Origin of the sequence: Cellulosimicrobium cellulans, assembly GCF_042723955.1 — a bacterium.
Classification (GTDB): Bacteria; Actinomycetota; Actinomycetes; order Actinomycetales; family Cellulomonadaceae; genus Cellulosimicrobium; species Cellulosimicrobium cellulans_H.
The window spans coordinates 1-56,532 of the sequence record NZ_JBHXIC010000017.1 but is presented as its reverse complement, the minus strand read 5'-3'; the positions used below and the strand labels follow the sequence as shown (position 1 = coordinate 56,532).

Genomic DNA, 56,532 nt, shown 5'->3' with positions numbered 1-56,532 from the left:
ACGCCGTCGTGCACGCGGGCGCTGCCGTGTCCGACTGGTGCGCGCTCGACGTCGCGCGCGCGACCAACGTCGGCGGGACGCTCGCGGTGCGCGACACGTTCCCCAGTGCGCGGTTCGTGCACGTGTCGTCCGGCAGCGTGTACGACCCGTTCCGCCCGAGCGTGCGCGCCCGCGAGCACGAGGCTCCGGTCGACCGGTACCTCGACGCCTACGGGACGACCAAGGCGGAGGCCGAGCGCGCGCTGGCCCGCGACGCGGCGGACCACCCCGACCGGGGCACCGTCGTCGTGCTGCGCCCGCACGCCGTCTACGGCCCGGGGGACACGACGCTCCTCCCGCGGGTCGAGGCCGCCGTGCGCCGCGGGCGCCTCGTCCTGCCGGGTGGCGGGCGCGTGCTCCAGTCGCTCACGCACGTGGAGACGCTCCTCTCCGCGGTGCGCGCCGCCGTCGCGCTGCCCGACGACGCGGCCCGCGCGCCCGGACGCGGGGAAGGGTCGACCCGGGGACTGCTCGTCGCGAACGTCGCCGACGCCGAGCCGGTGGTCCTGCGCGACGCTCTCACCGACGCGCTGCGCCGCCGCGGCACCGATGTCCGGGTCGTGGCCGTCCCGGTCCGCCCCGCGTGGGCGCTGGCGGGCGCGGTGGAGACGGTCGCACGCCGGCTGCGACGCCCTGAGCCGCCGCGCCTCACGCGGTACGCGCTGAGCCACCTCGCGATGGAGCGCACCTACGACCTCACGGTCCTGCGCGACGTGCTCGGGGTCGAGCCCGCTCCCACGAGCTTCGTCGGGGCCGAGCGGTGGTAGCGGCGAAAGCCCTGGGCGTGGTGACGACGACCGGCTAGGTTGCCCGGGTGGAGACCGGGACCGACCTCGCGCGGCGCTACTACGACGAGGTCGTCGGGCCGATCGTGCTCGGCCGCTGGCCCGGGCTACCGCACGCGGCGGGACGTCTCGGGAGCGGGTCCGACGTCCTCGGGCTCGACGACGCGACGTCGCGCGACCACGACTGGGGCCTGCGTCTCACGTTGCTGGTCGACGTGCCGATGGTCGATCAGGTCGACGCGCTGCTCGACGCCGAGCTGCCGGACACGTTCCACGGGCGCCCGACCCGCTTCCCGACCACCTGGAACCCGCACGGTCCGCACCAGGTCGAGGTCGCGTCGCCGTCGGGCTTCGTCACGTCCCGCCTCGGCGTCGACGCGACGCGCCCGCTCGCCGTGGACGACTGGCTCGCGCTCACCGGTCAGGCGGTGCTCGAGATGACGGCGGGTCCCGTCTTCGTGGACACCGAGGGGACGCTGACCGCGGCGCGCGACCGCCTCGCCTGGTACCCGGACGACCTGTGGCGCTACGCGGTCGCCGTCGACTGGGCGCGGATCGGCCAGGAGCTGCCGTTCGTCGGCCGGACGGCGGACCGCGGCGACGACCTCGGGTCACGCGTCGTCGTTGCCCGGCTCGTGCGCGTCGCGATGCACCTCGGGTTCCTGCTCGAGCGGCGCTGGCCTCCGTACGCGAAGTGGTTCGGGACGGCGTTCGCCGCGCTCGCGCGCGCCGCCGTCGCCGGCCCCGACCTCGCGGCGGCGCTGGCCGCCGCCGACTGGCGGGCGCGCGAGGAAGCGCTCTGCCGGGCGCTGGAGACCCTGCACGACCTCCAGGGCGAGGTGCGGCTCCCGACCGTGACCGACGTCGTCGTCCCGTTCTTCGACCGGCCCTTCCGGGGGCTCGGGCCGGTGGCCGACGCGGTGACGGCCGCGATCCAGGACCCGGTGGTGCGGGCGCTGCCACCGGGCGTCGGGACGGTCGAGCAGTGGGTCGACGACGTCGACGTCCTCACCGACCCCGGCCGTCGCGTCGCCGCGGCGCGCGGCGTCGGGCAGGCTGGGACGACGACCCCGTGACCGAGAGGAAGCCGTGCGATGACCTCGTCCGCACCCACCCCGGACGCCCTGCCCCGCGGCGGGTGGCCCGACGTCGAGACGCCCGGTGACGCGCCCTGGTGGACGCGCTCGGTCGTGTACCAGGTGTACCCGCGCTCGTTCCAGGACACCGACGGCGACGGGATAGGGGACCTCCCCGGGATCACCCGGCGCCTCGACCACCTGGAGCGGCTGGGCGTGGACGTCGTGTGGCTGTCCCCGGTGTACCGGTCGCCGCAGGCGGACAACGGGTACGACATCAGCGACTACGAGGACGTCGACCCGCTGTTCGGGTCGCTCGCGGACCTCGACGCCCTGATCGAGGGTCTGCACGCGCGCGGGATGAAGCTCGTCATGGACCTCGTCGTCAACCACACGAGCGACGAGCACCCGTGGTTCGTCCAGTCGCGGTCGTCGGCCGAGAGCCCGCGGCGCGACTGGTACTGGTGGCGCCCCGCGCGCGCCGGCATGGAGCCCGGGGCGCCGGGCGCCGAGCCGACCAACTGGCGCTCGTTCTTCGGCGGGAGCGCGTGGCGGTTCGACGAGGCGTCGGGGGAGTACTACCTGCACCTGTTCGACACCAAGCAGCCGGACCTCAACTGGGAGAACCCGGAGGTGCGCCGGGCGGTCTACGCCATGATGCGCCGGTGGCTCGACCGCGGCGTCGACGGGTTCCGCATGGACGTCATCAACCTCATCTCCAAGGACGTCGCGCCCGACGGCTCGTTGCCCGACGGCGAGGTGCACTGGGGCACGTACGGCGACGGGAGCCCGCACTACACCGACGGGCCGCGCGTGCACGAGTTCCTCGCCGAGATGCACCGCGACGTGTTCGCGCCGTACCTCGCGCAGGGCCGCGAGATCCTCACCGTGGGGGAGACGCCGGGCGTGACCGTCGAGCACGGCGTCCGGTACACCGACCCCGACCGGCGCGAGGTCGACATGGTCTTCCAGTTCGAGCACATGGGCATCGACCACGGGGCGACGCGCTACGACCCGGTCCGGTGGGACCTCGCCGACCTCAAGGCGACGCTCGGCCGGTGGCAGGCAGGACTCGCCGACCGGGGCTGGAACGCCCTGTACTGGGACAACCACGACCAGCCGCGCGTCGTCTCGCGCTTCGGGGACGACTCTCCCGAGCACCGCGTCGCGTCGGCCAAGGCGCTCGCGCTCCTGCTGCACCTGCACCGCGGCACGCCGTACGTCTACCAGGGCGAGGAGCTCGGCATGACGAACGCGCCGTTCACGCGCGTCGAGCAGTACCAGGACGTCGAGTCGCTCGGGTACTTCCGCGAGCTCACCGGCCGTACGGGCGGCCCGCGCCTGCGCACCGACGGCGAGATGCTCGCCGTGCTCGCGCACGCGAGCCGCGACCACGCCCGCACGCCCGTGCAGTGGGACGCGAGCGCGAACGCCGGGTTCACGACGGGGACGCCGTGGCTCGAGGTCAACCCGAACCACACCACGATCAACGTGGAGGCGGCGTGGGCCGACGAGGACTCCGTGCTGCACTTCTACCGGCGGCTCGTCGCCCTGCGCCGCGAGGAGCCGGTCGTCGCGCTCGGCGACTTCCACATGCTCCTCCCGGACCACGGGGCGCTCTACGCGTTCACGCGCGCCCTCGACACCCCGCTCCCCGCCGGCGGGACCAGGAGGGACGAGCTCCTCGTCCTCGTGAACGTCGGCGGACAGCCGCAGGACGTCCCGGCCGGGTTCCTCGCCGGCTGGGAGGACGCCTCGACCCTGGTGGCCACCCACCCGGCCCGGCCCGCCACCGGGGAAACGGATGACGACCGTCTGAGGCCCTGGGAGGCCGTCGTGCGCCGCCGCTCGACGGAGCTCCGCTCGAGGTAGGCGTCAGGTCATACGACGGTAGGAGACGGGTTCCGTCCCGACCAAGAGTGCCCTATGCTCACCCCCAGCCGGCGGAGCTGCCGGGCAGGGGGGCCGCAGGCCGGCCCGGGGAGGGGCGCACGGGTGCAGACCACGGGAGCCCCCGCGATCGAGACGCGGGGGCTGCGCAAGACGTACCGGAGCCGCAGGGGGCGGTCGGTGGGCGTGGAGGGGCTCGACCTCGTCGTGCCCGTCGGCGGGGTCCACGGGTTCCTGGGACCGAACGGTTCCGGCAAGACCACGACGATCCGCATGCTCCTCGGTCTCGTGCGCGCCGACGCGGGGAGCGCGCACATCTTCGGCCGCGAGGTGCCGCGGCACCTGCCCGACGTCGTCGGTCGCGTCGGCGCGATCGTGGAGTCCCCGAAGTTCTTCCCCGCGTTCAGCGCACGCAAGAACCTCGACCTGCTCGCAGCGGCGATCGGCGCGCCCGCGGGCCGGGTGGGGGAGGTGCTCGACGAGGTCGGGCTGGCCGACCGCGCCGGCGACCGGTACCGCGGCTACTCGCTGGGGATGAAGCAGCGGCTCGCGATCGCCGCGACGCTGCTCAAGGACCCCGACCTGCTCATCTTCGACGAGCCGACGAACGGCCTCGACCCCGCGGGGATCCGAGAGATCCGGGACACCATGCGCTCTCTCGCGGACCGCGGGAAGACCGTCCTGGTGAGCAGCCACATCCTCGCCGAGGTCGAGCAGGTCGCGGACACGGTCTCGATCATCGCGCGCGGGCGCCTCATCGCGTCGGGGAGCGTGAGCGAGCTCATCGGCGACGGCGGCGCGACGCTCCAGGTCGGGGTCGCCGACCCGGCGCGCGCCGCCGCGGCGCTACGTGCCGACGGCCTCACGGTCCGCGAGGACGGGGACCGTCTGCTCGTGGACGGGGTCGCCGACGCCGCGCAGGTCACCCGGGCGCTCGCCGCCCACGACCTCTGGCTCACCGAGCTCGTCCCGGTCCATGCCGGCCTCGAGGCGGTGTTCCTCGAGCTCGTCGGCAAGGACGAGGCCGCGGGCACGCGGCACGACCGTCGTGGTGAACACCCTGTCGCGACGCAGGGGGGCCGTCGCATGAGCCGCCTGCTGAGGGTCGAGCTCCGCCGCCTGCGCGCGCGTCGCCTCGTGCGCTGGGCGAGCGCGGGGACCCTCGTCCTCGCGGCGCTGAGCGTCCTGCTCGCCTACACCCAGAGCCTGCCGCCGTCGGAGCTCCAGGTGGAGCAGGCGGAGCACGCCTACGAGCAGCAGCTCGACGACTGGGAGCAGAACGGCGACGAGTACGTCGCGCAGTGCGAGTCGGACGAGGAGGCCGCCCGCGAGAGCGACCCCGCCGTCGACTTCGGGTGCGACGACATGGAACCCCGGCTCGAGTGGTTCCTCTCGGAGCCCCCGACGTTCGACGGCGACGAGGAGTCGTGGCCGGTCCCGGGCGCGACGACGGTCACCCAGCTCGCACCGCTCCTGCTCCTCTTCGCGCTCGTCGTCGGGGTGTCGTTCCTCACCGCCGAGATCTCGTCGGGGGCGATCGGGCTGTGGCTCACGTTCGAGCCGCGCCGTCAGCGCGTCTACTGGTCCAAGGCCGCCGCCGCCGCGCTCGGTGTGCTGCCCGTCGTCGTGCTCGCCTATCTCGTCATGGCGGGCGGCGCGTACGGGGCCTACGCGATCAACGGGCAGCTCGGGACGGTCACCGCCGAGACGTGGACGCGGCTCGCGGGCGTCGGCGGACGGGCGGTGCTCGCCGCCGCGCTCGTCGCGGCCACGGGTGCTGCGCTCGGCGTGCTGCTGAAGAACGCGGCGGGAGCGCTCGGTCTGGTCGTGGTCTGGGTCGCCGTCGTGGAGACGGTCGTCACGCTCGCCGTGCAGGACGCGCAGGCCTGGCTCGTGCGGACCAACGTCGCGGCCTGGGTCCACGGCGGCACGACGGTCTGGGTGCAGGAGTGCACCACGGACACGACCGGGATGACGTGCCAGGGCGTGGAACGGATCGTCACCCAGACGCAGGGCGGCCTCTACCTGCTGGCGGTCGCCGCCGTGCTGTCGCTGGTGGCCGCGGCCGTGTTCCGGCGCCGCGACGTCTCCTGACACCCCGTGCCGCCGCGGCGGCCTCTCCTCGTGCCGAGGCGCCCGTCCCACCCCGTGAGACGGGCGCCTCGACACGTGACATCCCCGAAACATGGGCGTACAGTCCCATGACGTGCAGACGATCCTCCTTGTAGTACTTCCTGAGCGCGCCGGCTGAGGCCACGCCACCAGGCTTCGTCAGCGCGCTCACCCCTCGTCCAGCCCGGCATCCCGGGTCCGAGGGGTTTTTTGTTGCCACCACACCGGCACGACAACACCACACAGGACCGCGGACGGCCCACCCCGGCCACCGCGAGCGCCGCACCCGCGAGACCCGCGAGCAGCGGCACCGCACACCGCGACCAGCACGACCGCACCACCACGGTCGGCTCCGGTACTCGGCGGGGCGCCCCCCACGGGGCGCCTGCCGGGCCGAAGCCACGACACGCAGGAGACACCATGGCCCAGGGTCCCACCCCGGCACCTCCGCGACCGGGGGCCCCGACGCCCGCGGCGCCGGCGCCGAAGCCCGCCCCGACACCCGCGTCGGTCGCCCCGCGCGGCGACGTCCGGCGCGCTGCCACGGCTCGCCCGGCCGGCAGCACGCAGGGCACCTCGACGGGTGAGGAGATGACCGGCGCGCAGTCGATCGTCCGCTCGCTCGAGGAGGTCGGCGCCGACGTCGTCTTCGGCATCCCGGGTGGTGCGATCCTCCCGACGTACGACCCGCTCATGGACTCCCAGCGCCTGCGGCACATCCTCGTGCGCCACGAGCAGGGCGGCGGCCACGCGGCGCAGGGCTACGCCCACGCCACCGGCAGGGTCGGCGTGACCATGGCGACGTCGGGCCCGGGCGCGACGAACCTCGTCACGCCCATCGCCGACGCGAACATGGACTCGATCCCGCTCGTCGCGATCACGGGTCAGGTCGCCGAGTCCCTGATCGGCACGGACGGGTTCCAGGAGGCGGACATCGTCGGCATCACCATGCCGATCACCAAGCACTCCTACCTGGTGACCGACCCGGCGGACATCCCGCGCACCATCGCGGAGGCCTTCCACATCGCCTCCACCGGTCGGCCCGGTCCGGTGCTCGTGGACATCGCGAAGTCGGCGATGCAGTCCCGGACCACGTTCTCGTGGCCGCAGGACGTGCAGCTCCCTGGCTACCACCCGGTCACGAAGCCGCACAGCAAGCAGATCAAGGAGGCCGCGCGCCTGCTCGCGTCGGCCCGCCGGCCCGTCCTCTACGTGGGCGGTGGCGTGGTCCGCGCGAACGCGTCGGCCGAGCTGCGCCGCCTCGTCGACCTGTCGGGCGCACCGGTCGTCACGACGCTCATGGCGCGCGGCGCGGTGCCCGACACGCACCCCCAGAACCTCGGGATGCCCGGCATGCACGGCACCGTCCCCGCCGTGGCGGCGCTCCAGAAGGCCGACCTCGTCGTGTCCCTCGGCGCGCGGTTCGACGACCGCGTGACGGGCAAGCTCTCGAGCTTCGCTCCGCACGCGCAGGTCGTGCACGCGGACATCGACCCCGCGGAGATCGGCAAGAACCGCGACGTGGACGTCCCGATCGTCGGCGACCTCAAGGAGGTCATCGCCGACCTGCTGCCCGAGCTCGAGCGCGAGCACGCGGCCAAGGGGAAGCCGGACGTCGAGGCCTGGTGGCGCCAGATCGACGACTGGCGCGAGACCTACCCCCTCGGGTACACCGAGCCCGACGACGGCCACCTCGCCCCGCAGCACGTCATCTCGCGCCTGGGCGAGATCTCCGGCCCCGAGTCGATCTACGTCGCGGGCGTCGGCCAGCACCAGATGTGGGCCGCGCAGTTCATCCGGTACGAGCACCCGCGCACCTGGATCAACTCCGGCGGCCTCGGCACCATGGGCTTCTCGATCCCCGCGGCGATGGGCGCGAAGGTCGGCCGCCCGGACGCCACGGTGTGGGCGATCGACGGCGACGGCTGCTTCCAGATGACCAACCAGGAGCTGGCCACCTGCACGATCAACGAGATCCCCATCAAGGTCGCGCTGATCAACAACAGCTCGCTCGGCATGGTGCGCCAGTGGCAGACCCTGTTCTACGACAAGCGCTACTCCAACACCGACCTGCACACCGGGCACGGCACGGCGCGCGTCCCCGACTTCGTCAAGCTCGCCGACGCCTACGGGTGCGAGGGCATCCGCGTCGAGTCGATGGGCGAGGTCGACGCCGCGATCAAGCGCGCGATGGAGATCGACGACCGCCCCGTGGTCGTCGACTTCAACGTCTCGCGCGACGCGATGGTGTGGCCCATGGTCGCCGCCGGTGTGAGCAACGACGACATCCAGTACGCGCGAGGCATCTCGCCCGCGTGGGACCGAGAGGACTGACCCGCCATGTCTCGCCACACCCTCTCCGTGCTCGTCGAGAACAAGCCCGGCGTGCTGACGCGCGTCGCGGGACTGTTCGCTCGCCGCGCCTTCAACATCCACTCGCTCGCGGTCGGCCCGACCGAGCACGAGGAGATCTCGCGGATCACCGTCGTCGTCGACGTCGAGGAGCGCCCGCTCGAGCAGGTGACGAAGCAGCTCAACAAGCTGGTCAACGTCATCAAGATCGTCGAGCTCGACGCGGCCGCGTCCGTGCAGCGCGAGCTCCTGCTCGTCAAGGTGCGCGCCGACGGCGCGAACCGCACCGGCGTGCTCGAGGTCGTCAACCTGTTCCGCGCGAAGGTCGTCGACGTCGTGCCCGACGCCGTGACCATCGAGGCGACGGGCACGGGCGAGAAGCTGAACGCCCTGCTCGGGGCGCTCGAGCCCTACGGCGTGCGCGAGATCGTGAAGTCGGGGACCGTCGCCGTCGGGCGCGGCTCCCGTTCGATCACCGACCGCGCGCTGGAACGCGTGGTCCGCTCCGCCTGACGATCGCCTACCCTCGCACCAAGACCCGCACGGGCGTCGGTGCGCACCCGATCGTCGTTCCACCGCGAGACATCGCAACAGACCCCCTGCACCGCAAACGAAGAACCGAGGAGAACCATCGTGGCTGAGCTGTTCTACGACGACGACGCCGACCTGTCCATCATCCAGGCCAAGAAGGTCGCGATCGTCGGCTACGGGAGCCAGGGCCACGCGCACGCCCAGAACCTGCGCGACTCCGGCGTCGAGGTCGTCGTCGCCCTCCGCGAGGGCTCGAAGTCGACCGCCAAGGCCCAGGACGAGGGCTTCGAGGTGAAGTCCGTCGCCGACGCCGCGGCGTGGGCGGACCTGATCATGATCCTCGCGCCGGACCAGCACCAGCGCTCGATCTACAACGACGAGATCAAGCCGAACCTCGCCGCCGGCAAGACGCTCGCCTTCGCGCACGGCTTCAACATCCGCTTCGGCTACATCGAGGCCCCCGACGGCGTCGACGTCATCCTCATCGCGCCCAAGGCTCCGGGCCACACCGTGCGTCGCGAGTTCGTCGCGGGTCGCGGCATCCCCGACATCATCGCCGTCGAGAAGGACGCTTCGGGCCAGGCGTGGGACGTCGCGCTGTCGTACGCGAAGGCGATCGGCGGAACGCGTGCCGGCGTCATCAAGACGACGTTCACCGAGGAGACCGAGACCGACCTGTTCGGCGAGCAGGCCGTCCTGTGCGGTGGCGTGTCGCAGCTCGTCCAGTACGGCTTCGAGACCCTCACCGAGGCCGGCTACCAGCCGGAGATCGCCTACTTCGAGGTGCTGCACGAGCTGAAGCTCATCGTCGACCTCATGTGGGAGGGCGGCATCGCCAAGCAGCGCTGGTCCGTCTCCGACACCGCCGAGTACGGCGACTACGTCTCCGGCCCGCGCGTCATCGACCCGCACGTCAAGGAGAACATGCAGGGCGTCCTCGCGGACATCCAGTCCGGCGCGTTCGCCAAGCGCTTCATCGACGACCAGGACGCCGGCGCGCCGGAGTTCACGGAGCTCCGCGAGAAGGCCGCGCAGCACCCGATCGAGAAGGTCGGCAAGGAGCTGCGCTCGCTGTTCGCGTGGAAGCAGCAGGACGCCGACTACACCGAAGGCTCTGCAGCTCGCTGAGACTGAGCGCGTCGCTCACCTCGAGGAGGGGGCGGCGTCGTGCGCGATCTACCATCCGGCCTCGTGCCTCGGCCTCCCGCCAGGCCCGCCACGATCGCGCACGACGCCGCCCCCTCCTCGTGCTGTCGGGTCGCCTCCGCGTCCTCACGGGTTGGCACCTTCCCGGAACGCAGGGGCGCCGGTGGGGAAGGTGTCAGGTGCTCGGTCCGGTGCGACACGGGCGGGACGAAAGGCGGGAGACCGGGCAGATCGACCTCGGGTGCGCCACGATAGGGGCATGACCCGACAGGCGGACGAGGGGGAACCGGTGACGGACGACGTGGTGGTGGACGAGAGGGCGGCGGAGATCCTCGCGTTCTGGGAGCTGGCGCGGCCGAGCGCCGGGATGGCGCGGGTGGGTGTGGTCACCGGCACCACGGTCTCCGAGACGGTGCCGCCGCCCGCGTGGTCGTTCGGCGACAACCCCGAGCTCGCCGACGGCCTGCTCGCGGCGGTGCTCAGCGGCGAGAAGACCGCGACGTCGTCCGCGCTGTGGGAGTACGAGGACTCCGGGGAGCCCGTGCCGCGCGTCGGGGAGCTGTCGATCCTGCTCGACGGCGCGGGTCACCCGCGGGCGCTCGTCCGTACGACCTCGGTCGAGATCGTCGCGTTCGAGGACGTCGACGCGGACTTCGCCCTGGCGGAGGGGGAGGACGACGGCTCGCTCGAGGCGTGGCGCGACGGTCACGAGACGTACTTCCGGCGCGTGCTGGAGCGAGAGTTCGCTCCGGACATGCCGCTCGTGTGCGAGCGGTTCGAGCTGCGCTACCCGCGCTGAGCGGGGGGATGAGCGGTGGCCGACCGTGCCACGTTCGGCCGGCCACCGCTCGCGGGGCAGGTGAAGAGGACTACCCCGGGACTGGTGACGCGCCGACCCGGTGGTCCGGTCGGCCCGCCGCGGTGAGCAGGAGCGTGCGCACGTCCTGCGCGACGACGGAGCGAGCGCCGCGCAGGACCGCGAGCTCGGGGACGGCGCTCGCGAGGACCGCACCCGTGCGCTGGTCGGTGCCGCGGAGCACGGCGGCCGTGGCCTCGGCGAGCTCGTCGCCGCACGCGACCCCGGTCGGCCCGCCGAGCACCACGGCGTCGGGCTCGAGGATCGCCACGACGGGCTGGAGCACGATCGCGACGCGACGTGCGAGGTCCTGCACGAGCTCGTGGACGGCGTCGGTGCCGCGGTGCTCCCGGACGGCGGCGACGGCTGCGGCGTAGGGGGTGCCCTCCGTGACCCCGGGGACGCCCGCCCGGGCGCAGAGCTCGACGAGCCGGAGGCCGCCGACGAGGTCCTGCACGTTGACGGAGTCGTCGACCCCGGCGGCGGGCACGGGGAGGTAGCCGATCTCGCCGGCGCCGCCCGAGGTGCCGTGGTGGACGCGGCCGTCGAGCCACGCTCCCATGCCGATGCCCTCGCCGAGCCACAGGAGGGCGAAGCTCTGCTCGTCCCGACCGGCGTCGCGCTCGGCGATCGCGGCGAGGTTCACGTCGTTCTCGACGCGCACGTCGATCCCGAGGGCGTCCTCGAGGTGCCCTCTCAGTCCTGCGCGCGGCCAGCCGGGCAGCTCGCCGACGAGGGCGATGTCGCCCGTGCGCGGGGCGACGGCCGCCTGGACGCCGACGACGGCGGTCGCCACGCGCGCGACCGGGATGCCCGCGTCCGCGCAGGCCTCGTCGCGCGCCCGGCGGACGTCGGTCGCGGCGGCGCGGTCCGGGCCGGCGGCGACGGTGGTCTCGCCGAGCGTGCGACCGAGCGCGTCGACGACGCTCGCCCGCACGCCGTCGGGCACGACGTCGAGCGCGAGCCCGACGAGGACGTCGGTGCGAGCGGCGTACTGTGTCGCCTGCGGCCCGCGCGCCCCCTGCACGGAGCCGGTCGGCTCGATGAGACCGGACTGCTCGAGCCGTGCGACGATCTGCGAGGCGGTCGGACGTGACACGCCCGTGCTGTCGCCGATCTGGGACCGCGTGAGCGGTCCGGCGTCGAGCAGGAGCTCGAGGGCCGCGCGATCGTTGATCGTGCGCAGGAGCCCCGGAGTGCCGGGGACCCTCGACGAAGTGGGCGCAGTCATCATGTTCCTTCGAGCCGTTTTAAGAAAGTTTCCTAATAGTGCCTCCTTCGCGCCGTGAGTGCAAACCCGCGTCACGTCCGAGACGTGAGACCGCCGTCCCGAGGGGTGGCGCGGCGGCGTAGGCTCGCCGCATGACGCGCACCATTGATCTGGCAGTCGTGGCCGGGGACGGCATCGGGACCGAGGTCGTCGAGCAGGGCCTCGCCGTGCTCGAGGCCGCCGTGGCCGGCTCGGACGTGAAGGTCTCCACGACGCCGTTCGACCTGGGTGCGCGCCGTTGGCACGCGACGGGCGAGACGCTCACCGACGCGGACCTCGAGGCGATCCGCAGCCACGACGCGATCCTCCTGGGCGCGATCGGCGACCCGAGCGTCCCGTCGGGCGTCCTCGAGCGCGGTCTGCTGCTCAAGCTGCGCTTCGCGCTCGACCACTACGTGAACCTGCGCCCCGGCAAGCTGTACCCGGGTGTCACCTCGCCCCTCGCCGACCCAGGCGAGATCGACTTCGTCGTGGTGCGCGAGGGCACCGAGGGCCCGTACGTCGGCAACGGCGGCTCGCTGCGCACCGGCACGCCCCACGAGATCGCGACCGAGGTCTCCCTCAACACGGCGTTCGGCGTCGAGCGCGTCGTGCGCGACGCGTTCGCCCGCGCCCAGGCGCGTCCGCGCAAGCACCTGACGCTCGTGCACAAGCACAACGTCCTCGTGCACGCGGGCCACCTGTGGCGCCGGACGGTCGAGGCCGTCAACGCCGAGTTCCCCGACGTCACGACGGACTACCTGCACGTCGACGCGGCGACCATCTTCCTCACCACGAAGCCCTCGCGCTTCGACGTGATCGTCACGGACAACCTGTTCGGCGACATCCTCACCGACCAGGCCGCCGCGATCACGGGCGGGATCGGCCTCGCCGCGTCCGCGAACATCAACCCGGACCGCACGGCGCCGTCGATGTTCGAGCCGGTGCACGGCTCGGCCCCGGACATCGCCGGGCAGGGCAAGGCCGACCCGACGGCGACGGTCCTGTCCGTCGCGCTGCTGCTCGACCACCTGGGCCTCGGCGACGAGGCGAAGCGCGTCGAGGCGGCCGTCGCGGCCGACCTCGCCGAGCGGGGGAGCCGAGTACGCTCGACGGCCGAGGTGGGCCGCGAGCTCGCCGCTCGCGTCGCCGGCTGACACGCCGCCCGGGTCCTGCGCGGACCCGGGCACCGGTTCGCCCGCAGTCCCCGCACCTCGGTCGTCATCGCCCCAGGACCGGATCCCTCCCGTTCTGACCCGGTGGCGCCCCTGCCGTCGTCGTACCCTCGCGCGGATCGCCGCACGAGCCGTACGGTCGTGGAAAACTAGGCGGAGACCACCCGGGTCGCCAGGTGAAAGGCCTCATGATGAGCACCCTTGCAGCGCAGCACCAGCCGTCCTCCTCGGCGGAGGACCTCGTCGCCCTGTTCGATGTCCGTCCCACGGACGCCCCGACGCCGCCGGCCGAGCGCGAGGCCGCGATCGCGGCCCCGAAGTTCGGCACGGTCTTCACGGACCACATGGCGCGGATCAGCTGGAACTCGACCGACGGGTGGGTCGACCGCCGCATCGAGAAGTACGGCCCGCTCCTGCTGGACCCGGCGACCGCCGTCCTGCACTACGCGCAGGAGATCTTCGAGGGCATGAAGGCCTACCGGCACGCCGACGGGTCGGTCTGGACGTTCCGCCCCGAGGCGAACGCCGCCCGCTTCGCGCGCTCGGCCCACCGGCTCGCGCTGCCCGCGCTCTCGGTCGACGACTTCGTCGGCTCGATCACGGCGCTCGTGCGCACCGACGTGGACTGGGTCCCGTCGGGCGAGGAGGCGAGCCTGTACCTGCGGCCGTTCATGTACGCGTCGGAGGCGTTCCTCGGCGTGCGCCCGTCGCTCGAGGCCGAGTACCTGGTGATCGCCTCGCCGGTCGGGCCCTACTTCTCGGGGGGCGTGAAGCCCGTGTCGATCTGGGTCGACCGCGAGTACAGCCGCGCCGGAGCAGGCGGCACGGGCGACGCGAAGTGCGGCGGCAACTACGCCTCCAGCCTTCTGCCGCAGGTGGTCGCACAGCAGCACGGGTGCGAGCAGGTGTGCTTCCTCGACTCCGGGACGCGGACGTTCCTCGAGGAGCTCGGCGGCATGAACGTGTTCGTCGTCAAGGCGGACGGCTCGGTCGAGACGCCCGAGCTCAGCGGATCGATCCTCGAGGGCGTCACGCGCTCGTCGATCATCCGCCTGCTCACCGACCGCGGGCACGAGGTGGTCGAGCGTCGCATCCCGCTCACGGACGTCCTCGCCGGGATCCGCGACGGGTCCGTGACCGAGGTGTTCGCGTGCGGCACGGCCGCCGTCATCACGCCGATCGGGCGCCTCGCGGGCTCCGACTTCGACCACACCATCGGCGGCGGCGAGGCCGGAGCCCTCACGATGGCGATCCGGACCGAGCTCACCGACATCCAGACCGGGCGCGCGGCCGACCGCCACGGCTGGCTGCGCCGCCTCGCCTGAGGCGCATCCTCCGCACACACTGCACGACGACGGGGCGCCACTCCCGCAGGAGGGGGGCCCCCGGCTGGGGCGTTCCGGGGGGGGGGCCAGGACGCGCCGGGCGGTGAGACAGCGGCGGGTCGCCGCCCGCACCACGATCGTGCGCCCGGCGACACCCGCGAGCAACGACCAGACCGCGATGCCGATGAGCAGGTTGATGAGCCCGGACAGGGCCGCGGCAGTGACGTCGCTCGACCATGCGAACGGGAGCACCGCGATCACCACGACGACCAGCGCCATGATCCAGCCGAAGAACGCGCGCGGGCGCGGCGTGCTGAGGATCAGCAGGTGCAGGATGCCCGCGGCGAGGACCGCGAGGATCGCCCCGTCGATCGCCCACGCCGCCTGGCGCGACCCCGTGCCGAACAGGTCCGGCGGCGGGACCAGGGTGATCGAGAAGATCCGCTCGAAGATGATCACCCCGAGCAGCCCGATGAGGGCGGCGACGAGGGCGGTCGCCGCGGCGCCCGCCCAGAACCGGCCCGCCTCGACCGCGAGGCGCGGGTCCGCGGGGTTGACGGGCGGCCTCTGCTCGGGGAAGCCAGCCTGCGGGTCCGTGGGCGGGATCGCAGGCGGTGGGGCGTGCTGCGGCACGGGCGGCTGCCCGTAGCGGCGCGTCGGGGGGTTCTGCGGGTCGTACCCGCCCGGGGTCGGGTCGCTCATCGTCACTCCTCGCTCGGCTGCCGCCGCGCCCGAGGGCGGTGGGCGGCTCAGTGGATGGACGCTCCTGTCCATCCTCGCGGAACCTGTGGCACCATGTGCCCTGTGACACACCTCGTCTCCCAGCTCATTATCGAGTAGCGCGCCCGGTAGCACCCACCGGACGCGCAGACCTCCCGCACCCTCGGGGGGTTTTTTTGTTGCTGGGCACCACCTCCGCCCGGCGGCACGGATGCCGGGCCCACCGCCTCACGAGGGCCTCGCCCGGCGTCCTGGGAGACGGACCAGAGGGACGGACGCTGCGGCGTCCGCGACACGACGAACGGCAGGAAGAGGCACCATGACCTCGGCGACGAACCCCGTGACCGGCTACCGCGAGCCCCGGGTCTTCCACGTCTACGACACGACCCTGCGCGACGGCGCGCAGCAGGAGGGCATGAACCTCTCCGTCGCCGACAAGCTCGCCATCGCCCCGCTGCTCGACGAGCTCGGCGTCGGTTTCATCGAGGGCGGCTGGCCCGGCGCCGTGCCGAAGGACACCGAGTTCTTCCGTCGCGCAGCCAAGGAGCTCGACCTGCGCCACGCCGTGCTCGCGGCGTTCGGCTCGACCCGCAAGGCCGGGCTGCGCGCGTGGGACGACCCGCAGGTGCGGGCGCTCGTCGACTCCGAGGCGCCGGTCGTCACGCTCGTGGCCAAGTCGGACGTGCGGCACGTCGAGCGCGCGCTGCGCACGACGCCCGACGAGGGCCTCGCGATGATCACCGACACCGTGTCGTTCCTCGTGGGCGAGGGGCGCCGGGTCGTCGTCGACGCCGAGCACTTCTTCGACGGCTACCGGTACGACGCCGCCTTCACGCGGTCCGCTGTGCAGGCCGCGTTCGAGGCGGGGGCCGAGGTCGTCGCGCTGTGCGACACCAACGGCGGGATGCTGCCGACCTGGGTGGTCGAGGTCGTCGAGGAACTGCGCGACGCCGTCGGGCTCCCGCACGGGCGCGACGCGCTCCCGGGCGACGCGCTGCTCGGCATGCACGCGCACAACGACTCGGGCTGCGCCGTCGCGAACACGCTCGCGGCCGTCGAGGCGGGCGCCGCCCACGTGCAGGGGACGGTCAACGGGTACGGGGAGCGCACGGGCAACGTCGACCTGCTGACGGTCGTCGCGAACCTCGAGCTCAAGCACGGGCTGCGGACCCTGACCGGGGAGGGCCTCGAGGAGTCCACGCGCATCTCGCACGCGATCAGCGAGATCACCAACATCTCCCCGTACGCGCGCCAGCCGTACGTCGGCGCGAGCGCGTTCGCGCACAAGGCCGGTCTGCACGCGAGCGCGATCAAGGTCGACCCCGACCTCTACCAGCACATCGACCCGACGGCGGTCGGCAACGACATCCGCATGCTGGTCTCCGACATGGCCGGCCGCGCGTCGATCGAGCTCAAGGGCCGCGAGCTCGGTTTCGACCTGTCGGGCCAGGGCGAGCTCCTCACGCGCGTGACCAACCGGGTCAAGGACGACGAGGCGAACGGCTACACCTACGAGGCCGCGGACGCCTCGTTCGAGCTGCTGCTCCGCGAGGAGATCACGGGCGAGCGCCCGCCGTACTTCCGGGTCGAGAGCTGGCGCACGATCGTCGAGCGGGCGGGGTCGCGCGGCACGGAGGCGACGGCCGAGGCCACCGTCAAGCTGCACGCCGGGGGCGAGCGCATCGTCACGACCGGCGAGGGGAACGGGCCCGTCAACGCGCTCGACCACGCCCTGCGGCTCGCCCTCGGCCGCGTCTACCCGGAGATCGACGTGTTCGAGCTCATCGACTTCAAGGTCCGCATCCTCGACACCGAGCAGGGCACGGACGCGATCACGCGGGTCCTCATCGAGACGACCGACGGCTCGACGTCGTGGTCGACCGTCGGCGTCGGGCCGAACCTCATCGAGGCGGCCTGGGAGGCGCTGACGGACTCCGCGATCTACGGCCTGGTCCACGCGGGCGTCGAACCGCGCTGACCGGTACCCCGCGCCGCCGAGGGACGCCCGGCCCTCGGCGGCGGTCCTCAGCGGCGGGTGACCGACATCTCCGGCCGAGCCGCGCCCTCGCGGGCTTAGGGTGGTCGGGTGCGCGGTGAGTACAAGGTTCCTGGTGGCAAGCTCGTGGCGGTCGACGTCGAGGTGGAGGCCGGGCGGCTCGCCCGCGTCGCGGTGAGCGGCGACTTCTTCCTCGAGCCGGACGACGCCCTCGAGGACATCGACGGCGCGCTGACGGGCATGCCCGAGACGGCGACGGTCGCGCAGCTCGCGAGCGCGGTGCAGGGCGCGCTCGGCGAGGACGTCACCATGATCGGCTTCTCGCCCGAGGCGGTGGCCATCGCCGTCCGTCGTGCGCTCGGGCACGCGACGGGGTGGCACGACCACACGTTCGAGCTGATCCACGAGGGCCCCGAGAGCCCGGCGATGCACCTGGCGCTGGACCAGGTGCTCACCGAGGAGCTCGACGCCGGTCGCCGTGGCCCCACGCTGCGGATCTGGGAGTGGGCGTCGCCGGCCGTGATCATCGGCTCGTTCCAGTCGCTGCGCAACGAGGTCGACGCCGAGGGCGCGGCGCGGCACGGTGTGACGGTCGTGCGCCGGATCTCGGGCGGCGGGGCGATGTTCGTCGAGCCGGGCAACACGATCACCTACTCGCTGTACGTGCCCGCCTCGCTCGTCGAGGGTCTGAGCTTCGAGCGGTCGTACGCGTTCCTCGACGACTGGGTGCTGGGCGCGCTCGCGTCGGTCGGCATCGACGCGACGTACAAGCCGCTCAACGACATCGCGTCGCCCGCGGGCAAGATCGCGGGCGCGGCGCAGAAGCGCCTGCGCGGGGGAGCGGTGCTGCACCACGTGACGATGGCGTACGACATCGACGCCGACAAGATGACCGAGGTGCTCCGCATCGGCCGGGAGAAGCTCTCGGACAAGGGGACGAAGAGCGCGAACAAGCGCGTCGATCCGCTGCGCTCGCAGACGGGCATGTCCCGCGAGGCCGTCATCGCGGCGTTCGAGGACCACTTCCGGTCGCGGTACCGCACGGTCGAGGGCAAGGTCACGCCCGAGGAGCGGGCGAAGGCCGAGGAGCTCGCACGGACGAAGTTCTCGACGCCCGAGTGGACCGCGCGCGTCCCCTGACGCCGCCACCCGCGAGGGAGAGCTGCCGGTCGCGAGGTAGAGCTCCCGGGGTGCTCCGTCGCGACCGGCCGTCCTACCTCGGCGTGGGACGCGGGCCGAAGACGGCGGTGCCGACGCGGACGATCGTCGCGCCTTCCGCGACGGCGAGCTCGAGGTCGCCGCTCATGCCCATCGAGAGCTCGCGCGCGTCCGTGGTGCCCGGGGCGCCCGAGCCCACGACGGCGTCGCGCACCTCGCGCAGGCGCGCGAAGCCCGCGCGCACCACGTTCTCGTCGGGGGAGTTCGCGCCGATCGTCATGAAGCCCCGCAGGCGCAGACCGTCGAGCGCGGCGACGGCGGTCGCGAGGGCGGTGGCGTCGTCCGGCCGGGCGCCCGACTTGGACTCCTCGCCCGAGACGTTCACCTGGACGAGCACGTCCAGCACCCGGCCGTCGCGCGTGGAGCGCGCCGCGAGCGCCTCGGCGAGCGCGAGCGAGTCCACGCTCTCGACCCCCGTGGCCGTCGCGAGGACCTGGTTCACCTTGTTGCGCTGGAGGTGCCCGATCATGTGGACCTCGACGCGGCCGAGGGCCACGAGGTCCGCGAGGTCGGGGGCCTTCGCGACGAGCTCCTGCACGCGGTTCTCGCCGATCAGGTCCGCCCCCGCCTCCACGACCGCGCGCACGGCGTCCGCGGGCTGCGTCTTGGTCGCCACGAGCAGCCGCACGTCCGACGGCGCGCGCCCGGCCGCGCGCGCGGCGTCGTCCACCCGGGACCGCACCCGGGCGAGGTTCTGCGCGATCTGCGCGGGCAGCACGGACGACGGCTCGGGGAGGGGCATGCGGCCAGTCTAGGTCGGGCGGGCAGCCGGAGATCCGGGTCGTCTCAGGGTGGTCCCGGATCGGCAGCGGCGGCCCGATCGGCGAGAATGGTGGGGAAAGGACGGTGCCGTGAAGACACTGCTCAACATCATCTGGCTCGTGTTCGCCGGGCTGTGGCTCGCCCTGGGCTACGTCCTGGCGGGCATCATCTGCTGCATCCTCATCGTCACGATCCCGTTCGGGATCGCGTCGTTCCGCATCGCGGGCTACGCGCTGTGGCCGTTCGGCCGCACGGTCGTCGACAAGCCGACCGCGGGCGCGTGGTCGACCATCGGGAACGTGATCTGGGTGATCGTCGCGGGGATCTGGCTCGCGATCGGGCACGTGGTCACCGCGATCCCGCTGTTCGTGTCGATCGTCGGCATCCCGCTCGGGATCGCGAACCTCAAGATGATCCCCGTCTCGCTCCTGCCGCTCGGCAAGGACATCGTCCCGACCGACGCCCCGTACACGGCCTACCAGCGCTGACGAAGCGGCCGAGGTAGAACGCTGGTCGTGCGAGGTAGAACGCTGGTAGGGACCAGGGTTCTACCTCGCCCCACCAGGGTTCTACCTCGTGAGACCGGGGTTCTATCTCGCGATCGGGGCGGCGGCGCCGCCCGTGAGGCGCAGGAGGTCCGACGGCGCGAGGCCGACGTCGAGGCCGCGGCGACCGCCCGAGACGTAGACCGTGTCGAACGCGAGCGCGGTGTCGTCGAGGAACGTGCGGTGGCGCTGCTTCTGGCCCAGGGGCGAGATGCCGCCGACGACGTAGCCCGTCGCGCGCTCTGCCGCGGCGGGCTCGGCCATGGTCGCCTTCTTGCCGCCGGCCGCCTTGGCGAGAGCCTTGAGGTCGAGCTGACGGTCGACCGGCACGATGCCCACGACGAGCGCGCCGCCGTCGACCACGGCGAGCAGGGTCTTGAACACCCGCTCCGCGGGCACCCCGATCGCCGCCGCGGCCTCCAGGCCGTACGACAGGTCGCTCGACGGGTCGTGCTCGTACGGGTGCAGCGTGTGGGCGACGCCCTCGCGCTCGAGGAGCGCGACCGCGGGCGTGCCGGCGTGCGCGGACAACTTCGACTTCTTGGCCACGGGCCGATTCTGCCGCAGCGCCCGGTCACACGTTGACGTCGAGCAGGGAGCCGATCGCGTAGGTCACGCCCATCGCGACCGCGCCGCCGACGACGGTCCGGACCGTCGCGCGCCGGGTCGGGGCGTTCCCGAGCCGTGCCGACCCCCACCCGGTGAGCACGAGCGCGAGGACGACCGCGACGAACGTCAACGGGATGCGTACGCTCGCGGGGGCCAGCAGGATCGCCGCGAGCGGCAGCAGCCCGCCGACCGTGAAGGACGCGATCGACGCGCCGGCGGCCTCCCACGGGCTCGTGAGCTCGTCGGGGTCCAGGTGCAGCTCGGCGTCGGCGTGCGCGGCGAGCGGGTCGCGCTCGGTGAGCTGGACCGCGACCTGGCGCGCGAGGTCCGGCGTCAGTCCCTTGGCCTCGTAGATCCCGGCGAGCTCGTCGAGCTCGGCGTCCGGCATCTCGGCGAGCTCGCGGCGCTCGGTCGCGAGCAGCGCCTTCTCGGTGTCGCGCTGCGTGCTCACCGAGACGTACTCGCCCGCCGCCATGGACAGCGCTCCCGCGAGCAGCGCCGCGCCGCCTGCCGTCGCGATGACCGGGATCGACGTGCTCGTCGCCGCGACGCCCACGACGACGCCCGCGGTCGAGACGATGCCGTCGTTGGCGCCCAGCACCCCGGCGCGCAGTCGGTTCAGCCGTGACCCCGTGCTCTCCGGGTGGTGCGGCTCGCCGGGGTGCTGACCGTTGCGCGGTGCGTCGCTCATGGCTTCACCGTAGGGGCCTCCCGGCGCGGCGCGACCGGGGGCCGCGGACTCCTGCGCGAGCGGCCGACGACGCAATGAGCGTGCGCCCCCAGGGCGCGGTGAGGTCTGATCAGGACATGGTGATCGAGCTGGAGACCCCCGAGGTCGACGGGCTGGGCGAGGCCCTGGAGGCGCTGCAGGCGTGGCAGGACGACGTGGCGCCGCTGCAGCTGCATCCCGGCGACGTGGGCTGGTTCTGGCGGTTCGGCGCTCCGGCGACCGCCGCAGCGCTGCGGACGTGGCGCCGCGACGGGCGGGTCGTCGCCGTCGGCCTGCTCGACGGGCCGGACCTGCTCCGGCTCGCGATCGCTCCCGAGCTGCTGCACGACGACGAACTTGCGCACCGCCTCGCCGACGACGCCACCCGGCCCGAGCGCGGCGTGCTGGGGGAGGGCGGGGCGTCGGTCGAGGCGCCGGTGGGGGCAGTGGTGGACCGGCACCTGGCCGCGGCGGGGTGGCGCGTCGACGAGCGGTGGGCGCTCCTGCGCCGCGACCTGCTGGACCCGGTCGAGGACCCGGGCGTCCGGGTACGCGAGGTCGGGCCGCCGGAGGCCGCCGCGTGGGCCGAGACGCTCCGCTCGTCGTTCGGCGGGACGCGGGCCGCGCCGGAGCGCTGGCACGCGCTCGCCACCGGGCTCCCGTACGCCGACGCACGCTGCCTCGTCGTGCACGACGGCCCGCCCGTCGATGGCCCGCCCGTCGGCGGCCCGCCCGTCGGCGGCCCGCCCGTCGGCGGCCCGCCCGTCGGTGGCCGGCCCGACGGCGGCCCCTCCGACGGCGAGGCGGCGCACGTCGACCCAGGGCCCGCCATGGCGGTGATCGGCGTGTGGTCGGCCGGCCCGGGCCGACCCGGGCTGATCGAGCCCATGGGGGTGCACGCCGACCACCGCGGCCGCGGTCTCGGTCGCGCGGTCACCCTGGCCGGGCTGGCGGCGCTCCGCGAGCTGGGCGCCTCGAGCGCGCTCGTCGCGACGCCGGCATCCAACGTCGGGGGCGTCGCCACCTACGTCTCCGCGGGCTTCACCCACCTGCCGGAGCGGTTCGACCGGCGGCGCGACGGCTCCTGACCGCGCGGCTCGCGACGCCGGGAGTGAGACCGTCGACGCAGGTCACGCGCCGTCCCTTACGCTGCTCGACGTGACGCAGGGGAACTTCACGGACGACCGACCGACCACACGCGCGGAGCGCTACGAGCACGGGAGAGGAGTGTTCGGCGCGGTCAACGCGACGGCGGGCGCCGTCCTCGCCGAGGCGCTCGCGGACGTGTCGCCCGAGCTCGAGCACCAGATCTCGGCCTGGGCCTACGGGGAGATCTACGCGCGCCCGCACCTCGAGCCGCGCGACCGGCAGCTCGTCACGCTCGGGATGCTCAGCGCCCTCGGCGGGTGCGAGCCCCAGCTCGAGATCCACGTCCGCACCGCGCTCGACGTCGGCCTCACACCGGCCGAGATCGTCGAGGCGCTCCTCCAGTCGGCCGTCTACTGCGGGTTCCCGCGGGCGCTCAACGCGACGGCCGTGGCGAAGCAGGTCTTCGCCGAGCGCGGGCTGCTGCCGCTCTCCTGAGCGCGGTCGGGACCCACGGCGCTCCGACGGTGGCGCCCCCGGCCGGGGCACTTCCCTCGCGGGAGCGTTCTGCGGCGCGCGGCCTACAGCGGCCCGACCGCGAGCACGGTCACGACCGGCTCGCCCGCCTCGTCGCTCGCCGCGAGGTCGACGCTCGCGGTGATCGCCCAGTCGTGGTCGCCCGCCGAGTCGTCGAGCACCTGGCGTACGAGCCACGTGCCCGCGGGGACGACCCCGCCCGGGGCGTGCTCCGCCGTCGGGCCCTCGTGGCCGGCCGGCAGCTCCGTGCCCGCCTCCACGACCTGGAAGAGGGCCGCCGCGCGAGCACCGGGGCCGATGCCGATCGCGTCGTCCCCCTGGTCCTCGAAGAGCGGGTCGAGCGCGTCGCCCCACGCGTCCGCGTCCCAGCCCGCGCCGCCGTCGAGCGCGCCGAGCGCGCGGTAGTCCTCGCGGGACGCGAGCTCGACGCGGCGGAACAGCGCGTTGCGCACGAGGCGCCGGAAGGAGCGCGGGTTGCCCGTGACCGGCCGGGTCGGAGCCTCGGCACCTGCGCCGGAGAGCGGACCGTCGCCGACCTCGGTGTCCGCGTCGTCGTCGACGGGGTGCGCGAGGCGCTCCCACTCGTCGAGGAGCGACGAGTCGACGCCGCGCACGAGCTCGCCGAGCCACTCCACGATCTCCTGCACCTCCTCGGTGCGGTGCTCCTCCGGGACCACCTGGCGCAGCGCGCGGTACGCGTCCGCGAGGTAGCGCAGCACGACGCCCTCCGTGCGCTCGAGACCGTAGACGGACACGAACTCGGCGAACGTCATCGCGCGCTCGACCATGTCGCGGACCACGGACTTGGGGGAGAGCTCGGCGTCCGCGACCCACGGGTTGGACCGCTTGTACATCGCGAACGCGGGCGCCAGCAGCTCCTCGAGCGGCTTGGGCCACGTGATCTCCTCGAGCAGCGCCATGCGCTCCTCGTACTCGTACCCCTCGGCCTTCATCGCCGCGACGGCCTCGCCCTTGGCGGCGTTCTGCTGGGCGTAGAGCACCTGGCGCGGGTCGTCGAGGGTCGCCTCGATGACGGAGACGACGTCAAGCGCGTGGGTCGCGCCCTCGACGTCGAGCAGGTCCAGGGCCGCGAGCGCGAACGGCGAGAGCGGCTGGTTGAGCGCGAACTCGCGCGGCAGGTCGCCGACGAGCCGCACGCTCGGGCGGTAGCCCTCCGGGCGCGACGGGTCCTCGATACGCACGCGCTCGACGATCCCCGCGACGCGCAGCGAGCGATAGATGCGCAGCGTCTGGCGCACGTGCTCGCGACGCTGGGTGTCGGTGTCGTGGTTCGCGAGGAGCAGGTGCCGCATCGCCTCGACCGGGTCGCGGCGCGGGTCGGTCGCGTCGACGTGCGCGCCGCGGCCGTGCTGGGCGGTGCGCGCGAGGACGTTGAGCACCATGGCGTGCGTCACGGTGAAGTGGCTGGTCAGCGGCTCGGGCTCGGCGTCGCGCAGGCGCTCGAACGTCGCGTCGGTCCAGTTCACCGACCCCTGCGGCGCCTTCTTGCGGACGATCTTCTTGAGCTTCTTCGGGTCGTCGCCCGCCTTGGCGAGCATCTTGCGGTTCTCGATGACGTGGTCGGGCGCCATGACGAGCACCTCGCCCACGGTGTCGTACCCGGCGCGGCCCGCGCGCCCCGCGATCTGGTGGAACTCGCGCGCCGTGAGGTGGCGCATGCGCTCGCCGTCGAACTTCACGAGGCTCGTGAGCAGCACGGTGCGGATCGGCACGTTGATGCCCACGCCGAGCGTGTCCGTGCCGCACACGACCTTGAGCAGCCCCGCCTGCGTGAGGCGCTCGACGACGCGCCGGTACTTGGGCAGCATGCCCGCGTGGTGCACGCCGACGCCGTGCCGCAGGAACTTGCTCAGCGTCTTGCCGAACCCGGTGCCGAAGCGGAAGTCGCCCAGCTCGGCGGCGATGGCCTCCTTCTCGGACCTCGTCGCGACGTTCATCGACAGCAGCGACTGCGCGCGCTCGACCGCGTCCTTCTGCGTGAAGTGCACGACGTACACGGGCGCGCGGCGCGTGCTGACCAGCTCCTCGATGACCTCCGTCAGCGGCTCGACGACGTAGCTGAAGTGCAGGGGGACCGGCCGCTGGGCCGTGGTCACCTCGGCGACGGGCCGACCCGTGCGCTCCTCGAGCTCCTCGACGAACCGGGTCGTGTCGCCGAGCGTCGCGGACATGAGGAGGAACTGGGTGTTCGGCAGCTCGAGCAGGGGAACCTGCCACGCCCACCCGCGCTGCGGGTCGGCGTAGAAGTGGAACTCGTCCATGACGACCTGGGAGATCGCGTCGTCGTCCGCACCGGCGCCCTCGCCGCCGCGGCGCAGGGCGATGTTCGCGAGGATCTCGGCCGTGCAGCAGATGATCGGGGCGTCGGGGTTCACGGCGGAGTCGCCCGTCGTCATGCCGACGTTCTTGGACCCGAACGCCGCGACGAGTGCGAAGAACTTCTCGCTGACCAGCGCCTTGAGCGGCGCCGTGTAGTACGTGCGGCCGCCGCGGCCCGACCGGTGCGCGGCGAGCGCGGCGAACTGCGCGCCCATCGCGACGAGCGACTTCCCCGACCCGGTGGGCGTCGAGAGGATGACGTGCGAGCCGGTGACCAGCTCGATGAGCGCCTCGCTCTGGTGCGGGTAGAGCTCGAGGCCCTGCTCCGTCGCCCACGTGGTGAACCCCTCGTAGAGCGCGTCCGGGTCGGGGGCCTTGCCCGTCGGGGCGGGCACGTGCGCGAGGAGAGCCGGGGTGCGGCCGGTCGTGGTGGTCACGGCACGAGTCTGTCAGGTGTGGAGCGCTGGCGACGTCGGCCGGCCCGTCGCGCCTACCGCGCCGGGCTGTGCCGAACCCGGGGTTGTTCCCGGGTTCGCCGCCGAACCGGGGGACAACCCCGGGTTCGGCAGGCCGGGAGATCGGGCCACGGGGCTTGATAGCGCTGTCAGCGTGTGCGAGGGTATGCCGCGGGACCGGCGTCGTGGCCGGGCCCGGCCTCCGAGTCATCGATGACCACCGACCCCACGCCGCCGTGGGACCAAGGGGAGCACCACATGCGGGCAGACAGCGCTATCAACGCTGGTCGCGATCCATTCTCGGCACGTACCGGACCGTCACTCTCTCGCCCGCCGCGTCCCGGCGGGCGTCGGCGTCGCGCGGGCGCCGTCGTCGCCCTGGCCACCGCGGCGAGCCTCGCGCTCCCGCTGGCGGCGTACGCGGGGCCTGCGATCGGGGCGTCGCCCACGACCACCGCCCGGACGGAGGCAGCGACGGGGTCCGATGCCGCCGCTGCCGCGGTCGACGGCCCGCTGGCTGACTACGTCAACCCGTTCATCGGGACCAAGGACGACGGCAACACGTACCCGGGCGCCGCCGTCCCGTTCGGCATGGTGCAGCTCTCCCCGGACAACGGGCACAACGTCGGGTACGACTACGACCGCACGTCGGTCCGCGGCTTCTCGCTCGTGCACCTGTCGGGCGTCGGCTGCGGGCTCGGCGGCCCGCTCCCGACCCTCCCGACGACGGGCGCGATCACCTCGACCGACTACGGCCAGTACGCACTCGGCTTCTCGCACGACGACGAGGAGGCCTCGCCCGGCTACTACCGCGTGGGTCTCCAGGCGTCGGCGGGCACGATCGAGGCAGAGCTCACCGCGACCGCGCGCACGGGCGTCCAGCGGTACACGTTCCCCGCGACGGCGCAGGCGAACGTCCTGCTCAACGCGGGCCAGGCGCTCAACCGCGTGACGGAGTCCGACGTGCGCGTCGTCGACGACCGCACGGTCGAGACCCGCATCACCGTCCGCGGCTTCTGCCAGGACACCGAGCCGCAGACCATCTGGACCCGCACGACCTTCGACCGTCCCTTCGTCGCGCACGGCACGTGGGACGGCGCGACCGTCACCGCAGGCTCCGACGCCGCGTCCGGCGGCGAGGGGCGCCGCGGCGCGTACGTCACGTTCGACACGACCGGCGGCGACCTCGACGTCGAGGCCGTCACCGCGATGAGCTACGTGGGCGCCGACGGCGCCGCGGCGAACCTCGCCGCGGAGGCCGGCACGTTCGACGCCGTGCACGACGCCGCGCGCGCGGCCTGGGAGGAGCGCCTAGGCCTCGTGCAGGTCGCGCAGGGTGCGGAGGACGACCTCCGCACGTTCTACTCCTCGCTCTACCGCAGCTTCCTCGCGCCGAACGTCGGCTCCGACGTCGACGGGCGCTACCGCGGCTGGGACCAGGAGGTCCACGCCGCCGAACCGGACTTCACCTACTACCAGAACTACTCGCTCTGGGACACGTACCGCACCCAGCAGCAGCTCCTCTACCTGCTCGCGCCCGACGAGTCGGCCGACATGGCGCTCTCGCTCGTGCGCCAGGGCCAGCAGGGCGGCTGGCTCCCGCGCTGGGGCTACGGCACGGTCGAGACGAACATCATGACCGGAGATCCGGCGACGCCGTTCCTCGTCAGCGCGTGGCGGCAGGGCCTTCTCGCGGGCCACGAGGAGGAGGCGTACGCGGTCCTCAAGGAGAACGCCGACGGCGTCCCGCCCGCGGACTCGCCCTTCAACGGGCGCGCGGCGAACGTCGAGTACCTGCGCGACGGGTTCGTCCCGCACGAGCCCGCGCGCTCGGGCAAGCCCGGCGACTACGACCTCCAGCACGGCGCCTCCGCGACGATGGAGTACGCGCTCGCCGACGCGATGCTCTCGACGATGGCCCGCGGCCTCGGCCACGACGAGGACGCCGACCGGTACGCGGCCCGCGGCCAGAGCTACCGCAACGTGTTCGACCCGCGCACCGACAACTTCCGGGCGCGCAGCGCCGACGGCTTCTTCGTCGGCGACGCCGACCCGGCGCACTCGGACGGTTTCCACGAGGGCACCGCGGTGCAGTACCAGTGGCTCGTGCCCCAGGACGTGCCGGGCCTGTTCGACCTCATGGGCGGCACCGACGCCGCGGTCGACCGCCTCGACGCGTTCTTCGCCTACGACGAGCTCGTCGCGGACCCTGCGCGCGTCGCGAGCGAGGTCTGGGTCAACGGGACGTACGACTACTACGGCTGGGAGACCTACAACCCGAACAACGAGCCGAACCTCCACGCGCCGTACGTCTACCTGTGGACGGGCGAGCCGTGGAAGACGACGGACGTCGTGCGCGCCGCGTCGACGCTCTTCACCGACGGCCCCGACGGCGTCACGGGCAACGACGACCTCGGCACGATGTCTGCGTGGCACGTGCTCTCGTCGATCGGCGTGTACCCGATCGTGCCGGGCACCGACCTGTGGGGCCTGACGACCCCGCTGTTCGACGACGTCACGATCACGCTCGACCCCGAGGTCTTCGGTCGGGACTCCCTGCACCTCACGGCGGACGGCGTCGCGCCGGACGCGCACTACACGCAGTCCGTGGCGCTCGGCGGCGAGCCGCTCGACCGCGCCTGGGTCACGGGCGACGAGCTCACCGCCGCGGGCACGCTCGACGTGTCCGTCGGCACCGAGCCGTCCGCCTGGGCGACCGACCCCGCGGCCTCGCCGGGCGCCGTCGTGCCGGCGGACGGCACGGTCGAGCGCCTGTTCGTCGGTGCGACGCCGCGGCAGCCGGTCCTCGCCCCGGGCGGGGAGGCCGAGGTCGCCGTCCAGGTCGTCGCGCAGGGCGCCGGGACCTCGACGGGGACGCTCGAGGTCACGTCCGACGGCGCCGTGACGGCGACGACCGACCTCGCCGAGTGGACCGCCGAGTCCGACGGCCTGCCGGCCACGGTCGAGGGGACGGTCACCCTTGCCGCGGCGGCGGACGCGGAGCCGGGCGTGCACACCGTGCGGCTCGTCGTGCGCGACGCCGCGGGGACCGAGGCGGTGCGTGAGATCTCGGTCGTCGTGTCCGGGGAGTCGTGGATCGCGGGCGCGTTCGACAACGTCGGCATCGGCGACGCCGGGGCGGCCAACGCGAACCTCGACGGGTCCGGCGCGTACCTCCTGCGCGACCTGCTCGCCGACCTCGGCGTGGTCCAGGGCCTCGAGCTGACCGTCCCGGGCACCGACCTGACGTACCTGCTGGGCGCTGCACCCGCCGGCGAGCCCGACAACGTCGCGGCCAACGGCCAGGTGCTCGAGGTGCCCGAGGCGCAGCGCGGTGCGCGGACGATCTCGGTCGTCGGGACGGCGACCCACGGCACGCAGCGCGGCGACCTCGTCCTTGGTTTCGCCGACGGGACGAGCCAGACGGCTCAGGTCGCCTTGAGCGACTGGTGCACGGGCTCGTCCGAGCCGAGCAACATCCTCGTCGCCAAGCCTGGCGCACGGGGCAACGGGACCGGGACGGACAGGTTCGGCTGCGGGCTCTACGCCACGGCGCCCGTCGCCGTGCCCGAGGGCAAGGTGCTGACGAGCCTCACCCTGCCGCGCAACACACGGTTCCACGTGTTCGCGGTCGCGACCGACGCGACCGGGGTCGTCCCCGCGCCCCAGGTCGACGTCACGGCGCAGGCCCGCTGCCTCGGCGGCAAGGCCTTCGTCGCGGTGCGCGCGCTCAACACCGGCGAGCAGCCCGCCGCGATCGAGCTCGCGACCCCGTACGGCTCGAAGCTCTTCGCCGAGGTCGCGCCCGGGGCGAACGCGTACCAGTCGTTCGCCACCCGCGCCGCCGCCGTCGAGGGGGGCGAGGTCACGGTCACCGTGACGACGCCCGACGGCGAGCCCCAGCAGGTCACGGCCGCGTACGACGCCGTCGCCTGCTCCTGATCGACGGTGGTGCGGGGCCGTACGGTCCCGTACCACCGTCCTCCACGTGCGCTCTGCGCGCGCTCCTGACCGACGACATCGACGAGAGGGACGACCCATGACCGGTACGACGACGTACCCGGCCCCGCGACCCCGCGACCGCCGGACCACCGCGCCGCTCGCCCTGCTGGCGGCGCTCACGACGCTCGCGCTCCTGCTCGCCGCGGCGCTCCAGGCGCCCGCGGCGCGCGCCGCGGAGGCGTTCACGCCGACCGAGGTGGTCGGCGCCGGCACGACCTGGCGCTACCTGGACGACAACACCGACCCGGCCGCGGGGAACGCTGACCGGACCGTGTGGGCCGACCCCGCGTTCGACGACGCGGCCTGGAAGACCGGACGGCCAGGATTCGGCGCGGTCAACGGGACCGCGAGCGGCATCGGCGGCGGCAACACCATCACGACGCTGCTCGACTACTGGATCACGCAGACCCCCAAGGTCGTCGTGCCCGCGTACTTCTTCCGCACGACCGTGACCCTCGACGAGGCCACGCTCGACGAGATCACCGGTCTGCGGGGCACGCTCGTCTACGACGACTCCGCCACCGTCTACGTCAACGGTGAGCGCGTCGCGGGCTGGGGCGACTCGATGATCACCCGGAACCTGCAGTACCAGGACAAGGCGGGCGCGACCGCCCCGCTGCGCGAGACGCTCGTCATCCCCGCCGACGCCCTGGTCTCCGGCGAGAACACGATCGCGGTCGAGATCCACCAGTGCAACGCGACGAGCTCGGACGTCTTCTTCTCCCTCGCGCTCTCCACGACCGACGACCCGTCGATGCCGTTCCCGCAGGACGTCCTCGACCGGACCTACGCGTCCGACGCGACGCCGTCGGCCCCGGCCGGGCAGGACTGGTTCACCTGGATGCTGCGCGGGTTCGCCGACCTGCGCGCGAACCACCCGGAGATCCTCTCGCCCAACGAGCCCGGCCGGCCCACGAGCGCCAACGACCTCGGCTCGCTCGCGCGCAACAACGCCTACGTCGCCGGGGACCCGCAGGTGCAGCGCGCCCTGACCGACGGGCGCGGCTCGGCGTACGAGACCATGGCGGACGCGCTCGGCAGCGAGCTCGGGCCGATCTACCGCGACGCGCTCGCCGACGGCCGGCTCCCCAAGACGAAGGCCCTGCTGTCCGGGCGCGTCGAGAAGTCGGTCGGCAACCACGAGCCCGCCAAGGCCGCCTACGACTACAAGCGGCCGTTCGTCCGCCTCGGCTTCACGTCCGCCGGCGGCCACGTCAACGCGTTCGAGACCTCCGGCAGCTACGAGGGGCTGCGCAACAACGGCTCGTTCCCCAGCGGGCACACCAACCACGGCTACGCGCAGGGCACCGTGCTCGCCACGCTCCTGCCGGAGCTCGCGCCGCAGATCCTCGCGCGCGCGTCCGAGTACGGCGACAACCGCCTCGTGCTCGGCTTCCACTACCCGCTCGACGTCATGGGCGGCCGCATGGCCGGGCAGAACATCGCGCAGCTCCGGTGGTCCGACCCGGCGTTCCGCGTGCTCCTCGAGCAGGCCCGGACCGAGCTCGTCACCGTGCTGGAGCGGGAGTGCGGCGACGAGATCGCGGTGTGCGCCCAGGACCAGGTGCCCTACCTCCCCACCGACCAGGCGCTCGCGGTCTACGACCAGCGCCTGACGTACGGGTTCCCGCGGGTCGGCGAGGCGGGCCGCGACGTCCGGGTGCCCGCCGGTGCCGAGGACCTGCTGCGCACGGCGTTCCCCGACCTCACGGGCGACCAGCGCCGCCTCGTCCTCGCCGCGACCGCGCTCGACTCGGGCTACGCGCTCGACGTCGCGGGCGAGGCCGAGTGGCAGCGCCTCGACCTCGCGGCCGCCATGGCGGCGGACGTCGTCGTGAACGCCGACGGCACGCTCACCGTCGACGGCGAGGTCGTCGGCGAGCCGACGGCACCGCTCGTCGACGTCGAGACGTCCGCGCGCTGCCTCGCCGGGGCGCCGTACGTCGCGGTCCGCGCCCGCAACGTGTCCGACGACGCGCTCGCCGTCGCGCTCGTCACCGGCGCGGGGGAGAAGTCCTTTGCCGCGGTGGCCCCCGGCACGAACGCGTACCAGTCGTTCGCGGTGCGCGGTGTGGAGACGGGCGCCGGCGTGCCCGTGACCGTCACGGCGACCGGACCGGGCGGCGCGACCCAGGAGGTCGCGCGGGACGTCGTCGTCCCGGCCTGCGGCTGACGGACCGACCCGGGAGGCGTCGAGGGAACGCCTCCCGGGTCATCTCCCTGGTCGACTCCCTGGCGCCTCGCCGACCCGTCGGGCACGCTGGTGCCCCGCAGCGACGACGGAGGCGCAGTGACCGAGGAGTACCAGGGCAGGCCGGCGATCCACGCGGAGACGCCGCAGGAGTGGCGGGCGTGGCTCGCCGAGCACCACGACGACCCCGAGCCCGGGGTGTGGCTCCTCACCTGGCGCCGCGAGAGCGGCCGCGCGACCTACGGGTACGAGCCCTGGATCGAGGAGGCGCTGTCCTACGGCTGGATCGACGGGCAGGCCGCGACGGTCGACGCCGACCGGCACGCGCTCTGGTTCACGCGCCGCCGGCGCGGCAGCCGCTGGACCCGGCTGAGCAAGGAGCGGGTCGCGCGCGTCGAGGCGGACGGGCGCATGACCGACGCCGGCCGCGCCGTCGTGGACGCGGCGAAGGCCGACGGGTCCTGGACGCGGCACGACGACGCCGAGGCGCTCGTGGTGCCCGACGACCTCGCCGCAGCACTCGCGGAACGGCCTGCCGCCCGCGAGCACTTCGATGGCTTCACGCCGGGCGTCCGCCGCGCGATCCTCGGCTGGATCGTCGAGGCGAAGCGCCCCGAGACCCGCGCGCGCCGGATCGCGGAGACCGCCGACCAGGCGGAGCAGGGCGTCGCGGCGCACCAGCCGCGCCGCTAGCCCGAACCGTCAGCGCACGACGCCCAGGGCGGCGGCCGTGGCGTCGTCGGCGGGGAAGAACGACTCGATCGCGATCTCGTCGAGCGTGACGTCCCGGGGGGAGCCGAACACCGTCATCGTGTAGAGGAACGCGAGCTCGCCCTGCGGGGTCGTGAGGCGCAGCGGCACGACGGCGTCGCTCGCCGGCGAGCGGTCGTCGCGTCGGTGCTCCTCGGGCGGCAGGTAGCCCTCCACCTCGGCGAGTAGGTCGACGAGCGCCGGGTCGCCCGTGCGGTCGAGCTGGCGCCGCACGCGTCGTCGGACGTGCGCGCCCCACTCCGCGAGGTTCGCGATCCGCGCGGCGAGGCCGTCCGGGTGCAGGGTCAGGCGCAGCACGTTGACGGGCGGCTCGCGCAGCCGGTCGGGTACTCCGTCGAGGAACGTGCCCGCGGCGGGGTTGGCGGCCAGCAGGTTCCAGCGCCCGTCGACCGCCATCGCCGGGAGCGGCTCGTGCCCCGCGAGCACGAGGTCGACGGCGCGGCGTGCGGCGGCGAGCGTCGCGGTCGACAGCGGTGTCTCGCGGTGCCGCGGCGCGTAGCCCGCCGCGAGGTAGACGTCGTTGCGCGCGCGCAGCGGGACGTCGAGCTCGTCGCACAGGCGGTCGATCATCGCCCGGCTGGGCTGCGCGCGGCCCGTCTCCAGGAAGCTGATGTGGCGCGGCGAGACCTCGGCGCCCAGCGCGAGGTCGAGCTGCGAGCGCCGACGCCGCACGCGCCACTCGCGCAGCATCGATCCGGCCGGTGCGTCCACGGGAGGCATGCACCCACCCTGCCCTTCCCCGCGGGGCGCGCCAACTACCTCCGAGGTCATCGACACCGTGTCGTGGTCCGGCCGACGGTGGTGCTCCGGCCACCCGCCGGACCGCCACGGCGCCGCGGACCAGGCGCCGGCAGAGGAGGGACCATGACCGAGACGACGACGCGGACCGCGACGGCGGTCGAGCGCTACCTGGAGTTCTGGAACACGGGGGACGCGGCCGGGCGCGACCGGCTCGCGTGCGACACGTTCTCCCGCGACGTCGAGTACGTCGCTCCCGTGACGCGCGCCGAGGGGTGCGACGCGGTCCTGGCGTTCGCGACCGAGCTGCTCACGCACGTCGCGGGGCACCGGTTCGAGGCGCGCTCGGCGCCGGACCTGCACGACGACCGGCTGCGCCTGCAGTGGCGCGCGGTCGCCCCCGACGGGTCGGAGTTCGCGACCGGCACCGACGTCCTGCACGTCCGGCCGGACGGGCTCGTGTCGTCGGTGACGACGTTCCTGGACCGCGCGCCCGACGGCTTCGACACCCACCACCACTGACCGCTGAGTGCATGAAATAGTCGCTGTCGCATCGATACGACGGCGACTATTTCATGCACTCAGCGGGTCGGGGCGTCAGGAGAGGTCCCAGAGCAGGCGGTAGTAGGCGATGCGCTCCGGGTCCGGGTCGATGCCGTAGCCCGCGTAGACGTGGCCGTCGTACCCGGGGCCGTAGTTCCACTCGGTGCTCCACGCCGCGACGGCGAGATCGGCCCAGCGGTCGGCCACCCCGAGCGAGCCGAGGTCGACGTGCGCGGCGAACGAACCGTCGTCGTGCAGGAGCGTGTTGGGCACGCACGCGTCGCCGTGGCACACGACGAGCCGGTCGACGGCGGGGGCCGCTCCGAGCCGGGCACGTGCCACCGCGACGCCGAGGCCGCGGTGCTCCGGGAACCACCCGTCCGGTCCGTCGCCGCGGGCGAGGCGTGCGTCGGCGTTCGCCACGCGGTCCTCGACGGCCCAGGTGAACGGGCACGACGCGACGGGGAGCGCGTCGTGCAGCGCGCGCAGCCCCCGCCCGATCGCGACGGCGGCGGTCGCCGGGTCGGCGACCCAGCGCGGCTCGACCGCCGACCGTCCCGGGACGGCCCGCGTGACGAGCCAGGCGCCGTCGTCGTCGGAACCCTGGGCGAGGACGCGCGGGACCGGGGCGCGGTCGCCCACCCACGCGAGGCGCGCCGCCTCGCCCGGGAGGTCGATCTCGGGCGTCCCCGCGGGCACCCACTTGGCGAACCGGGCGCCGTCGGCGCCGTCGAGGCGGAAGGTCAGGCCACCGAGCTCGTTGCGCCACACGGGCGTGGCGACGTCGTCGCCGGCGAGCGCGCGGACGGCGTCGGGCACGACGACCGGGCCGGTCGGGACGGCGGCGAGCGGGACGCGACTCATGCGCGCGATCCTCGCACGTCAGCCTTGCGCAGCAGGGACCCGCGCATCAGGGACCCGCGTATCAGGGAGCCCGCGTCGGTCCTCCTTCCGGACGGGGGCGCGGGACCCGACGGCGGGAGCACCCTGCCGGTCCCGCGACGACGGAGGGAACGACGATGACGACCGTCCTGACGGCACTGCCGACCTGGCCGCGCGTGCGACGCGGCGCGAACGGGCACCCGGTCCAGACGCTCCAGCACCTGCTGCGGCACCGCGGGCACGAGCTCGCCGTCGACGGGCTGCTCGGGCCGCGCACCGAGGGCGCGGTGCGCGCCTTCCAGGACGCGGCCGGTCTCGACGCCGACGGCGTCGCGGGCCCGGCGACGTGGTCCGCGCTGGTCGTGGTGGTGCGCCGGGGAAGCGTCGGCGAGGCCGTGCGTGCGGTGCAGCGCGAGGCCGTCGCGCGCGACCTGTCGGGCGGGCCCGACCCGGTGCTCGCCATCGACGGACAGTGCGGCCCGCGCACCGAGGCGTGGGTGCGCGGGTTCCAGGACGCGCTGCACGCGGGCTTCCCGGAGGTCGCCGTCGACGGCGTCGTCGGGCCCGTGACCTGGCGCTGCCTCGTCAGCGGGATGCTGTCGCACTGACCTCGCGCGCGTCCGGCTCGCTGCCGACGAGCGCGTCGCACACGGCGAGCAGGCGCGCGCGCAGGGCCGCGCCGCGCTCCGCGAAGGCCCGCTGGTGACGCACGTACTCGGCCTTGCCCTCGGGCGTCTCGATCGCGACGGGTTCGAGCCCGTACGACGACACGTCGTACGGCGACGCCTGCATGTCGACCACGCGGACGTCGCGCGCGAGCTCGAAGCAGTCGAGCACGAGGTCGCCCGGGACGGCGGGCGTGAGCTTCAGCGCCCACTTGTAGAGGTCCATGGTCGCGTGCAGGCAGCCGGGCTGCTCCAGGGCGGGCTGGGTCTCGCGCGTCGGCCGCAGGCGGTTGAGCGGGCCGGCCTCGGGGGTGAAGAACCGGAACGCGTCGAAGTGCGAGCACTGCACGGGATGGTTCTCGACGACGCGGTCGGTGCCGTCGTGCCCCAGGCGCAGGGGGAGCGGGTGGCGGTGGTCGCGGCCGGTGGCCCGGTCCCGGTAGACCATCGCCCACTCGTGCAGACCGAAGCAGCCGAACCGGCCGGGTCGCGACGCCGTGGCGGCGAGCAGGGCGCGCAGGTAGCGCACCGTGTCGCCGCGGTCGGCGAGGAAGGCCGCGGTGTCGAGCGTCAGTCCGTCGGGCGTCTCCCGGTACCACCGCCACGCGGCGCGCGCCGTGCACGGGTCGGCGGGCTCGTCGTCGGGCCGAGGTGCGGTCTCGTAGACGGGCACGCAGCCCGCCGGGCGGGCGAGCACGACGCCGGGGCCCGGGTGCCAGCGGCGGAGCTGTGCCGGGCGCGTGGGGTAGTAGGTGAAGAGGAAGTCCTCGATCGCGTGCTTCTCGCCGCGCGGCTTGCGTTCGCGCCACCCGGCGGTGAACGCGTCCGCCCGCTCCGCGTGGGCGTGCTCGCGCGCCGTCCACGCCTCGGCCGCGAGCACGACCGGGCCGACGACGTCGGTCGTCGGGGCGGCAGTCGCGGTGACGGTCGGGGGCACGGTTCCAGGGTACGAGAGCGCCGGGGCGGCGCCGACGAGCCGACCCACGAGACGGTTTCACCCGGGCGGGCGTTTTCCCGATGTGGGCGCGAGCGGGAAGAATGCTCGTGAACGTGCTGTGAAGGCCCGGCACGCCAGACCGGACGACCTCCCGTCGACCGGCCACCCGACCCGTTGGACCGATCTCGCGGCGACGCCGCGGAGGAGCACCATGTCGCAGCCGCCCACGGCACCGCAGGACCCGTACCAGTTCGACCCCTACCGGCCCCACGGCGCCGACCCCGCGCAGCAGGCGCCGTCGCACGACGCCTGGGCGCCGCAGGGCGAGGCGCCGACGCAGCCGTACGGCTCGGCGAACGACGCGTACGCAGCCCCGGCCTACGGCGCGGCGCCGGAGCAGGCTCCCTACGGCGCGGGCCAGGGGCCCGCGTACGGCGGGGACCAGCAGCAGGCGTACGGCCAGCAGCCCGGGTACGGCCAGCCCTACGGCGACCCCGCGCAGCAGCCCTACCCGCAGCCGTACCCGGACCCCGCGCAGCAGGCGTACGGCCAGCCCTACGGCGACCCGGCGCAGCAGCCGTACGGCAGCCCGTACGGCAACGGCTACTCGGCGTACACCGCGCCCGCCCCGGCGACGAGCACGGTCGCGATCGTCGGCTTCGTCCTGGCGATCCTCGGCTTCCTCGGGAGCTGGATCCCGTTCGTCAACATCTTCGCGGCCCTGCTGGGCATCACCGGGGTCGTGCTCGGGTTCGTCGGGCTGTCGCAGGTGAAGCAGGGGCGGTCGGGCAAGGGCTTCTCGATCACGGCGATCGTGCTCGGCGTGCTGTCCGTCCTGGCGACGATCCTCATGTGGGTGGTCTTCGTCGTCGCGGCGAACGAGGCGTCGACGCAGTACGAGCAGACGCTGTCCGAGATCCAGGAGGACTCCGACCGCGCGTTCGGCGAGGCCACCGAGGACGTCCTCGCCAACGACCTCGGCGTCGAGTTCGGCACCTTCGAGGGCACGGCCGACGAGCTCGGCTGGGTCGAGTCCTCGCTGCCGGTCACGTTCACCAACACGTCCGACGAGCCCCTCACGTTCGACATCGACGTGGACGCGGTCGCCGCTGACGGCACCGTGATCGAGAGCGACTGGGCGTACTCCGAGACGCTGGAGCCGGGTGCCTCCGAGACCGTGGAGATCTTCGACTTCATCGACGCCGAGAACCTCGAGGCCATGAAGACGGCCACGTTCGAGGTGACGCAGGCGAGCGCCTACTGAGCCACCCCAGCGGTCTGGCCCAGCGAGGTGCCGGACCTGCACGGTACGAGAGCGGAGAACGACATGACCCACCCGACGTGGGGAGACCAGCGGGCGCAGCACCCGACCTCCTTCGCCCCGCCACCACCCAGCGCGCCCGGCGCGGCACCGGGAGCGCCCTGGCATGATGGGCCGGCCCAAGCCTGGCCCACCCACGCCGCGCACCCGCCCGCACCCTACGGGGTGGGGCCTGCGCCGAGCAGCGGGCCGCCGCCACGGCCACCGGTCGGCAACGGTGCCGCTGTCGCGGCGGTCGTCGTCGGAATCGTGGCGCTCCTCCTGTGCCTCGCGCCGGTGGTCAACGTCGTGGCGGGGCTCCTCGCGCTCGTCGCCGTCGGCCTGGGCATCGGCGGGCTCGTCCGAGCAGGTCGGGTACCACGAGGGACCGGTGCGGCGATCACGGGGCTGTGTCTCGGCCTCGTCGCGGGGTTGGGGTCGATCGTGTCGACCGTCGCCTACTCGGCCATGCAGCGCGCCGAGGTCACCTGGGTCGACACCGCCGAGACCGCAACGACCCCGGAGCCGGATCCCGTGACCTCCGACGGCGCAGAGACGACGGGTGACGAACCGGCGGTATCCCAGCCTCTCCCGGTCGAGGAACCGGTGACCCCCGCCCTCCCGGCGGTCGGCACGCCCGTGCGTGACGGGGACTTCGAGTTCGTCGTCGGCGCGATGGAGTGCGGGGTCATGCGCGTGGGCGACGACTACTTCTACGAGACGCCGCAGGGTCAGTACTGCATCGTGTCCCTGAACGTCACGAACGTGGGCGACTCCGCGCAGACGTTCTTCGGGAGCAACCAGTACGCGTTGAACGCGGCGGGCCAGGAGTACTCGGCGGACGACGTCGCGGGCCTCTACCTCGGCGACGACGTGCAGGCGTGGATCGAGCCCGTGAACCCGGGCAACTCGATCTCGCCGCGCGTCGTCTTCGACGTGCCCCTCGACGGTGCGCCGGTCAGCATCGAGCTCCACGACTCCGCCTTCTCCGGCGGAGTACTCGCCGCTCTCGGATGACGACCTGGCCCGCTCGGCGGCACGACGACCCGTACCGCCCGGGCATGCAGGGGGAATCGTGAGCAGGAAACCTGACGCGCGGCGCGTCCCTGCCTGGGGGACCGCGCCCGGGGCCGGGCTCGACCCGACGACGAGTGCGGTGTCGCCAGAAGCTGGACCGGGTCACGCCGATTCGGGCGACGAACCGCGCGCCGGAACGGCTGGCCAGCCGGAGGAGCATGCCGCGGGCTCGACCCGCCGTGGGCGGTGGTCGTGGACCACGGCGGCGCTCGTGGCTGCGACGTTGGGCGTCCTCCTCGTCGTCGCCGTGCTCGCCACGGAGGCGGTGACGGCGCGGCGCGGCTGGGCGCACGTCGGGGGCCTCTACGCGGTCGGGGGTGCCGCGGTGGTCGCGGTGGGCGCGGTCGTGTGGCGGCGTGGCACGCGTGGCGTGGCCGGGGCGACGCGCGCGCTCGTCGCGCTCCTGACCGGCACCGTCGTGCTCACCGCCTGGGTGACGGTCGACGTCATGACGGCCGGCGGGCCCGGGTACGGCCCCGGCAGCTCGCTGCGCGGGTACCCGCTCGGCGGGGGCCACGACGAGGTGCCCGAGGTCGACGCGGCGTCGGACCGGGTCTGGTACGGGGAGTCGGTGCGCTATGCGGACGGCCTGGTCGTCTCGGTCGCGGCCCCGCAGCCGTACACCCCGAGCGAGCACGCTTCGGAGCGCGAGTCCGACCACCCGCACGCGGTCCGCCTCCGGGTGCGGGTCACCAACGGCACGGAGCGGGTGCTCGAGCCGGCCGGCCTCGACCTGCAGCCGGTGTCGGGCGGGCTCGTCGCGCGCAAGGTCTACGACTACGCCCCCGACGTGCTCCTCGACCGTCCGGACGAGATCGCGCGCGGGACGAGCGCGGAGTGGGACGTCGTGTACAACGTGTACGACCCGGAGGACGTCGCCGTGGGCGTCGACCCGACGTGGGCGAGCTACGCCGTGGCCGTGTTCTCCTGGTGACCACCGGCGATCCCGGCCCGTCCCGCGTCCGGCGGGGTCACTCGGTGCGGTCGAGGTACTCCTGCGCGAGCCGCTTCGGGGCGCGCGCGAGCCACGCGTCCTGCAGCAGCTCCTCGCGCTCCGGCACGGCGACGAGGTCGAGCCGCGCGAGCACGATCGGGTACCCGTCGAAGTGGCTCGTCGTGCAGAACACGGCGGGGTCGTCGCCGAGCAGCGCGGCCTTCTCGCCCTCGTCGGCGACGCGGAACGCGACGGGCGGTTCGGCGGGCGCCGCGTCCCCGAGCTCGTCGAGGTCCTTCGCCCGCAGGGGCCGCTCCCAGACGAACAGCTTGCCGTGCACGGTCCATTGCCGCGGACCCTTGAGGTCCGTGTCCGGCAGCACCGACACGATCCGCTCGACGTCCTCCCACGAGGCCATGTCTCCACGGTAGGCCGCCCGCCGATGACGGACCACACGATCGGCTGCCTGGCCGGGCCGCGGGTGCGTCAGAAGGGCGCGACCTTCCCGAGCGGCGGGAAGATCTCGTCGAGCTCGGCCAGGTCCTCGGCCGTGGGCGTCCAGGCGCCCGCCGCCGCGTTCTGCCGCACCTGCTCGGGCTTCGTCGCGCCGGCGATGACGCTCGACACCTGCGGGCGCGACAGCAGCCACCCGAATGCGACCTGGACCTCGGTGATCCCGCGCACCTGGCAGAACGCGCGGAGGCGTGCGAGCGCCTCCCACGGCGCCGACTCCAGGAGGTGCGGCTTGCTCGTGACGAGGCGGCCGTCGTCGGGCCGCGCGCCGTGCGCGTACTTGCCCGTGAGCAGGCCGTTCGCGAGCGGGAAGTAGGGGAGCACCCCGAGCCCGTACGCGGCCGCGGCGGGCAGCACCTCGAGCTCGGCCGCCCGGTCGACGAGGTTGTACTGGTTCTGCGCGGACACGAAGCGCACGGTCCCGGCGGCGCGGGCGGTGAACTCGGCCTCGGCGACCTGCCACCCCGCCCGGTTGGAGTGCCCGACGTAGAGCACCTTGCCCGCGCGCACGAGGGCGTCGAGCGCCGCGAGCGTCTCGTCGATCGGCGTCCGCGGGTCGGGCGTGTGGAACTGGTAGAGGTCGATGCGGTCCGTGCCGAGGCGGCGCAGCGAGTCCTCGACGGCGCGCACGACGTAGCGCCGCGACCCGCGGGCATCGAAGTCCGCACCCGCGGCGCCGCGCATCGACATGCCGAACTTCGTCGCGACCACGGCGTCGTCGCGGCGCGACCCGAGCGCCTGGCCGAGCAGCTCCTCGCTCAGCCCGGGGCGACCCCCGTAGGAGTCGGCCGTGTCGAAGAACGTCACCCCCGCGTCGAGCGCGGCGTCGACGACGGCGCGCGTCCCCTCGAGCGTCTCGGTCACCGTGCGGGGGCGGCCGAAGTTGTTGCACCCCAGCCCGACGGCGGACACGGCCAGGCCGGACCGGCCGAGGCGGCGCAGGGCGGGGCGGGGTGCGGTTCCCTCGTTCGCAGTCGTCATGCGGCGACCCTACGACGGGCCGCGGGCGGCCGTGACCGCGGACGCGCGCGCTGCGACCGCCGCGAAGAGGCGTTCGAGCGGCCCGCGGCCGAGCGCCCAGCGCCACAGGGTCGCGACCGCGAGCGTGGCGAGCACGAGGGCGAGGAGGGGACCGTTCGTCGTCTGCTCGTAGGCCGCGTCGCCCCACGCCCACAGCACGACGATCTGCGCCGAGTACACCGTGAGCGCCATCGCGCCGACCGCGGCGACGGGCGCCAGCACCCAGCGCCCGACCCGGCCCGCGAAGAGGCACAGTCCGAGCACCGCGACGGCGAACCCGCCCGACCCCACGACCTCCGGCAGGGTGTCCGTGTGCGGGCCGGCGAGCCACAGGTACGCGCTCGTCGGCCACGGGTCGGACCAGTCCAGCGGCTCGGGCCGGAAGCTGCTCGACCATGCGGCGGCGGCGTCCTCGACGGTCTGGGCCCCGCCGAGGGGACCGGTCATCGCCGCCGAGAGCCCGTACCCGATCCCCAGGGCGAGCAGCCCGCCGCCCACGAGCCCGACGCGCACGGCGGTCGACGACAGGTCGGAGCGCCCGATCGCGATCCCGACCAGCACGTACGCCATCCACACGACCGCGGGGTAGTGCCCGGACACGAGGAAGTCGGTCAGCGCTCCCGACCCGTCGTCGGGCAGGTGCAGCCCGGCGCGCGCCAGCACCTCGGGGAGCCAGTACGCGAGCACCGGTCCGACCACGGCGACCGCGCCGGCGAGCACGAGCAGGTCGCGGCGGCGCCAGCGCAGGAAGGGCAGGGCGAGCACGAAGTACGCGGCGTAGAAGCCGAGGATGAGCAGCACGCGCGTCCCGAGCAGGTCCAGCAGGCCCACGAGCCCGAGGAGCATCACGGCGCGCACGAGGATGCGCGTGCGGGTCTGGAGCGCGGCCAGCCCGTCGAGGGGCGACTTCCCGCCCGAGACGATCGCGAGCGACACCCCCGCCACGAGCGCGAACAGGATCGACGAGCGCCCGTGGGACAGCGAGAGCCAGCCGGAGACCTCGCCGAAGTCCTCGGAGGTGTACCCGACGTGGGCGGCGAACATGCCGAGGACGGCGATCCCGCGGGCGACGTCGACCCCCGGGACGCGCCCCGGCCCGCCGAGCAGGAGGGCGGCGTGCCGCTGCGCGAAGCCGGGGGAGCGCGCGGGGTCGGCCGGGGAGGGGGTCGTGCCGGTCGCCGCCGTCATGGAGGGATTGTCCGCGTGGGGGCGCGCTCCCACCCGGCCGCCACGCCGAAGCGGGCGACGGTGCGATCCTCGCGCGGACCGCGCGCCCAGAGTGTGAGAACGGGGTCGAGAACGATGCACGTCCGGCCTACGGTGCGGGTATGACGCACACCCCCCACGGCGCCGACGCGGCCGCCGACCACCACGCCGACGCCCCCACCGGGGCCGGCAGCGACCCGGCGCAGGAGTCCGAGTCGTACACGCACGGGCACCACGAGTCCGTGCTGCGCTCGCACCGGTGGCGCACCGCGGAGAACTCGGCCGGCTTCCTCCTGCCGCACCTGCGCGCGGGCATGAGCGTCCTCGACGTGGGCTGCGGCCCGGCGACGGTCACCGTCGACCTCGCCGACCGCGTGGCCGGGGGACGCGTCGTCGGGGTCGACGCGTCCGAGGCCGTCCTGGACAGCGCGCGCGAGCTCGCCGCCCAGCGCGGTACCGCGAACATCACGTTCCAGCACGCGAACGCGTACGAGCTGCCGTTCGCCGACGGCACGTTCGACGTCGTCTACGCGCACCAGCTCTTGCAGCACCTGTCCGACCCCGTCGCCGCGCTGCGCGAGATGAAGCGCGTCGCGAAGCCCGGCGGCCTCGTCGCCGTGCGCGACGCCGACTACGCGGCCATGACCTGGTACCCCGAGTCACCGGGCCTGACGGAGTGGAACACGCTCTACCACGAGGTCACGCACGCCTACGGGTTCGAGGCCGACGCCGGGCGTCGCCTCTTCTCCTGGGTCCAGGACGCCGGGTTCGACCTCGACGGCATCGAACCCAGCGCGAGCACGTGGTGCTACGCGACCCCCGCCGACCGCACGTGGTGGGGCGGGCTGTGGGCCGAGCGCTGCGTCGCCTCGAACTTCGCCGTCCAGGCGAAGGAGTCGGCGCTCGCGGACGACGTCGCGCTCGAGCAGCTCGCGCAGGACTGGCTGCGCTGGGCCGAGGAGCCCGCGGGCTGGTTCGCCGTCCTCAACGGCGAGGTCCTCGCCCGCGCGTGAGCGCCGGCGTGCGGAGGGCTCGCGCGGTCGCGGGAGCGCGGGCCGGATAGCCTGGGCCCGTGCGCATCGCGAGATTCACCACCGGAGACGACCCCCGCTACGCCCTCGTCCAGCAGGAGGGGGACCGCACGTACCTCGCGGTCCTCACGGGCGACCCGCTCTACATGCCCGTCACGCCGACGGGCGAGCGCATCGAGCTGGGCGACGGCGTCCGGCTCCTCGCGCCGGTGATCCCGCGCTCCAAGATCGTCGCCGTGGGCCGCAACTACGCGGACCACGCGAAGGAGATGGGCAACGACGTCCCGACGAGCCCGCTGCTGTTCCTCAAGCCGAACACCTCGGTCGTCGGCCCGGACGACCCGATCGTCCTGCCCGACTTCTCGCAGGAGGTGTCCTACGAGGCGGAGCTCGCGATCGTCATCGGTCGGCTCGCCAAGGACGTCTCGCCCGAGGCGGCACCCGCCTACGTGCTCGGCTACACGGTCGCGAACGACGTCACCGCGCGCGACGCCCAGCGCATCGACGGACAGTGGGCGCGCGCCAAGGGCTTCGACTCGTCGTGCCCGCTCGGCCCCTGGATCGACACCGACCTCAACCCCGAGGACGTCGGCGTCCGCAGCCGCGTCAACGGCGAGGTGAAGCAGGACGGCCGCACGAGCGACATGATCTTCGACATCCCCTTCCTGGTGTCGTACATCTCCGAGGCGATGACCCTCCTGCCCGGCGACGTCATCCTCACGGGCACGCCTGCGGGCGTCGGCCTGGTCGACGTGGGCGACCGCGTCGAGTGCGAGGTCGAGGGGATCGGCGTCCTGAGCAACCCGGTCGTCCGGCGGGCCTGAGCGTGCGACCCGCCCCCGGGCGGACCGTCGCGCGCGGAGCGGGCTGGGGCGCGGTCGTGCCCTGTGCCGTCGTCGTCGTGCTCGTGGTCCTGGCGGTTCTCGCCGGGGGCGTCCCCACCGGGGAGGCCTTGTCGTACGGGATCGTCCTCGCGATCGTCAGCGTCCCGGTCTGCGCCCTCGCGGGCGCCGCCATCGGCGGGCTGGTCGTCCTCGTGCGCGCGCGGTCGCTGAGCGATCCTGCCGCTCGCTCGGCCACCGGCGGCCGAGCGCCAGGTGCGGACGGCAACCCGGAGGGACGTGAGGCTGCCCCGCTGCTCCTCACGGCCGACGACGTCCTCGCGATCCCCGGCGTCGCCTCCGTCGAGATGACGCGCGTCGAGTCAGGGCTCGAGGACCTGTACGTGCGGTTCGACGACGATCCTGATGGGGAACGCGACGTCACCGTCCTGCACAACACCGCGGTGAGGGGCGCGCTCGTCCTGCTCGGCACGGCGAGGCTCGAGCTCGGCGAGACAGACCTCCGACTGCTCCTGGAGTCTGTCGGTGCTCGCCGGTGTCGCCTTGAGAAGGGCCATCGGATCGTCGTCTGGCCCGCGTTGGGCGACGAGCGGGTCTTCGTCTGATGGGGACGTCCGGCACCGACGGTGTGACGCGCGACTACCCGACACGGGCGGAAACACGAGAGGTTCTGCTCGGGCTCGCCGACGAGACGCTCTCCCGCGACGAGGCGAGCGACTGGGCGTGGGGGTACCTCGCTCAAGACTCGCGCTGCTACGACGAGTGCATCCAGGACGCTCTCGACCGCCTCGCCGGCGCCGAACCGCTCCCGCCCGGGATCACCGGTGACTACGCCGTCGACGACTTTCGCGACTGGCTCCAGGACTTCGACCGTTGCGTGACCGATCGAACGGTCGAAGACACCGTCACGCGATCAGCGCCCGGTACGGACCCGGCAGGGCTGGACTGAGACGACGACCTGGGCGACGCCGGACGCCCGGGCGGCGGGCGGCGTCGGGCAACTACGCTGGGCACCGTGATCCCCGCACCCGGCTCCTCGCCCGTCCGCGTCCGCTTCTGCCCGTCCCCGACCGGGACGCCGCACGTCGGGCTCATCCGCACCGCGCTGTTCAACTGGGCCTATGCGCGGCACACGGGCGGCACGTTCGTGTTCCGCATCGAGGACACCGACGCCGCGCGCGACAGCGAGGAGAGCTACCAGCAGCTCCTCGACGCGCTGCGCTGGCTCGGGCTCGACTGGGACGAGGGCGTCGAGGTCGGCGGCCCGCACGAGCCGTACCGGCAGTCGCAGCGCGCGGACATCTACCAGGACGTCATCGCGCGGCTCGTCGAGGGCGGGTACGTGTACGAGTCGTTCTCGACCCCCGAGGAGTCCGACGCGCGCAACGCCGCCGCGGGCGTCAAGACCAAGGGGTACGACAACTTCGACCGCACCCTGACGGACGAGCAGAAGGCCGCGTTCCGCGCCGAGGGCCGCGAGCCCGTGCTGCGCCTGCGCATGCCCGACGAGGACATCACGTTCACGGACCTCGTCCGCGGCGAGATCACGTTCAAGGTGGGCTCGGTCCCGGACTACGCGCTCGTGCGCGGCAACGGCCAGCCGCTCTACACGCTCGTCAACCCGGTCGACGACGCGCTCATGGGCATCACGCACGTACTGCGCGGCGAGGACCTCCTGTCGTCGACGCCGCGCCAGCTCGCGCTGTACCGGGCGCTGCTCGACATCGGCGTGGCCGAGGTGATGCCGGAGTTCGGCCACCTGCCGTACGTCATGGGCGAGGGCAACAAGAAGCTCTCCAAGCGGGACCCCGAGTCCAACCTGTTCCTGCACCGCGAGCGCGGCTTCACGCCCGAGGGCCTGCTCAACTACCTCGCGCTGCTCGGCTGGTCCATCTCGCCGGACCACGACATCTTCACCGTCACCGAGCTGGTGGAGGCGTTCGACGTCCACGACGTGCTGCCCAACCCGGCGCGCTTCGACCTCAAGAAGGCCGAGGCGATCAACGCGACGCACGTGCGCCTGCTCGCCCCCGAGGACTTCCGCGACCGCCTCGTCCCGTACCTGCACGCGGGCGGGCTCGTCCCGGCGGACTCGTTCGCGGACCTGTCGCCGCGCAACCAGGAGATCCTCACGGCCGCCGCGCCGCTCGTGCAGGAGCGCATGGTCCTGCTCGGCGAGTCGGTCGGCATGCTCGGCTTCCTCTTCACGGCCGACGACGCGCTCACGGTCGAGGACGACGCGCGCGGCGCCCTGCGCGACGACGCGAAGGACATCCTCGCCGCCGCGATCACCGCACTCGACGTGCTGCAGGACGACGAGTTCGTCACCGCGGCCATCGAGGAGCGCCTGCGCGACGCGATCGTCGAGGGCATGGGCGTCAAGCCGCGCTTCGCGTTCACGCCGCTGCGCGTCGCGCTCACGGGCCGCCGCGTCTCCCCGCCGCTGTTCGAGTCGATGGAGCTGCTCGGCAAGGGCTCGACGCTGGAGCGCCTCGTGCGCCTGCGGGACGCGCTGTGACGGAGGTCGGCGTCCCGGGCGCGCACGCGCCTCTCGAGGGCGTCCTGTTCGACGTCGACGACACGCTCGTCGACACGCGCGCCGCGTTCGCGGAGGCCATCACCGCCGCGTCGCGCGTCTGGCTGCCGCACCTTCCCGAGGACCGGTACGACGAGGTCCTCGCGCTGTGGCGCTCCGACCCGAACGGGCACTACCGCGCGTACACGCGCGGCGAGGTGGAATTCGACGCGCAGCGCATGGCGCGCGCCAACGAGCTCCAGGGGACGTTCGGCGGCCAGCTGCTCGACGACGCCGCGTACGTGGACTGGAAGGACCTCTTCTGGGGCACGTTCGAGGCGTCGTGGACGGCGTTCGACGACTCGCGCCCGGTCGTGGACGCGCTCGTCGCGGCGGGGGTCCGCGTGGGGTCGCTGACGAACGCCCGCGTCGAGCTCCAGACCCGCAAGCTCGCCGCGGCGGGCCTGCTCGACGTCCCGCTGCTCGTCGGCGTGGACACGCTCGGCTTCGGCAAGCCCGACCCGCGTGTGTTCGCCGAGGCGTGCGCGCGGCTCGGGACGGACCCGGCGCGCACGGCGTACGTCGGCGACGAGCTCGACGTCGATGCGCGTGCCGCGCGCGCGGCCGGCCTCGTCGGCGTCTGGCTCGACCGCCCCGGCACGCGCCGCGGCGGCCCGCACCCCGAGGACCCGGCGTCGGCCCGCGCGTCGGGCGTGCACGTGGTCCACGCCCTGGCCGACCTGCCCGCGACTCTCGGCGTCGCGGTCCCCGCGCCGAGGTAGAACCCTGGTATCGCGAGGTAGAACCCTGGTAGTGCGAGGTGGAAGCCTGGTGGTCGACCACGGTTCTACCTCGGCCAACCACGGTTCTCTCTCGCGTGGCCATGGTTCTACCTCGGCGTTCGGCGGCCCGGTGGTCAGGTGAGGAGCAACACCCCGACGAGCGCCGTCGTCGTGACGAGGAGCGCCGACAGCCCGCCGAGGACGAGCGCGCGCCGCCCCGTGCGCAGCAGGTACGGGACGTCCACGCCCAGCCCGAGCGCGAACATCGCGGCGACGAACGCGACCGTCGTCGCGGTCGCGAGCGCGGCGAGCAGGGGCGCCGGCACGACGCCCAGGCTGCGCAGCGCCACCGCGGCCATGAACCCGACGACGAACCACGGCATCGGCGCGACCCGCGGTGGGGCCGCGTCCGTCGTCGTACCCGAGACTTCGAGGTGGTCCGCGCCGGCTGAGCCGACCCGGGCGAGGGCGGCGCGCCGCGCGGCACGGGCGACGACGACCCCTGCCACGGCGACGAGCGGGGCGAGCAGCGCGACGCGCGCGAGCTTGGCGACGGTGGCGGTCGCCAGAGCGGGGTCGGAGATCGTCCCGGCGGCCGTGACGACCTGCGCGACCTCCTGCACGCTCGCACCGATCCACAGCCCGGCCTGCTCGTCGCCGAGGCCGACCAGCGAGGCGAGCCACGGCAGCGCGACGATCGCGAGCGTGCCGTAGACGGTGACGAGCGCGAGGGACGCGGCGACGCCGTCGTCGTCCTCGCGGACCTGCCCGGGGGTGCGCCCGGGGCCGGCGACGACGCCCTGCATCGCCGAGATCGCCGCGGCCCCGCACACCGAGAACCCGGTCGCCACGAGCAGCGTCGTGACGTGTGGCACTCGGAGCGCGCGACCGAGCGCGAGCGTGCCGGTGAAGGTGATGAGAAGGGTCGTCGCGACGACGACGAGCCCGCGCCAGCCCAGCGCGAGGACCTCGGGCACCGAGAGCTGGAACCCGAGCAGCACGACGCCCGTGCGCAGGACGACGCGGGAGGTCCACGCGACCCCGGGTCGGGACGCTGCGACGGCCGCACGCCCTCGCCGGCTCCTGACCGCCCGGCCCAGGACCGGTGCGACGAGCGCTCCGAGCACGAGCGCGACGACGAGCGGAGACACCGTCGGGACGAGCCGCGACCCGAGCAGCACGACGACCGTCGCCGCGGCGACCAGCCCGAGACCGGGCAGCAGCGCACGGGCGCCCGCGGCGCGGCGGGACGTGCTCGCCGCCGCGACGGGTCGTGGGGCGCGGGTCGTGGGGGGTGCGGGAGGGGCCATGCTCACGAGCCTGCTGCGCGCGGCGGCGCCGCGGAAGACCGAGCTGCCTCGCAACCCATAGAGTAGGCCTATGGCCCAGACCTCCCGCGACCGCACCTCGCTCTCCGCGCTCGAGCTGCTCGTCGCGACCGACTCGCACGGCTCGATCAGCGCCGCGGCCCGCGCGCTCGGGGTCGCGCAGCCGACGGCGTCGGCGGGCCTGCGGGCGCTGGAGCGCCGCCTCGGGCTCGAGCTCCTCGAGCGCACGACGCGCGGCTCCCGCCTCACCGAGACGGGCCGCGCCACGGCGGCGTGGGCGCGCGAGGTGATCGAGGCGTCGGACCGCTTCGAGACGTCGGTCGCCGCGCTCCGCGACGCTCCCGCCGCCCGGGTGCGCGTCGCGGCGAGCCTGACGGTCGCGGAGTACCTCGCGCCGCGCTGGCTCGCGCGCCTGGCGCTCGAGGGGTCCGGCCCCGCCGGGGGAACGCCGGACGTCGAGCTCGTCGTCCGCAACTCGCGCGAGGTGACCGATCTCGTCCTCGACGGCGGCGTGGAGCTGGGGTTCGTCGAGAGCGCGACGCTGCGCCGAGGGCTGCGCAGCCGCACCGTCGCGCACGACCGGCTCGTCGTGGTCGTCGGGCCGGCGCACCGGTGGGCACGGCGGAGCGCGCTGCGGGTCGACGAGCTGCTCGCGGGCGGGCTGGTCGTGCGCGAGCGTGGCTCGGGGACGCGCGAGACGCTCGAGCGCGGCCTCGCGGCGGTCGGCGAGCGGCTGCCCGACCACCTGCCCTACCTCGGCTCCACGGCGGCGCTCAAGACCGCCGTGCAGCACGGCGGTGCCGTCGCGGTCCTGTCGAGCCTCGCCGTCGCCGACGACGTCGCACGCGGCTCCCTGGTCCGGGTCGCCGTCCCGGGGCTCGAGCTCGACCGACGACTGCGCATGGTGTGGAAGGACGGCACCGCGCTCTCCTCGGCCGCACGCCGTATCGCGGCCGCGGCGGCCGTCTCGTCGGGCTGACCGGTCGCCGTCCCGCGGCGCCTCAGCGCACCGACGCGTCCCAGCGCCAGCGCATGCGCTGCCGTCGGCCGGGCAGCTCGCCGCGCCCGGTCGCCCAGAGGAGCAGGAGGTCCGTGTCGTCGTCCGGTCCGGGCTCGACGTCCGGGAAGAGCCGGGCGAGCACTCTCGGCGCGAGGTCCGCAGGGAACGGCACGTGCTCGCCCGCGAGCCCGAGCAGGACGTCGTGGCCGTGCACGAGGACCTCGACGACGCCCATCGCCGCGAACCCGGTCGCGTCGGAGGTCCCGTAGGGGTGGTAGGCGCGCGCGGCCCCCGGCCGGGTCTCGGCGAGGGTCGCGAGCAGCTCGCCGCTGCCGAGCAGCGCCTCGCACAGGCCCGCGGTCCCCGCCGTGCGGTCGACGTGCGCGATCTCGTCCTCCCCGCGCGGCCCGACGAGCGGGACGTACGCCAGGCGCGGGAGCGCGGCGAGCTGGAGGGCGTAGGCGAGCAGGTCGTCCACGACGTGCTCCGCCGTCGTCCAGCACGACCACCGCACCGGGCCGGCCTGCGCGTCGAACGCGGCGACCGGGTGCCGTACCAGGTGGTCCGCGAGCCAGCGCGTCGCCGTCCGGACGTCGTCGCCGATGACGACGTCGGGAGAGCGGTCGGTGCGGGCGCTCACGCGTCGTCCGACGTCGTCGTGAGCACGTCGGCCCGCCAGCACTCGGCGAGGTACGGCAGGTCCACGTCGGTGCGCCCCGCGAGCGCCGGGTGCGTCGCGACAAGGCCGTCGATCTCGCCGAGCAGATCCTCCCGCCGTGCGTCGGGAAGCGTCAGGAGGTAGCTGCGCGACGCGGCGAGCGGGCGGAGCGACGACGTCGGGACGCGGTCGGCCCAGGGCACCGTGCGGTGCTCGGGCGGGGTGAAGAGCTGCTCGGCGAGCACGGGCTCGCGGTAGCTGTGCTCGAGGGTGTCGCCCCGGTGGATGACCTCCGTGAACCGGCCGACCCAGTCGACCGCGTTGTCCCGCACGTTCCACACGATGCCGAGCCGTCCGCCGGGGCGCAGCACGCGCGCGATCTCCGGCTGGGCCGCCGGGGAGAACCAGTGCCACGCCTGGGCGACGAGCACGGCGTCGACGCTCGCGTCGGGGAGCGGGATCGACTCGGCCGAGCCGGGCAGGGCCTGCGCGCCCGGGACGGACTCCGCGAGGCGCCCGCGCATCGCGTCCGAGGGCTCGACGGCGACGACGTCCAGCCCGCGGGCGACCAGCCGCTCGGTGAGCTTCCCGGTGCCCGCGGCGAGGTCGAGGACGCGGCGTGCGCCGTCGGGCAGGAGCCAGTCGACCGCCCCGTCCGGGTAGGAGGGCCGCGTGGACGCGTACTGTGCGGCGCCCTGCTCGAACGACGCGGCGCGGTCGGCGCGCGAGCCGGGGTCGGGAGAGTCTCCTGAGCTCATGCCTCGACGGTGCCAGACGGCGGCGGGGCGCGTCGACCCGGAGGGGCACCTCCGCGTGCCCGGCTCAGCGGTTCGGGTCGCATTTGGTCCGCGTCGCCATGTCCGGTAATGTTCTCGGCCGGTGGGACCTCCACAAGAGGGAGCCAGGGGACGAGTCTCGACTCGTCGCGACAGCTCTCCAACAGTGGCTGGTTACCCCCTTGGGGTATGGTGTAATTGGCAGCACGAGTGATTCTGGTTCACTTAGTCTAGGTTCGAGTCCTGGTACCCCAGCGAAGAGCTCCGGCTCAGATCGAGCGGTCAAACCCGCTCGAAACATGAGGTAGAGTTCTCGACGGAGAAACGGACCGGAAACGGTACGGAGATCCACAGGCCCCCATCGTCTAGCGGCCTAGGACGTCGCCCTCTCACGGCGGTAACACGGGTTCAAATCCCGTTGGGGGTACAGAGAAAGGCCCGGTCACCATCACGGTGACCGGGCCTTTGTCATGTGCGGAGAAGCTTCAGCGGCGCGCGACGCGACGTGGTGATGGCGCGCACCGGTGTGACGAAGGTCGCGGCCCACGGTGGGGAGGGTTGATCGCCGCGCTGGCACGACGGACCCGTCATCCCCCGTTCTTCAGCTCGTCGAGGTGCCGTCAGGGCGCGCCGTCGCGACCCGGGCCCGGCTCGTAGGGCTTCGGGATCGGCGTCGGCGTGGGGCGCGGGTGGATGACGGGCACGTACGTCGCGCGGTGCTCCCCGGAGACCGCCCAGCCGGGCTCGTCGTCGTGAGGCTCCGCGGGGTGATCGCCGCCGAGCCGCCCGTCCCTGCGTCCCGCGGCGCCCTGCGTCGCCTCCGACGGCCCCGCGACCGGGATGGGCTGCGTCGGGCCGCTCGACTCGCCCGACGCGCGCCCGGGGACCACGACGACGCGCTGGTCGGCGGGTGGCGGCGCGGGGACGGGCGGCAGGGTCTCGGCCGGACTGCGGCCGTCCCACGCGGGCGCGGGCTCGACGGGCGCCGGCTCGGCCGGCTGGGGAGGGCGCGGGCCCGGCGGCGGGATCGACGCGGGGGCCGCGCCCTGGGATCCGCCCTGGGCTTGGCCGGAGCCGTTCGCCGGTGCCGCGCCGGGGCGGCTGCCCGGCGTGAAGAGCGTGTCGCACAGGAGCCGGTAGGTCGCGTCGGGGTGGGAGACCCAGTCGATCTGGCGCAGCGCCTGATCCTGTCCGGCGGACTCCAGGAGGAACTGCCCGTAGCCGAACACGCGCCCGACGGGCGACCGCCCGTAGTTCATGTCCGTGACCTTGGTGAGCGGCATCATGGCGACCTTGTGCGTGATGAGGCCGTAGAGCAGGAGGAGGCGCTTGTCGGTGGCGACGAACCACTCGTTGCGCCACTCGAAGACCTTCCACACCAGGCGCCCGGCGAGGATCAACCACAGCCACCACAGGAACAGCACGCCGTCCCCGACGGCGGGGCCGGCCTGCACGACGAGCCAGGCGACGACGAACGCTCCCGCGACGGCGGTCACGACGGGCTCGAGCAGCATCCCCCAGTGGTGGCGCGTGGCCACCACGACCCGCTCTCCGCTCAGCACGTAGCGGTCGAGGATCTTGCTGCGGGGACGGCCGCGGGCCACGGTCAGTCCAGGAGCGAGTTGAAGAACTGCCCGATGGAGCTGAAGGCGCCGACGATGACGTCCCAGATGCCCTCGACGATGTCGGCGGCGCGGTCGGGGCTCCTGATGACCGCGTAGACGGCGAAGATCACGAGCACCCAGATCAGGGTCATCTTCACCTTCGGATGCATCGGGACTCCTCGTGTCTCGGGTTCGGACGGTCAGGCTCGCCCCCTGCCGCCACCGAGCCGTCCGGCGCCGGGGCACGCACAGCATGGCAGCAGCCGGTGACATTTTGACAGGGCACGTCCCGTTTGTGGCCCGCGGCACGCCGACCGACGCCGACCCGGCGCGACGTCGTCGACCGGGACCGAACGGTGCCCACCGCCCGCGGTGCGCGCCGAACCCGACGCGCCGAACCCGGGGTTGCCGCCGGGCGCGGCGGCCGAACCCGGCCACATCCCCGGGTTCGGCGCGTCCCGCTACTCGCCGGCGCGGCGCAGCACCTCGGTGAGGCGGTTCGCGGCGGCCACGACCGACCCGGAGTGCAGGCGGCCGGGCTGGCGGCTCAGGCGCTCGACCGGGCCGGAGATGGAGACGGCGGCGACGACGCGGCCCGACGGCCCGCGGACGGGCGCGGACACCGAGGCGACGCCGAGCTCGCGCTCGGAGACCGACTGGGCCCACCCGCGGCGTCGGACGCCCGAGAGGATCGTGGCCGTGAAGACGGCCTCGCGCAGGCCGCGGTGCAGGCGGTCGGGCTCCTCCCACGCGAGCAGGATCTGCGCCGCGGAGCCCGCGTTCATCGTGAGCGTCGCGCCGACCGGGATCGAGTCGCGCAGGCCCACCGGGCGCTCGGCGGCCGCGACGCAGATGCGGTGGTCGCCCTGGCGGCGGTAGAGCTGGGCGCTCTCGCCCGTGTGGTCGCGCAGCGCGGTGAGCACGGGGTTCGCGGCGGCGAGCAGACGGTCCTCGCCCGCGGCCGTGGCGAGCTCGTTGAGCCGCGGGCCGAGGACGAAACGGCCCTGCATGTCGCGGGCGACCATGCGGTGGTGCTCGAGCGCGACCGCGAGGCGGTGCGCCGTCGGGCGGGCCAGGCCGGTGGCCGTGACGAGCTGGGCGAGGGTGGCCGGTCCGGACTCCAGGGCGCCCAGGACGGAGGCCGCCTTGTCCAGCACTCCGACTCCGCTAGTATTGTCCATAGGTCGATATTGACGTCTCACGCACTGAGATGCAAGTCCGGCACGGATGTTCCACCCGCTGGACGTTCTCCCCGGCAGGCTGCCGGACGGCGGACGATCGACCCAGGCGGTTCTCCATACCCCCCAGGAGCACCGTGACAGACGACGAGGAGATGAGCTACATGGCCGGCACGCTGGCGGAGAAGGTCTGGGACGCGCACCTGGTGCGACGTGGCACCGACGGGTCGCCCGACCTCCTCTACATCGACCTCCACCTCGTGCACGAGGTCACCAGCCCCCAGGCGTTCGAGGGACTGCGTCTCGCGGGCCGCCAGGTCCGCCGACCCGACCTCACGATCGCGACCGAGGACCACAACACCCCGACGCTCGACATCGACCTGCCGATCGCGGACCTCACCAGCCGCACGCAGATCGACACGCTGCGCAACAACGCGCGCGAGTTCGGCGTCCGCATCCACTCGCTCGGGGACGCCGACCAGGGCATCGTGCACCAGGTGGGGCCGCAGCTCGGTCTCACCATGCCGGGTCTGACGGTCGTCTGCGGCGACTCGCACACCTCCACGCACGGCGCGTTCGGCGCGCTCGCGTTCGGCATCGGCACGTCCGAGGTCGAGCACGTCATGGCGACCCAGACGCTCCCGCTCGCGCCCTTCAAGACGATGGCGATCAACGTCGACGGCGAGCTGCCCCCGGGCGCGACGAGCAAGGACATCATCCTCGCGATCATCGCCAAGATCGGCACCGGCGGCGGCCAGGGCTACGTCCTGGAGTACCGCGGCGAGGCGATCCGCAACCTCTCCATGGAGGCGCGGATGACGATCTGCAACATGTCGATCGAGGCGGGCGCTCGCGCCGGCATGATCGCCCCGGACGACACGACGTTCGAGTACCTCAAGGGTCGCCCGCACGCGCCCGAGGGTGCCGACTGGGACGCGGCCGTCGAGTACTGGCGCACGCTGCGGTCCGACGACGACGCGGTCTTCGACACCGAGGTCACGCTCCGCGCGTCCGACCTCGAGCCCTTCGTCACCTGGGGCACCAACCCGGGCCAGGGCCTGCCGATCTCCGCGACCGTGCCCGTCCCCGAGGAGATCGCGGACGAGAACGAGCGCGTCGCCGCCGAGCGCGCGATCGAGTACATGGGCCTCACGCCCGGCCAGCCCCTGCGCGAGGTGTCCGTGGACACCGTGTTCATCGGGTCGTGCACCAACGGTCGCATCGAGGACCTGCGCTCGGTCGCCAAGGTCGTGCAGGGCAAGCAGAAGGCCGACGGCGTGCGCGTCCTCGTGGTCCCGGCCTCCGCGCGCGTGCGCCTCCAGGCCGAGGCCGAGGGCCTCGACAAGATCTTCCTCGACTTCGGCGCCGAGTGGCGCAACGCGGGCTGCTCGATGTGCCTCGGCATGAACCCCGACCAGCTCCAGCCGGGGGAGCGCGCCGCGTCGACCTCGAACCGCAACTTCGAGGGCCGCCAGGGCAAGGGCGGGCGCACGCACCTCGTGTCGCCGCTCGTGGCCGCGGCCACCGCGCTCCGCGGGACGCTCTCCTCGCTGAGCGACCTCGACCTGCCCGAGGGCACCGACATCACGTCCTTCGACGGCACGCCGCTCGCGCCGCTCGACCCGCGCGTCCTCGTGCAGGTCTGAGCGACCCGCGCCGCGCTGCCCCACTCGTCGCCCCGAAGACTCGAAGAGGTTCTGTCATGGAGAAGTTCACGACCCACACCGGCGTCGGCGTCCCGCTGCGCCGCAGCAACGTCGACACCGACCAGATCATCCCCGCCGTCTACCTGAAGCGCGTCACGCGCACGGGGTTCGAGGACGCGCTGTTCGCCGCCTGGCGCGGTGACCCCACGTTCGTCCTCAACCAGGACGCGTACCGTGCGGGCTCCGTCCTCGTCGCCGGCCCCGACTTCGGCACCGGCTCGTCGCGCGAGCACGCCGTGTGGGCGCTCAAGGACTACGGCTTCCGCGTCGTCCTCGCGTCGCGCTTCGCGGACATCTTCCGCGGCAACTCCGGCAAGCAGGGTCTGGTCGCCGGCATCGTCGCGCAGGAGGACATCGAGCTGCTCTGGAAGATCCTCGAGACCAACCCGGGCACCGAGGTGACCGTGGACCTGGTCAACCGCACCGCGTCCGCCCAGGACGTCACCGTGCCGTTCCAGATCGACGACTACACGCGCTGGCGCCTCATGGAGGGCCTCGACGACATCGGCCTGACCCTCCAGCACGAGGACGAGATCTCCGCGTTCGAGGCGACGCGCGCGTCGTGGCGCCCCAAGACGCTGCCGGCGAAGACGCTGCCCAAGGTCGAGATCGAGGCGGCGCGCCCCGTCGGCTGACGGAGCTCGCCGCCGGGAGGCGGGGGGGGGGGGGCGGCGACACCTCGGGTGCGCGCGCCCCCCGCGCGCCCGGGGCGGGCGCGGCGCCCCCGCCGCCGAGCCCGGCACCGACGACGAGGACGTCTGCCTGGAGGTCTGGATGGGTCACGCTGGTTCCGTTTCTCTGGTGCTCTGGTGCTCTGAGG

At 73.7% G+C, this 56,532-nt stretch carries 49 protein-coding genes and 2 tRNA genes (1 of these 51 only partly in view); 34 read left to right on the top strand and 17 right to left on the bottom strand.

Annotated elements, in window-relative coordinates; genetic code table 11:
• The 8 genes from ACFWH7_RS07120 to ACFWH7_RS07085 form a co-directional block, all read left to right on the top strand.
• Positions 1-806, top strand: the 3' portion of a protein-coding gene (locus ACFWH7_RS07120) for an NAD-dependent epimerase/dehydratase family protein (RefSeq protein ID WP_378215779.1). 175 nt of this gene lie to the left of the window's left edge; 806 of the gene's 981 nt are visible here — the last part of the coding sequence; its start codon lies beyond the left edge, outside the window; it ends in the stop codon at positions 804-806.
• A 47-nt stretch (positions 807-853) separates the two neighbouring features.
• Positions 854-1,900 carry a DUF4037 domain-containing protein gene (locus ACFWH7_RS07115; RefSeq protein ID WP_378215778.1) on the top strand — a complete coding sequence of 349 codons (1,047 nt, stop codon included), beginning with the start codon at positions 854-856 and terminating at the stop codon, positions 1,898-1,900.
• Positions 1,901-1,918: 18 nt separating this feature from the next.
• Positions 1,919-3,772, top strand: a complete 1,854-nt coding sequence (locus tag ACFWH7_RS07110; RefSeq protein WP_378215777.1) for an alpha-glucosidase — start codon at positions 1,919-1,921, stop codon at positions 3,770-3,772.
• 123 nt (positions 3,773-3,895) lie between these two features.
• Complete coding sequence (locus ACFWH7_RS07105) at positions 3,896-5,884, top strand: ABC transporter ATP-binding protein (protein WP_378215776.1); 1,989 nt, start codon at positions 3,896-3,898, stop codon at positions 5,882-5,884.
• A 438-nt stretch (positions 5,885-6,322) separates the two neighbouring features.
• Positions 6,323-8,236 carry an acetolactate synthase large subunit gene (locus ACFWH7_RS07100; RefSeq protein ID WP_378215775.1) on the top strand — a complete coding sequence of 638 codons (1,914 nt, stop codon included), beginning with the start codon at positions 6,323-6,325 and terminating at the stop codon, positions 8,234-8,236.
• 6 nt (positions 8,237-8,242) lie between these two features.
• On the top strand, positions 8,243-8,767 hold the full coding sequence (gene ilvN, locus ACFWH7_RS07095) for an acetolactate synthase small subunit (RefSeq protein ID WP_047232530.1): 525 nt from the start codon (positions 8,243-8,245) through the stop codon (positions 8,765-8,767).
• A gap of 120 nt (positions 8,768-8,887) precedes the next feature.
• Positions 8,888-9,913, top strand: a complete 1,026-nt coding sequence (gene ilvC / locus ACFWH7_RS07090; protein WP_047232531.1) for a ketol-acid reductoisomerase — start codon at positions 8,888-8,890, stop codon at positions 9,911-9,913.
• Positions 9,914-10,190: 277 nt separating this feature from the next.
• Positions 10,191-10,730, top strand: a complete 540-nt coding sequence (locus ACFWH7_RS07085) for an ASCH domain-containing protein (protein WP_378215774.1) — start codon at positions 10,191-10,193, stop codon at positions 10,728-10,730.
• A 70-nt stretch (positions 10,731-10,800) separates the two neighbouring features.
• Here the strand turns inward: ACFWH7_RS07085 and ACFWH7_RS07080 are convergent, their stop codons facing one another.
• Positions 10,801-12,018, bottom strand: a complete 1,218-nt coding sequence (locus tag ACFWH7_RS07080) for an ROK family transcriptional regulator (RefSeq protein ID WP_378215773.1) — start codon at positions 12,016-12,018, stop codon at positions 10,801-10,803.
• Positions 12,019-12,149: 131 nt separating this feature from the next.
• Here ACFWH7_RS07080 and ACFWH7_RS07075 point away from each other — a divergent pair, with 131 nt between their 5' ends.
• From ACFWH7_RS07075 to ACFWH7_RS07060, 4 genes are all read left to right on the top strand, one after another.
• Positions 12,150-13,193: a 3-isopropylmalate dehydrogenase gene (locus ACFWH7_RS07075; RefSeq protein WP_378215772.1), complete on the top strand. Its 1,044-nt coding sequence runs from the start codon at positions 12,150-12,152 to the stop codon at positions 13,191-13,193.
• Between the two features lie 209 nt (positions 13,194-13,402).
• Positions 13,403-14,536 carry a branched-chain amino acid aminotransferase gene (locus ACFWH7_RS07070; RefSeq protein ID WP_378215771.1) on the top strand — a complete coding sequence of 378 codons (1,134 nt, stop codon included), beginning with the start codon at positions 13,403-13,405 and terminating at the stop codon, positions 14,534-14,536.
• 1,039 nt (positions 14,537-15,575) lie between these two features.
• Positions 15,576-17,234: a citramalate synthase gene (cimA, locus tag ACFWH7_RS07065; RefSeq protein ID WP_378215770.1), complete on the top strand. Its 1,659-nt coding sequence runs from the start codon at positions 15,576-15,578 to the stop codon at positions 17,232-17,234.
• Between the two features lie 108 nt (positions 17,235-17,342).
• Positions 17,343-18,392, top strand: coding sequence for a lipoate--protein ligase family protein (locus ACFWH7_RS07060; RefSeq protein ID WP_378215769.1), 1,050 nt, complete (start codon positions 17,343-17,345; stop codon positions 18,390-18,392).
• Between the two features lie 73 nt (positions 18,393-18,465).
• Here ACFWH7_RS07060 and ACFWH7_RS07055 read toward each other — a convergent pair whose 3' ends face one another.
• Entirely contained in the window at positions 18,466-19,212 is a 747-nt protein-coding gene (locus tag ACFWH7_RS07055) for a YggS family pyridoxal phosphate-dependent enzyme (protein WP_378215768.1), read from the bottom strand.
• Positions 19,213-19,321: 109 nt separating this feature from the next.
• Here ACFWH7_RS07055 and ACFWH7_RS07050 point away from each other — a divergent pair, with 109 nt between their 5' ends.
• Complete coding sequence (locus ACFWH7_RS07050) at positions 19,322-19,720, top strand: YccF domain-containing protein (protein WP_378215766.1); 399 nt, start codon at positions 19,322-19,324, stop codon at positions 19,718-19,720.
• A gap of 102 nt (positions 19,721-19,822) precedes the next feature.
• On the opposite strand, the gene ybaK is transcribed toward ACFWH7_RS07050, so the two are convergent.
• Together ybaK and ACFWH7_RS07040 are read right to left on the bottom strand one after the other, a co-directional pair.
• Positions 19,823-20,326 carry a Cys-tRNA(Pro) deacylase gene (gene ybaK, locus ACFWH7_RS07045; RefSeq protein ID WP_378215764.1) on the bottom strand — a complete coding sequence of 168 codons (504 nt, stop codon included), beginning with the start codon at positions 20,324-20,326 and terminating at the stop codon, positions 19,823-19,825.
• Between the two features lie 25 nt (positions 20,327-20,351).
• On the bottom strand, positions 20,352-21,077 hold the full coding sequence (locus ACFWH7_RS07040) for a VIT1/CCC1 transporter family protein (RefSeq protein WP_378215762.1): 726 nt from the start codon (positions 21,075-21,077) through the stop codon (positions 20,352-20,354).
• A gap of 116 nt (positions 21,078-21,193) precedes the next feature.
• Here ACFWH7_RS07040 and ACFWH7_RS07035 point away from each other — a divergent pair, with 116 nt between their 5' ends.
• Together ACFWH7_RS07035 and ACFWH7_RS07030 are read left to right on the top strand one after the other, a co-directional pair.
• Entirely contained in the window at positions 21,194-22,183 is a 990-nt protein-coding gene (locus tag ACFWH7_RS07035; protein WP_378215761.1) for a GNAT family N-acetyltransferase, read from the top strand.
• Positions 22,184-22,253: 70 nt separating this feature from the next.
• Positions 22,254-22,679, top strand: coding sequence for a carboxymuconolactone decarboxylase family protein (locus ACFWH7_RS07030; protein WP_378215760.1), 426 nt, complete (start codon positions 22,254-22,256; stop codon positions 22,677-22,679).
• Between the two features lie 83 nt (positions 22,680-22,762).
• On the opposite strand, the gene ACFWH7_RS07025 is transcribed toward ACFWH7_RS07030, so the two are convergent.
• A complete protein-coding gene (locus ACFWH7_RS07025; protein ID WP_378215759.1) occupies positions 22,763-25,495 on the bottom strand; it encodes a DEAD/DEAH box helicase in 2,733 nt (910 codons plus the stop codon).
• A gap of 231 nt (positions 25,496-25,726) precedes the next feature.
• Here ACFWH7_RS07025 and ACFWH7_RS07020 point away from each other — a divergent pair, with 231 nt between their 5' ends.
• The 3 genes from ACFWH7_RS07020 to ACFWH7_RS07010 all read left to right on the top strand — a co-directional run bounded on the left by ACFWH7_RS07020 (position 25,727) and on the right by ACFWH7_RS07010 (position 32,399).
• Positions 25,727-29,455 (top strand): GH92 family glycosyl hydrolase, encoded by a 3,729-nt coding sequence (locus ACFWH7_RS07020; RefSeq protein ID WP_378215758.1) that lies wholly within the window; start codon positions 25,727-25,729, stop codon positions 29,453-29,455.
• 97 nt (positions 29,456-29,552) lie between these two features.
• Positions 29,553-31,688 (top strand): acid phosphatase, encoded by a 2,136-nt coding sequence (locus ACFWH7_RS07015; RefSeq protein WP_378215757.1) that lies wholly within the window; start codon positions 29,553-29,555, stop codon positions 31,686-31,688.
• A 117-nt stretch (positions 31,689-31,805) separates the two neighbouring features.
• Positions 31,806-32,399: a YdeI/OmpD-associated family protein gene (locus tag ACFWH7_RS07010; RefSeq protein WP_378215756.1), complete on the top strand. Its 594-nt coding sequence runs from the start codon at positions 31,806-31,808 to the stop codon at positions 32,397-32,399.
• A gap of 9 nt (positions 32,400-32,408) precedes the next feature.
• On the opposite strand, the gene ACFWH7_RS07005 is transcribed toward ACFWH7_RS07010, so the two are convergent.
• On the bottom strand, positions 32,409-33,197 hold the full coding sequence (locus tag ACFWH7_RS07005) for an MmyB family transcriptional regulator (protein ID WP_378215755.1): 789 nt from the start codon (positions 33,195-33,197) through the stop codon (positions 32,409-32,411).
• A gap of 144 nt (positions 33,198-33,341) precedes the next feature.
• Between ACFWH7_RS07005 and ACFWH7_RS07000 the strand changes: the two genes are divergently transcribed.
• Positions 33,342-33,737, top strand: a complete 396-nt coding sequence (locus ACFWH7_RS07000; protein WP_378215754.1) for a nuclear transport factor 2 family protein — start codon at positions 33,342-33,344, stop codon at positions 33,735-33,737.
• 75 nt (positions 33,738-33,812) lie between these two features.
• On the opposite strand, the gene ACFWH7_RS06995 is transcribed toward ACFWH7_RS07000, so the two are convergent.
• Positions 33,813-34,622, bottom strand: coding sequence for an aminoglycoside 3'-phosphotransferase (locus ACFWH7_RS06995; RefSeq protein WP_378215753.1), 810 nt, complete (start codon positions 34,620-34,622; stop codon positions 33,813-33,815).
• Positions 34,623-34,777: 155 nt separating this feature from the next.
• Here ACFWH7_RS06995 and ACFWH7_RS06990 point away from each other — a divergent pair, with 155 nt between their 5' ends.
• Entirely contained in the window at positions 34,778-35,248 is a 471-nt protein-coding gene (locus ACFWH7_RS06990; RefSeq protein ID WP_378215752.1) for a peptidoglycan-binding domain-containing protein, read from the top strand.
• On the opposite strand, the gene ACFWH7_RS06985 is transcribed toward ACFWH7_RS06990, so the two are convergent.
• Positions 35,226-36,242 carry a 3-methyladenine DNA glycosylase gene (locus ACFWH7_RS06985; RefSeq protein WP_378215751.1) on the bottom strand — a complete coding sequence of 339 codons (1,017 nt, stop codon included), beginning with the start codon at positions 36,240-36,242 and terminating at the stop codon, positions 35,226-35,228. The genes ACFWH7_RS06990 and ACFWH7_RS06985 overlap by 23 nt on opposite strands.
• 211 nt (positions 36,243-36,453) lie before the next feature.
• On the opposite strand from ACFWH7_RS06985, the gene ACFWH7_RS06980 reads away from it, so the two are divergent.
• The 3 genes from ACFWH7_RS06980 to ACFWH7_RS06970 all read left to right on the top strand — a co-directional run bounded on the left by ACFWH7_RS06980 (position 36,454) and on the right by ACFWH7_RS06970 (position 39,553).
• The gene (locus tag ACFWH7_RS06980; protein WP_378215750.1) at positions 36,454-37,506 is read left to right on the top strand and encodes a hypothetical protein; all 1,053 of its coding nucleotides are present in this window, start codon (positions 36,454-36,456) and stop codon (positions 37,504-37,506) included.
• 306 nt (positions 37,507-37,812) lie between these two features.
• Entirely contained in the window at positions 37,813-38,559 is a 747-nt protein-coding gene (locus tag ACFWH7_RS06975; protein ID WP_378215749.1) for a DUF4352 domain-containing protein, read from the top strand.
• 271 nt (positions 38,560-38,830) lie between these two features.
• Positions 38,831-39,553, top strand: coding sequence for a hypothetical protein (locus ACFWH7_RS06970; protein WP_378215748.1), 723 nt, complete (start codon positions 38,831-38,833; stop codon positions 39,551-39,553).
• A 37-nt stretch (positions 39,554-39,590) separates the two neighbouring features.
• On the opposite strand, the gene ACFWH7_RS06965 is transcribed toward ACFWH7_RS06970, so the two are convergent.
• The 3 genes from ACFWH7_RS06965 to ACFWH7_RS06955 form a co-directional block, all read right to left on the bottom strand.
• Positions 39,591-39,971, bottom strand: coding sequence for an MmcQ/YjbR family DNA-binding protein (locus tag ACFWH7_RS06965; protein WP_378215747.1), 381 nt, complete (start codon positions 39,969-39,971; stop codon positions 39,591-39,593).
• A 68-nt stretch (positions 39,972-40,039) separates the two neighbouring features.
• Positions 40,040-41,047 carry an aldo/keto reductase gene (locus tag ACFWH7_RS06960; protein ID WP_378215746.1) on the bottom strand — a complete coding sequence of 336 codons (1,008 nt, stop codon included), beginning with the start codon at positions 41,045-41,047 and terminating at the stop codon, positions 40,040-40,042.
• 9 nt (positions 41,048-41,056) lie between these two features.
• Positions 41,057-42,274, bottom strand: a complete 1,218-nt coding sequence (locus ACFWH7_RS06955; RefSeq protein ID WP_378215745.1) for a heparan-alpha-glucosaminide N-acetyltransferase domain-containing protein — start codon at positions 42,272-42,274, stop codon at positions 41,057-41,059.
• A 140-nt stretch (positions 42,275-42,414) separates the two neighbouring features.
• Here ACFWH7_RS06955 and ACFWH7_RS06950 point away from each other — a divergent pair, with 140 nt between their 5' ends.
• The 6 genes from ACFWH7_RS06950 (at position 42,415) to ACFWH7_RS06925 (ending at position 47,462) form a co-directional block, all read left to right on the top strand.
• Positions 42,415-43,305 carry a methyltransferase domain-containing protein gene (locus ACFWH7_RS06950; RefSeq protein WP_378215744.1) on the top strand — a complete coding sequence of 297 codons (891 nt, stop codon included), beginning with the start codon at positions 42,415-42,417 and terminating at the stop codon, positions 43,303-43,305.
• A 59-nt stretch (positions 43,306-43,364) separates the two neighbouring features.
• Positions 43,365-44,147 (top strand): fumarylacetoacetate hydrolase family protein, encoded by a 783-nt coding sequence (locus ACFWH7_RS06945; protein ID WP_378215743.1) that lies wholly within the window; start codon positions 43,365-43,367, stop codon positions 44,145-44,147.
• 2 nt (positions 44,148-44,149) lie between these two features.
• Entirely contained in the window at positions 44,150-44,770 is a 621-nt protein-coding gene (locus tag ACFWH7_RS06940) for a hypothetical protein (protein WP_378215742.1), read from the top strand.
• Complete coding sequence (locus ACFWH7_RS06935) at positions 44,770-45,114, top strand: hypothetical protein (protein ID WP_378215741.1); 345 nt, start codon at positions 44,770-44,772, stop codon at positions 45,112-45,114. The genes ACFWH7_RS06940 and ACFWH7_RS06935 overlap by 1 nt, the downstream gene beginning before the upstream one ends.
• A gap of 66 nt (positions 45,115-45,180) precedes the next feature.
• A complete protein-coding gene (gene gltX / locus ACFWH7_RS06930) occupies positions 45,181-46,683 on the top strand; it encodes a glutamate--tRNA ligase (protein ID WP_378215740.1) in 1,503 nt (500 codons plus the stop codon).
• Complete coding sequence (locus ACFWH7_RS06925; RefSeq protein WP_378215739.1) at positions 46,680-47,462, top strand: HAD family hydrolase; 783 nt, start codon at positions 46,680-46,682, stop codon at positions 47,460-47,462. Before gltX ends, ACFWH7_RS06925 begins: the two co-directional genes overlap by 4 nt.
• Before the next feature lie 134 nt (positions 47,463-47,596).
• On the opposite strand, the gene ACFWH7_RS06920 is transcribed toward ACFWH7_RS06925, so the two are convergent.
• Complete coding sequence (locus tag ACFWH7_RS06920; protein ID WP_378215738.1) at positions 47,597-48,772, bottom strand: YeiH family protein; 1,176 nt, start codon at positions 48,770-48,772, stop codon at positions 47,597-47,599.
• A gap of 70 nt (positions 48,773-48,842) precedes the next feature.
• Here ACFWH7_RS06920 and ACFWH7_RS06915 point away from each other — a divergent pair, with 70 nt between their 5' ends.
• The gene (locus ACFWH7_RS06915) at positions 48,843-49,769 is read left to right on the top strand and encodes a LysR family transcriptional regulator (RefSeq protein ID WP_378215737.1); all 927 of its coding nucleotides are present in this window, start codon (positions 48,843-48,845) and stop codon (positions 49,767-49,769) included.
• A 22-nt stretch (positions 49,770-49,791) separates the two neighbouring features.
• Here the strand turns inward: ACFWH7_RS06915 and ACFWH7_RS06910 are convergent, their stop codons facing one another.
• Both ACFWH7_RS06910 and ACFWH7_RS06905 read right to left on the bottom strand, forming a co-directional pair.
• Positions 49,792-50,430, bottom strand: coding sequence for a hypothetical protein (locus ACFWH7_RS06910; protein ID WP_378215736.1), 639 nt, complete (start codon positions 50,428-50,430; stop codon positions 49,792-49,794).
• Entirely contained in the window at positions 50,427-51,206 is a 780-nt protein-coding gene (locus ACFWH7_RS06905) for a class I SAM-dependent methyltransferase (RefSeq protein ID WP_378215735.1), read from the bottom strand. Before ACFWH7_RS06905 ends, ACFWH7_RS06910 begins: the two co-directional genes overlap by 4 nt.
• A 201-nt stretch (positions 51,207-51,407) precedes the next feature.
• On the opposite strand from ACFWH7_RS06905, the gene ACFWH7_RS06900 reads away from it, so the two are divergent.
• Positions 51,408-51,479 (top strand) — tRNA-Gln (locus tag ACFWH7_RS06900).
• 99 nt (positions 51,480-51,578) lie between these two features.
• Positions 51,579-51,651 (top strand) — tRNA-Glu (locus ACFWH7_RS06895).
• 193 nt (positions 51,652-51,844) lie between these two features.
• Here ACFWH7_RS06895 and ACFWH7_RS06890 read toward each other — a convergent pair.
• The 3 genes from ACFWH7_RS06890 to ACFWH7_RS06880 form a co-directional block, all read right to left on the bottom strand.
• The gene (locus ACFWH7_RS06890; RefSeq protein ID WP_378215734.1) at positions 51,845-52,828 is read right to left on the bottom strand and encodes a PH domain-containing protein; all 984 of its coding nucleotides are present in this window, start codon (positions 52,826-52,828) and stop codon (positions 51,845-51,847) included.
• Between the two features lie 2 nt (positions 52,829-52,830).
• Positions 52,831-52,998 carry a hypothetical protein gene (locus tag ACFWH7_RS06885; RefSeq protein WP_168731655.1) on the bottom strand — a complete coding sequence of 56 codons (168 nt, stop codon included), beginning with the start codon at positions 52,996-52,998 and terminating at the stop codon, positions 52,831-52,833.
• A 291-nt stretch (positions 52,999-53,289) separates the two neighbouring features.
• Positions 53,290-54,009, bottom strand: a complete 720-nt coding sequence (locus ACFWH7_RS06880; protein ID WP_024840729.1) for an IclR family transcriptional regulator — start codon at positions 54,007-54,009, stop codon at positions 53,290-53,292.
• A gap of 161 nt (positions 54,010-54,170) precedes the next feature.
• Here ACFWH7_RS06880 and leuC point away from each other — a divergent pair, with 161 nt between their 5' ends.
• Both leuC and leuD read left to right on the top strand, forming a co-directional pair.
• The gene (leuC, locus tag ACFWH7_RS06875; RefSeq protein WP_141391367.1) at positions 54,171-55,652 is read left to right on the top strand and encodes a 3-isopropylmalate dehydratase large subunit; all 1,482 of its coding nucleotides are present in this window, start codon (positions 54,171-54,173) and stop codon (positions 55,650-55,652) included.
• Between the two features lie 56 nt (positions 55,653-55,708).
• A complete protein-coding gene (gene leuD, locus ACFWH7_RS06870; RefSeq protein WP_141391365.1) occupies positions 55,709-56,347 on the top strand; it encodes a 3-isopropylmalate dehydratase small subunit in 639 nt (212 codons plus the stop codon).
• Positions 56,348-56,532: the final 185 nt, after the last annotated feature.

What these genes read in the sequence shown, in the direction of transcription:
- ACFWH7_RS07085 (WP_378215774.1), top strand. Translation starts at nt 10,191, where the DNA reads ATGACCCGACAGGCGGACGAGGGGGAACCGGTGACGGACGACGTGGTG.
- ACFWH7_RS06920 (WP_378215738.1), bottom strand. Translation starts at nt 48,772, where the DNA reads ATGGCCCCTCCCGCACCCCCCACGACCCGCGCCCCACGACCCGTCGCG.
- ACFWH7_RS07080 (WP_378215773.1), bottom strand. Translation starts at nt 12,018, where the DNA reads ATGACTGCGCCCACTTCGTCGAGGGTCCCCGGCACTCCGGGGCTCCTG.
- ACFWH7_RS06990 (WP_378215752.1), top strand. Translation starts at nt 34,778, where the DNA reads ATGACGACCGTCCTGACGGCACTGCCGACCTGGCCGCGCGTGCGACGC.
- ACFWH7_RS06960 (WP_378215746.1), bottom strand. Translation starts at nt 41,047, where the DNA reads ATGACGACTGCGAACGAGGGAACCGCACCCCGCCCCGCCCTGCGCCGC.
- ACFWH7_RS07075 (WP_378215772.1), top strand. Translation starts at nt 12,150, where the DNA reads ATGACGCGCACCATTGATCTGGCAGTCGTGGCCGGGGACGGCATCGGG.
- leuD (WP_141391365.1), top strand. Translation starts at nt 55,709, where the DNA reads ATGGAGAAGTTCACGACCCACACCGGCGTCGGCGTCCCGCTGCGCCGC.
- ACFWH7_RS06950 (WP_378215744.1), top strand. Translation starts at nt 42,415, where the DNA reads ATGACGCACACCCCCCACGGCGCCGACGCGGCCGCCGACCACCACGCC.
- ACFWH7_RS07035 (WP_378215761.1), top strand. Translation starts at nt 21,194, where the DNA reads ATGGTGATCGAGCTGGAGACCCCCGAGGTCGACGGGCTGGGCGAGGCC.
- ACFWH7_RS06995 (WP_378215753.1), bottom strand. Translation starts at nt 34,622, where the DNA reads ATGAGTCGCGTCCCGCTCGCCGCCGTCCCGACCGGCCCGGTCGTCGTG.
- ACFWH7_RS07005 (WP_378215755.1), bottom strand. Translation starts at nt 33,197, where the DNA reads ATGCCTCCCGTGGACGCACCGGCCGGATCGATGCTGCGCGAGTGGCGC.
- ACFWH7_RS07020 (WP_378215758.1), top strand. Translation starts at nt 25,727, where the DNA reads ATGACCACCGACCCCACGCCGCCGTGGGACCAAGGGGAGCACCACATG.
- leuC (WP_141391367.1), top strand. Translation starts at nt 54,171, where the DNA reads ATGGCCGGCACGCTGGCGGAGAAGGTCTGGGACGCGCACCTGGTGCGA.
- ACFWH7_RS06905 (WP_378215735.1), bottom strand. Translation starts at nt 51,206, where the DNA reads ATGAGCTCAGGAGACTCTCCCGACCCCGGCTCGCGCGCCGACCGCGCC.
- ACFWH7_RS06935 (WP_378215741.1), top strand. Translation starts at nt 44,770, where the DNA reads ATGGGGACGTCCGGCACCGACGGTGTGACGCGCGACTACCCGACACGG.
- ACFWH7_RS07040 (WP_378215762.1), bottom strand. Translation starts at nt 21,077, where the DNA reads ATGAGCGACGCACCGCGCAACGGTCAGCACCCCGGCGAGCCGCACCAC.
- ACFWH7_RS06980 (WP_378215750.1), top strand. Translation starts at nt 36,454, where the DNA reads ATGTCGCAGCCGCCCACGGCACCGCAGGACCCGTACCAGTTCGACCCC.
- cimA (WP_378215770.1), top strand. Translation starts at nt 15,576, where the DNA reads ATGACCTCGGCGACGAACCCCGTGACCGGCTACCGCGAGCCCCGGGTC.
- ACFWH7_RS06915 (WP_378215737.1), top strand. Translation starts at nt 48,843, where the DNA reads ATGGCCCAGACCTCCCGCGACCGCACCTCGCTCTCCGCGCTCGAGCTG.
- ACFWH7_RS07055 (WP_378215768.1), bottom strand. Translation starts at nt 19,212, where the DNA reads ATGCCCCTCCCCGAGCCGTCGTCCGTGCTGCCCGCGCAGATCGCGCAG.
- ACFWH7_RS07110 (WP_378215777.1), top strand. Translation starts at nt 1,919, where the DNA reads ATGACCTCGTCCGCACCCACCCCGGACGCCCTGCCCCGCGGCGGGTGG.
- ACFWH7_RS07000 (WP_378215754.1), top strand. Translation starts at nt 33,342, where the DNA reads ATGACCGAGACGACGACGCGGACCGCGACGGCGGTCGAGCGCTACCTG.
- ACFWH7_RS06965 (WP_378215747.1), bottom strand. Translation starts at nt 39,971, where the DNA reads ATGGCCTCGTGGGAGGACGTCGAGCGGATCGTGTCGGTGCTGCCGGAC.
- ACFWH7_RS06955 (WP_378215745.1), bottom strand. Translation starts at nt 42,274, where the DNA reads ATGACGGCGGCGACCGGCACGACCCCCTCCCCGGCCGACCCCGCGCGC.
- ACFWH7_RS07100 (WP_378215775.1), top strand. Translation starts at nt 6,323, where the DNA reads ATGGCCCAGGGTCCCACCCCGGCACCTCCGCGACCGGGGGCCCCGACG.
- ACFWH7_RS07070 (WP_378215771.1), top strand. Translation starts at nt 13,403, where the DNA reads ATGAGCACCCTTGCAGCGCAGCACCAGCCGTCCTCCTCGGCGGAGGAC.
- ilvN (WP_047232530.1), top strand. Translation starts at nt 8,243, where the DNA reads ATGTCTCGCCACACCCTCTCCGTGCTCGTCGAGAACAAGCCCGGCGTG.
- ACFWH7_RS06880 (WP_024840729.1), bottom strand. Translation starts at nt 54,009, where the DNA reads ATGGACAATACTAGCGGAGTCGGAGTGCTGGACAAGGCGGCCTCCGTC.
- ACFWH7_RS06885 (WP_168731655.1), bottom strand. Translation starts at nt 52,998, where the DNA reads ATGCATCCGAAGGTGAAGATGACCCTGATCTGGGTGCTCGTGATCTTC.
- ACFWH7_RS07015 (WP_378215757.1), top strand. Translation starts at nt 29,553, where the DNA reads ATGACCGGTACGACGACGTACCCGGCCCCGCGACCCCGCGACCGCCGG.